Annotated in this window: 34 protein-coding genes and 3 pseudogenes (1 of these 37 running past the window's edge); 25 read left to right on the forward strand and 12 right to left on the reverse strand. The window is 55.5% G+C overall.

Features of this window, described 5'->3' with window-relative positions:
- The 18 genes and pseudogenes from ACR0B3_RS20415 to ACR0B3_RS20500 form a co-directional block, all read left to right on the forward strand.
- Positions 1-360: the 3' end of a type VI secretion system accessory protein TagJ gene (locus ACR0B3_RS20415; RefSeq protein WP_480810646.1), read on the forward strand. The gene continues 462 nt to the left of window position 1, outside the view; 360 of the gene's 822 nt are visible here — the last part of the coding sequence; its start codon lies beyond the left edge, outside the window; it ends in the stop codon at positions 358-360.
- Positions 353-847 carry a type VI secretion system baseplate subunit TssE gene (gene tssE / locus ACR0B3_RS20420; protein ID WP_480810647.1) on the forward strand — a complete coding sequence of 165 codons (495 nt, stop codon included), beginning with the start codon at positions 353-355 and terminating at the stop codon, positions 845-847. Before ACR0B3_RS20415 ends, tssE begins: the two co-directional genes overlap by 8 nt.
- A 5-nt stretch (positions 848-852) precedes the next feature.
- Positions 853-2,730, forward strand: coding sequence for a type VI secretion system baseplate subunit TssF (gene tssF / locus ACR0B3_RS20425; RefSeq protein ID WP_480810648.1), 1,878 nt, complete (start codon positions 853-855; stop codon positions 2,728-2,730).
- Positions 2,694-3,761, forward strand: a complete 1,068-nt coding sequence (gene tssG / locus ACR0B3_RS20430) for a type VI secretion system baseplate subunit TssG (protein ID WP_480810649.1) — start codon at positions 2,694-2,696, stop codon at positions 3,759-3,761. The genes tssF and tssG overlap by 37 nt, the downstream gene beginning before the upstream one ends.
- 5 nt (positions 3,762-3,766) lie before the next feature.
- Positions 3,767-6,490, forward strand: coding sequence for a type VI secretion system ATPase TssH (gene tssH / locus ACR0B3_RS20435; protein ID WP_480810650.1), 2,724 nt, complete (start codon positions 3,767-3,769; stop codon positions 6,488-6,490).
- A gap of 61 nt (positions 6,491-6,551) precedes the next feature.
- Positions 6,552-7,787, forward strand: coding sequence for a hypothetical protein (locus ACR0B3_RS20440; protein ID WP_480810651.1), 1,236 nt, complete (start codon positions 6,552-6,554; stop codon positions 7,785-7,787).
- A gap of 66 nt (positions 7,788-7,853) precedes the next feature.
- Positions 7,854-8,708, forward strand: a complete 855-nt coding sequence (locus tag ACR0B3_RS20445; protein ID WP_480810652.1) for an ion transporter — start codon at positions 7,854-7,856, stop codon at positions 8,706-8,708.
- Positions 8,701-9,198 (forward strand): annotated as a pseudogene (gene tssB, locus ACR0B3_RS20450) (type VI secretion system contractile sheath small subunit); the annotation flags it as partial. The gene ACR0B3_RS20445 and the pseudogene tssB, both read left to right, overlap by 8 nt.
- Before the next feature lie 633 nt (positions 9,199-9,831).
- On the forward strand, positions 9,832-12,591 hold the full coding sequence (locus ACR0B3_RS20455; protein ID WP_480810681.1) for a type VI secretion system contractile sheath domain-containing protein: 2,760 nt from the start codon (positions 9,832-9,834) through the stop codon (positions 12,589-12,591).
- 40 nt (positions 12,592-12,631) lie between these two features.
- Positions 12,632-14,743, forward strand: coding sequence for a type VI secretion system Vgr family protein (locus ACR0B3_RS20460; RefSeq protein ID WP_480810653.1), 2,112 nt, complete (start codon positions 12,632-12,634; stop codon positions 14,741-14,743).
- 12 nt (positions 14,744-14,755) lie between these two features.
- Positions 14,756-15,367 carry a DUF6931 family protein gene (locus ACR0B3_RS20465; RefSeq protein ID WP_480810654.1) on the forward strand — a complete coding sequence of 204 codons (612 nt, stop codon included), beginning with the start codon at positions 14,756-14,758 and terminating at the stop codon, positions 15,365-15,367.
- A gap of 152 nt (positions 15,368-15,519) precedes the next feature.
- Positions 15,520-15,678 carry a PAAR domain-containing protein gene (locus tag ACR0B3_RS20470; protein WP_480810655.1) on the forward strand — a complete coding sequence of 53 codons (159 nt, stop codon included), beginning with the start codon at positions 15,520-15,522 and terminating at the stop codon, positions 15,676-15,678.
- Positions 15,679-15,688: 10 nt separating this feature from the next.
- Positions 15,689-17,158 (forward strand): type VI secretion system-associated FHA domain protein TagH, encoded by a 1,470-nt coding sequence (tagH, locus tag ACR0B3_RS20475; RefSeq protein ID WP_480810656.1) that lies wholly within the window; start codon positions 15,689-15,691, stop codon positions 17,156-17,158.
- Between the two features lie 38 nt (positions 17,159-17,196).
- The gene (gene tssK / locus ACR0B3_RS20480) at positions 17,197-18,537 is read left to right on the forward strand and encodes a type VI secretion system baseplate subunit TssK (protein WP_480810657.1); all 1,341 of its coding nucleotides are present in this window, start codon (positions 17,197-17,199) and stop codon (positions 18,535-18,537) included.
- A gap of 94 nt (positions 18,538-18,631) precedes the next feature.
- Positions 18,632-20,059 (forward strand): type IVB secretion system protein IcmH/DotU, encoded by a 1,428-nt coding sequence (gene icmH, locus ACR0B3_RS20485; protein WP_480810658.1) that lies wholly within the window; start codon positions 18,632-18,634, stop codon positions 20,057-20,059.
- Entirely contained in the window at positions 20,059-23,631 is a 3,573-nt protein-coding gene (tssM, locus tag ACR0B3_RS20490) for a type VI secretion system membrane subunit TssM (RefSeq protein ID WP_480810659.1), read from the forward strand. Before icmH ends, tssM begins: the two co-directional genes overlap by 1 nt.
- Positions 23,631-24,317 carry a type VI secretion system-associated protein TagF gene (gene tagF / locus ACR0B3_RS20495; protein WP_480810660.1) on the forward strand — a complete coding sequence of 229 codons (687 nt, stop codon included), beginning with the start codon at positions 23,631-23,633 and terminating at the stop codon, positions 24,315-24,317. The genes tssM and tagF overlap by 1 nt, the downstream gene beginning before the upstream one ends.
- Complete coding sequence (locus tag ACR0B3_RS20500) at positions 24,314-25,036, forward strand: PP2C family protein-serine/threonine phosphatase (RefSeq protein WP_480810661.1); 723 nt, start codon at positions 24,314-24,316, stop codon at positions 25,034-25,036. Before tagF ends, ACR0B3_RS20500 begins: the two co-directional genes overlap by 4 nt.
- 1 nt (position 25,037) lies before the next feature.
- On the opposite strand, the gene ACR0B3_RS20505 is transcribed toward ACR0B3_RS20500, so the two are convergent.
- The 3 genes from ACR0B3_RS20505 to ACR0B3_RS20515 all read right to left on the reverse strand — a co-directional run bounded on the left by ACR0B3_RS20505 (position 25,038) and on the right by ACR0B3_RS20515 (position 29,107).
- Entirely contained in the window at positions 25,038-26,180 is a 1,143-nt protein-coding gene (locus tag ACR0B3_RS20505) for a hypothetical protein (protein ID WP_480810662.1), read from the reverse strand.
- 107 nt (positions 26,181-26,287) lie between these two features.
- Positions 26,288-28,495 carry a protein kinase domain-containing protein gene (locus ACR0B3_RS20510; RefSeq protein ID WP_480810663.1) on the reverse strand — a complete coding sequence of 736 codons (2,208 nt, stop codon included), beginning with the start codon at positions 28,493-28,495 and terminating at the stop codon, positions 26,288-26,290.
- Positions 28,496-28,531: 36 nt separating this feature from the next.
- Positions 28,532-29,107 carry an OmpA family protein gene (locus ACR0B3_RS20515; RefSeq protein ID WP_480810664.1) on the reverse strand — a complete coding sequence of 192 codons (576 nt, stop codon included), beginning with the start codon at positions 29,105-29,107 and terminating at the stop codon, positions 28,532-28,534.
- A gap of 168 nt (positions 29,108-29,275) precedes the next feature.
- Between ACR0B3_RS20515 and ACR0B3_RS20520 the strand changes: the two genes are divergently transcribed.
- The 4 genes from ACR0B3_RS20520 to ACR0B3_RS20535 all read left to right on the forward strand — a co-directional run bounded on the left by ACR0B3_RS20520 (position 29,276) and on the right by ACR0B3_RS20535 (position 37,597).
- Complete coding sequence (locus ACR0B3_RS20520) at positions 29,276-30,115, forward strand: M15 family metallopeptidase (protein ID WP_480810665.1); 840 nt, start codon at positions 29,276-29,278, stop codon at positions 30,113-30,115.
- Between the two features lie 303 nt (positions 30,116-30,418).
- Positions 30,419-31,984, forward strand: coding sequence for a ShlB/FhaC/HecB family hemolysin secretion/activation protein (locus ACR0B3_RS20525; protein ID WP_480810666.1), 1,566 nt, complete (start codon positions 30,419-30,421; stop codon positions 31,982-31,984).
- The gene (locus ACR0B3_RS20530; protein WP_480810667.1) at positions 31,929-35,642 is read left to right on the forward strand and encodes a two-partner secretion domain-containing protein; all 3,714 of its coding nucleotides are present in this window, start codon (positions 31,929-31,931) and stop codon (positions 35,640-35,642) included. Before ACR0B3_RS20525 ends, ACR0B3_RS20530 begins: the two co-directional genes overlap by 56 nt.
- Positions 35,643-35,656: 14 nt before the next feature.
- On the forward strand, positions 35,657-37,597 hold the full coding sequence (locus tag ACR0B3_RS20535) for a caspase family protein (RefSeq protein WP_480810668.1): 1,941 nt from the start codon (positions 35,657-35,659) through the stop codon (positions 37,595-37,597).
- 19 nt (positions 37,598-37,616) lie between these two features.
- On the opposite strand, the gene ACR0B3_RS20540 is transcribed toward ACR0B3_RS20535, so the two are convergent.
- Positions 37,617-38,672 (reverse strand): OmpA family protein, encoded by a 1,056-nt coding sequence (locus ACR0B3_RS20540; protein ID WP_480810669.1) that lies wholly within the window; start codon positions 38,670-38,672, stop codon positions 37,617-37,619.
- A gap of 150 nt (positions 38,673-38,822) precedes the next feature.
- Here ACR0B3_RS20540 and ACR0B3_RS20545 point away from each other — a divergent pair, with 150 nt between their 5' ends.
- Positions 38,823-40,310, forward strand: a complete 1,488-nt coding sequence (locus tag ACR0B3_RS20545) for a caspase family protein (RefSeq protein WP_480810670.1) — start codon at positions 38,823-38,825, stop codon at positions 40,308-40,310.
- Positions 40,311-40,584: 274 nt separating this feature from the next.
- Positions 40,585-41,496 carry an adenylate/guanylate cyclase domain-containing protein gene (locus tag ACR0B3_RS20550; protein WP_480810671.1) on the forward strand — a complete coding sequence of 304 codons (912 nt, stop codon included), beginning with the start codon at positions 40,585-40,587 and terminating at the stop codon, positions 41,494-41,496.
- Between the two features lie 143 nt (positions 41,497-41,639).
- Here the strand turns inward: ACR0B3_RS20550 and ACR0B3_RS20555 are convergent, their stop codons facing one another.
- Genes ACR0B3_RS20555 through ACR0B3_RS20575 form a run of 5 tightly spaced genes read right to left on the reverse strand, consistent with a single transcriptional unit; the run spans position 41,640 to position 44,884 of the window.
- Complete coding sequence (locus ACR0B3_RS20555) at positions 41,640-42,992, reverse strand: DUF4384 domain-containing protein (protein WP_480810672.1); 1,353 nt, start codon at positions 42,990-42,992, stop codon at positions 41,640-41,642.
- Entirely contained in the window at positions 42,992-43,402 is a 411-nt protein-coding gene (locus ACR0B3_RS20560; RefSeq protein WP_480810673.1) for an ExbD/TolR family protein, read from the reverse strand. The genes ACR0B3_RS20555 and ACR0B3_RS20560 overlap by 1 nt, the downstream gene beginning before the upstream one ends.
- Positions 43,399-43,833 (reverse strand): ExbD/TolR family protein, encoded by a 435-nt coding sequence (locus tag ACR0B3_RS20565; protein ID WP_480810674.1) that lies wholly within the window; start codon positions 43,831-43,833, stop codon positions 43,399-43,401. Before ACR0B3_RS20565 ends, ACR0B3_RS20560 begins: the two co-directional genes overlap by 4 nt.
- Positions 43,834-43,843: 10 nt before the next feature.
- Positions 43,844-44,464: a MotA/TolQ/ExbB proton channel family protein gene (locus ACR0B3_RS20570; RefSeq protein WP_480810675.1), complete on the reverse strand. Its 621-nt coding sequence runs from the start codon at positions 44,462-44,464 to the stop codon at positions 43,844-43,846.
- 3 nt (positions 44,465-44,467) lie between these two features.
- Positions 44,468-44,884, reverse strand: coding sequence for a hypothetical protein (locus ACR0B3_RS20575; protein ID WP_480810676.1), 417 nt, complete (start codon positions 44,882-44,884; stop codon positions 44,468-44,470).
- Between the two features lie 439 nt (positions 44,885-45,323).
- Between ACR0B3_RS20575 and ACR0B3_RS20580 the strand changes: the two are divergent.
- Positions 45,324-45,862 (forward strand): annotated as a pseudogene (locus ACR0B3_RS20580) (integrase core domain-containing protein); the annotation flags it as partial.
- Positions 45,863-46,293: 431 nt separating this feature from the next.
- Here ACR0B3_RS20580 and ACR0B3_RS20585 read toward each other — a convergent pair.
- The 3 genes and pseudogenes from ACR0B3_RS20585 to ACR0B3_RS20595 form a co-directional block, all read right to left on the reverse strand.
- A complete protein-coding gene (locus ACR0B3_RS20585; RefSeq protein WP_480810677.1) occupies positions 46,294-46,749 on the reverse strand; it encodes a DUF2520 domain-containing protein in 456 nt (151 codons plus the stop codon).
- 458 nt (positions 46,750-47,207) lie between these two features.
- Positions 47,208-47,411: a hypothetical protein gene (locus ACR0B3_RS20590; RefSeq protein WP_480810678.1), complete on the reverse strand. Its 204-nt coding sequence runs from the start codon at positions 47,409-47,411 to the stop codon at positions 47,208-47,210.
- A 444-nt stretch (positions 47,412-47,855) separates the two neighbouring features.
- Positions 47,856-47,946, reverse strand: a pseudogene (locus tag ACR0B3_RS20595) (IS6 family transposase); the annotation flags it as partial.

Genomic DNA, 47,946 nt, shown 5'->3' on the forward strand with positions numbered 1-47,946 from the left:
CTAGAAGTCATCGTAAACGGTCGATATTTCTGGTTGCCTTTCGCGCAGATCGTGCGCCTTGAAATCGAGGCACCCTCCGATCTGCGTGACGCAGTCTGGACGGCGTGCACGCTGACCGTTGCAAGCGGCGGAGAGGTCGCGGCGCTGATCCCGACACGTTATGCCGCCACCACCGAACAGGGGGACGATGCGGCTCGTCTGGCACGGGCAACGTCTTGGGTCGATGCCGGTTCTGAGACATTCGTCGGCCTTGGCCAGCGTCTGCTGGCCACCAACACGTCGGATGTTGCGTTGTTGGACATTCGCGAACTGGTATTGGACGTGACCGTGGAGGACGGGGAAGCGGAAGGAGATGGCTGAGAAGACACTCGTTGAACGCTTACAGCCTTCGTTGCTTGACAGACTGACCGATGATGCACCGGATCAGATGAAAGAAGGGCGCGATGCGCGTGTTATCGATGTCGGACGCCTTAGAGAGATCATCCAGCGTGACCTGTCCATGTTGCTCAATACCACCGATCAATCAGACCTGATTGATGAAGACGTTTATCCATACGCGGCGAAATCAGTCCTGAACTATGGTATTCGCGAAACCTCTGGTTCATTCTCGACTTTGCGTCAGGCGCAGCGCATCCAGAAATCAATTGCCGCTTCGATCGAGGTCTTTGAGCCCCGGATCATGAAAGGCTCGGTTGCGGTTGATTTGCGCTCGGAAAAACGATCGGGCGAGATGCATGTCGAGTTTGATATTCGTGCCGTTATGTGGGCACAGCCGATGCCGTTGGAGCTCTACCTGCGCAGTCGGGTCGATGTTACGACCGGCGAAGTCGCAATTGAGCGGAGCTAGACGCCATGGATACGCGGCTGCTGAAACACTATGAAACTGAGTTGGCCTTCCTAAGGGAAATGGGCGCCGAATTTGCCAACGCCTATCCAAAGATCGCCTCGCGTCTTGGGATGGAAGGGATTGAGGTTGTTGATCCGTATGTCGAGCGTTTGCTGGAAGGTAACGCCTTTCTGGCCGCTCGGGTGCAGCTGGAACTTGAGATGCAGTTTCCAGCCTTCACCTCAAACCTGCTGGAGATTGTTTACCCGCATTATCTGGCCCCGACACCATCGATGATGATTGCGCAATTGGAGCCGGACGTGGGCAATGCCGCGCTCAAAGAGGGCTACCCAATTGCTCGTGGCACGACTTTGCGCGCCCGGCTGGCAGAAGATGAACAAACCGCGTGCGAGTTTTCGACGTCGTCGAACCTGACTCTATGGCCTATCGAGATATCCGAGGCCGAATACATCGACGGTCGCGGTGAGTTGGTGGCAGCAGGTGTGGCGCGTGATACCGAAGCGCGTGCGGGCATTCGGCTCCGGCTGAACCGCACTGATGGTGAGCCGATGGCGGAACTGGAGATGGACAGCCTTGTGCTGCATCTGGATACGCAAAGCGGTAAAGCCTGGGGGCTGCACGAATTGCTGTCCACTCAATGCGTCGGTCTGACCGGACGGTCCACCGACCGGCGCGCGGATTGGACGACCAGTCTGCCCGATTCAGAAGTGATCCCGAAAGGGTTCGAACGGGATGAGGCCCTGTTGCCGACCCCGCGCCAGTCTTTCGATGGGTATCGTCTGTTGCAAGAATATTTCGCAATGCCGGAACGATTCCTGTTTGTCGAACTGACAGGGCTGAAACCTGCGCTCAAGAAATCGGCGGGCACGGATGTTGATATCTACATCCTGCTGAAGGACGGAATGCGCGATGTGGCCCCCGCGGTGACACCTGCAGCTTTTGCCCTGAACGCAGTACCGGCTGTAAATCTGTTTCACCGCCGCTGCGACCGGGTGCAAATCACGCAGATGGACACCCAGCACCACGTCGTACCAAATCGTACCGCAGGACTGGATTACGAGATATTCTCGGTAGAAAGGGTGACGGGAATCCGGTCGGATGAAGATGGTGACATCCCGTTCCGCCCATTCTACAGCGATACCGACCTGACTGCGGCAGGCGACAATCACTCGGCCTATTATACCGTTAAACGCCGAATGCGGCAGCGGAACGAAAAAGAGCGTCTACGCGGTGTTCGAACCTCGTATCTGGGGTCCGAGGTTTATCTGACCTTGGTGGACCGCGCCGAAGCACCCTATCCCGGATCGTTGGACCAGCTGGCGGTCGAAGCGATGTGTTCCAACCGCGATTTGCCAATGCTGCTGGCCGCTGGTGGGGACGATGTATTTCACCTACCCGATGGTGGGCCAGTCAAGACCGTGCGCACTCCGGTTAGTCCAACGCGCCCACATGCCACTTTGGCGCAAGGCGACGCAGCGTGGAAGTTGATCAGCCATCTGAGCCTCAATTACCTGTCAATCGCCGGAGACGGCAAAGAGGGTGGGGCTGGGGCCCTGCGCGAGCTTTTGGGTATCTACGCGCCTTTGGGCAACCGCGTGACCGAAAAGCAGCTAGAGGGCGTCGTCTCAGTTACCAGCCGTCCCATCGTACGGCGCATGAGCGACGAGGTGCTCAGCACCGCGGTGCGCGGACTGGAAATCACCCTGGGCTTTGATGAGAGCTTTTACGAAGGCACAAGCGTTTACGTATTGGGAGCGGTGCTGGAGCGTTTCTTCCGCAAATACACAACGATTAACAGTTTCACGGAAACGGTGCTGAAAACAGAACGACGAGGAGAGATTGCCAGATGGCGACCGGCAGCCGGCCTGGGCAGGATCATCTGAGCTTGCTTGCCGCGCTAGCGGCCGACCCTGAAAGACATCATGTCTTTCAGGCGCTGAGGGTGATCGAAGCGCATTATTCAGATGCGCCAAGGCTAGGGGAATCGCGCCGTCCGCGCGAGGATCGCGTGCGGTTGGGGCAGGATGTTTCGCTGGCGTTTCCCCCGAATACCCTGACGCATTTCGAACCTGCGACGGAAATTGCGCCGGGTAAACTCAACAACCTGTTCTTTGGCTTCTTTGGGCCACAGGGCCCGCTACCCCTGCACCTGACCGAGTTTGCGCGAGACCGGCAGCGCAACCATCGCGACCCGACCTTTGTCGCTTTTGCCGATATGCTGACTCACCGGTTCATGAGCTTGCTTTACCGGGCCTGGGCTGCGGCGGAACCCGCGCCCAGTTTTGACCGGGGCGATGATCCGTTCGAGCAGCGTGTAGGGGCCTTGGCCGGGTTCAAGGGCGAAAATTATTCAAAGCGAGACGCAATGCCCGACATGCTGCGCCGCTTTTTCGCAGGGCATCTGGGGTCAGGGACCAAGACCGCCGAGGGTCTGATCGCGATTGTGTCTGACTATTTTGGCGCTGAGGTGCACGTTCAACAATTCATCGGATCTTGGCTGGAGCTAGAGCCTGATGACACCTGGCAACTTGGTGGGCCCGCGAGGTTGGGGCAGTCGACCAGCATTGGCAGCAGCGTTTGGTCACGTTCTGCCAAGTTCCGCGTTCGCATCGGGCCTTTGTCGTTTGAGGATTACAAACGCCTTTTGCCGGGTGGCGTGTCGCAGCGTCGACTGGAAGCGATCCTTCGCAACTATGTCGGAGATACGCTGGATTATGAGGTCAATCTGGTGCTGGCGGGTGACGAGGTGCCGCGCGCTTCGTTGGGGGGGACCACGCAGCTGGGACACACAAGTTGGATCAGAACCCGAGATGACCCGGACCTGGATCGTCCGGATGCAGACGATCTGGTTCTTTATCCCCAATACGCAACACAAGAATTCGAGGCCGAAGAACTGGCCCACTCTGAGAGGTAATGAAGATGACGGAAATCAGCCGCGTTTCACTGTTTGGCAAGTTGAACAAGCTGGGCTATCAGGCAATTGAAGGGGCCACCGTGTTTTGCAAGATGCGGGGCAACCCTTATGTCGAGATCCAACACTGGTTGCATCAAATTCTGAACGGCCAGGACAGTGACATTCACCGCATCATCCAGCACTACGATTTAGACCCGGGCAAGATCGCGTCGGAACTGACCCGTAGTCTGGACATGTTGCCGCGCGGGGCATCCTCGATTTCGGATCTGTCCGATCATCTGATGGACGCGATGGAACGGGGCTGGGTTTGGGGCTCGCTGCTTTATTCAGATAGCAAGGTGCGCACCGGATATCTGATTTTGGGTATGTTGAAGACACCCGCCCTGCGCAACATTCTGGCCAGCATGTCACCGGAATTGGCCAAGATAGGTGCCGACGATCTGGCCGAAAACTTTGGAGCAGCGACCGACGGTTCGCCTGAAGACACGCTGGGTGCTCAGGACGGCTCGAATGTTGGCGGTGGTGCAGAGCCCGGCGAGGCCAGCGGTGCAATGGCCCCCGGCGCGATGGGCAAGGGCGAAGCGCTGGAGCAATTTTGCACCGACCTGACTGAACAAGCACGAAATGGTGAGATTGATCCGATTGTGGGGCGTGACGAGGAAATTCGTCAGATCGTCGATGTACTGATGCGCCGTCGCCAGAACAACCCGATCCTGACCGGTGAAGCGGGTGTGGGTAAAACCGCCGTGGTCGAAGGCTTCGCCTTGCGGATCGCACGGGGTGATGTGCCCCCGGCGTTGAAGGATGTGCGCCTGTTGGTGCTGGATGTTGGCCTGCTACAAGCGGGTGCGTCGATGAAGGGTGAGTTTGAAAACCGTCTGCGTCAGGTGATTGACGAAGTGCAGGCCAGCCCAACTCCGATTGTGATGTTCGTGGACGAAACACACACTTTGGTCGGGGCAGGGGGCGCGGCTGGAACCGGTGATGCAGCCAACCTGCTGAAACCAGCTTTGGCACGTGGCACATTGCGCACGATTGGCGCGACGACTTGGGCCGAATACAAGAAATACATCGAGAAAGACCCCGCGCTCACCCGCCGCTTTCAGGTTGTCCATGTCGAAGAGCCGGACATACCGAAAGCGGTTTTGATGATGCGCGGCATCGCTTCAATGCTTGAAAAACACCACCGCGTTCAGGTGTTGGACGAAGGCATCGAGGCGGCGGTAACACTTTCGGCGCGTTATATCCCTGCACGGCAGTTGCCGGATAAATCGGTCAGCCTGCTGGATACCGCCTGCGCGCGTGTCGCCGTATCTCAGCACGCGGTACCTGCTGAGGTCGATGACAGTCAGCGTCGGATAGAAGCATTGAGCACCGAGCTTGAGATCATCGAACGCGATGAGACTGCAGGCTATGATGTCGCCGACCGGCGCGAAGCAGTGAATGCTGCGAAAGAGGCGGAAGAGGCGAGGCTGGAAGAACTCACCGGTCGGTGGGAGGCCGAGAAGAAAGTGGTGGAAGAAATCCTCGATCTGCGAGCCAAGCTACGTGAAGGTGGGCAGGAAGTTGAAGGCACCGGCACAGCTGAGGGTGAAGCCGCGACCGAGGAGGCCCCGGAGGTTGAGGCCCAACCCATTGACCGCGACGCCCTGTTGGCCGAGCTGAAGGCCAAGAACACGGAACTGGAAGAGTTACAGGGCGACAGCCCATTGATCCTGCCCATCGTTGATCATCAGGCTGTTGCCAGTGTGGTCGGTGATTGGACCGGTATCCCGGTTGGTCGTATGGTCAAGGACGAGATCGAAACCATCCTGAACCTTGAAGAACGTCTGGCCCAGCGAGTGATCGGCCAGGATCATGCGATGAAGATGATCGCCAAGCGGGTTCAGACGAGCCGCGCGGGGCTCGACAATCCGAACAAGCCCATTGGTGTATTCATGCTGGCGGGCACCAGTGGCGTTGGTAAAACCGAAACCGCGCTTGCGCTGGCCGAGGTGCTTTACGGCGGCGAACAAAACGTAATCACCATCAACATGTCCGAGTATCAGGAAGCGCACACCGTCAGCAGCCTGAAAGGCGCTCCTCCGGGCTATGTCGGATATGGCGAAGGGGGTGTGCTGACCGAAGCTGTGCGGCGCAAACCCTATTCAGTGGTTCTGCTGGATGAGGTCGAAAAAGCCCATCCGGATGTGCACGAGATCTTTTTCCAGGTCTTCGACAAAGGCGTCATGGAGGATGGCGAGGGTCGCGTGATTGACTTCAAGAACACGCTGATCCTGCTGACATCTAATGTCGGCACAGAGATGATCATGGACATGTGCGCCGACCCGGATCTGATGCCGGATCCTGAAGGAATGGCAAAAGCGCTGCGCGACCCGCTGCTCAAGGTCTTCCCGCCTGCGCTGCTGGGTCGCCTAGTGACGATCCCCTACTACCCGCTGAGCCCCGATATGCTCGGCGAAATCACCAAACTGCAATTGGGACGCATTCAGAAACGCGTTCAGCAGGCGCATGGTGTTCCGTTCGAATACTCAGACGCGGTTGTCGAGGAAATTGTCAACCGGTGTCAGGAGCTGGACAGCGGTGGCCGCATGATCGATGCCATCGTCACCAACACAATGTTGCCGGATATTTCGGCTGAATTCCTAAAAAGAATGATGGAAGGCGAAGAAGTTACGAGTGTGGTGATCAACGTCACAGACGGCGATTTCACTTATGGGTTTGACTAAGGGCGTCGCATCATTGCGGGTCGCAAACCAATTGAATATCGCCAGGAGAGGGAGTCCTTAGATGGCAAAAACTACAGTAACCAAGCACAAGTTCTACGTCGTTGATCTGATCCGGTCGAAGCCAAAGCTTGAATATATCGAAATTCCGAAATACCGGGTCGATGTCGAATTTGAGATTACGAAATCGGGCAAACTGAAAAAACCCGACCCGGTTCCCTCGACCGCGCTGAAACGCCTGGAAGACGCCGGCATGAAAGTGCTGGACAACTACGAAAAGACCATCACTGAAGAAGCCATCAAACTCGACAAGAAGGTCGGTGATTTGATGAAGACGCCTGGGAAAAAATCCCAAGACGAAGCCGAGAAGCTGATTCAGGGCGTCAACCAGTCGATCAAGAATGCCATGGCCTCTGCCGAGGGCGCTGCCAGAGTGGCGATCGAAAAGAAGCTGAAAGACGAGGCCAACAAAGACAAGCTTCTGAAAGAAGCGCGTATCAAGACGACGGTTAAGGTATCCGTCGGTGTCATCAAAATCAGCGGTGCGGTCGCGCGGCTGGTTGCGACGTCAGGTGCGGATGCGATGGCTTACAAGACGATCGCAAAACAGGTTTACTCGCTTGGCAAAGAGCTGCAGCAGCAGCTCAAAGGTGAGGAAAAACTGCGCAAGGACCTGTACAAGGCAATCCAGAACTACATGAAGCTTCGCGAAACCGTCATCATGCAGGCGGCTGAACGCCAAGGTATTACGGATACGTCGGGTATCTCCCCGAAAAAACCCTTGGAGGCGATCAAGAAATTCACCGCCAAAGCTATCGCGATGGGAGAGGAGGTCACAAAAGGCAAAGACCCCAAAACAATCGCAAAAAACATGCTAGATTTCGCGGCGAAAGCCGTCAAAGGCAAGGCTGATGATGCCAAGAAAGCGCGCGAGAAATACCGCGAACATACGACGAAGACCCGTCATAAAGTCGACAGTCTTGGAGGGTCCGCCGACAAGCTCATGAAGGCGGCTAGAGGCTCTAAAACCCTCAAGGAAGGCATCAAGCTGGGCGCGGAATGCATGAACGTTAAGCGTTCAGCAAGCGCGTTGGCCAAGAAACTGGAAGATCGTGAGAACTTCTTGAATGAGATGAATGCACTGATGGAAGGCAATGGCCTGAAAGTGGATGACACGGCGATCATCGACAAGATCAAGGCTCTGGACAAGAAAACAATCGCTTCGGAAGCCAAGGACATGTTCACGAACATCAAGACCGTGAAAAGCATGATCGACAATATCAGCGACGCCGTAGGCTAAGCTGGACCGATAGCGCCGGGCGCGTCATCTCTGCGCCCGGCATAAGCAAGACGACAGGAGGTCAAGTTGGAAACCGGTATCGAGAAGAGCGAAACGCTCCGCGACACCGTGCGTGCGTTTGTCGAGCGCAAGGCGGTAACCAACACCATCCTGGGCGTGATTATCTTTAATGCGATCACTCTTGGGCTGTCGACCTCGCCGTCGATGCAGAACAGCATCGGTCATCTTCTTGTCGTAATCGACAAGATTGTGCTGGGCATTTTCGTGGCCGAGCTTCTGCTGAAATTTTATGCCTACCGTCTGAGCTTTTTCAAAAACGCCTGGAACATTTTTGACCTTGTGGTCGTTACGCTGGGCCTGTTGCCCAATCGCGATGGTTTGTCGGCGCTGCGGGGGCTGCGGGTCATCCGTGCTATGCGTCTGCTTTCGGTCATTCCGCAGATGCGCGCTGTGGTGCAGGCATTACTGGATGCTCTGCCCGGCATGGGCGCCGTGATTATCATGATTTCGATCGTATTTTATGTGTTCGCCGTCATGGCTACATTGATGTACGGCCCGGACTTTCCCGAATGGTTCGGCACGCTGGGGCGGTCGCTGTATTCGCTGTTCCAGATCATGACACTGGAAAGCTGGTCGATGGGTATTGTCCGCCCGGTCATGGAAACGCACCCGACGGCCTGGGTTTTCTTTGTGCCCTTTATCGTCATCACCGCGTTTTCGGTGCTCAACCTCTTCATCGGTCTGCTGGTCAATACCATGCAATCTGCTGTTGAAGATGAAGCAGTTGAGGAATTTTCCGTATTGCGTGACCTTGTGCGTAGTGAAACCGATATCGTCGACGATCATGTCAAGGAACTGCTGGTCGAGGTGAAGGCGCTACGTCGTGAAGTGGCAGAGTTGAAAGGTCAGGCAAATGGTTGACAGTTCACAAAAATTCATTGCACGAAATCGCGCGCCACGAGTCCAGATTGAGTATGACGTCGAACTCTACGGTGCTGAAAAGAAGGTGCAGCTGCCCTTTGTCATGGGTGTGATGAGCGATCTTTCCGGCAAGTCCACTGTTGAAACGCCAAGTGTTACAGATCGCAAGTTCCTTGAGATTGATGTCGATAACTTCGATGACCGAATGAAGGCCATGGCGCCGCGGGTTGAGTTTTCTGTGCCCAATACGCTGACCGGTGAGGGCAATCTGGCGGTCGATCTGACCTTTGAGAAGATGGCAGATTTCAGCCCGGCTCAGATCGCGGCCCGGATCGAACCGCTGCGCAAACTGCTTGAGGCACGGACGCAGCTTTCGACACTGATGGCTTATATGGACGGAAAAACAGGGGCTGAGGCGCTGATTGAGAAAATCCTTGCCGATCCTGCCTTGTTAAGCGCCCTCAGCAGCAGCAAGGTTCCGGACCAGGACCATGAGGCGACACTGGATGCCCTGCGCGCGGAAGCGCCCGAGGATGCACCTGCTGACACTTCGGTCGATGATGCCTTGGCTTCACTACCAGAAGTTCAAGCTGAAGCGATTGAAGACGACAAGATTGAGGATGTTCTAGCTTCTGTTCCCGAGGTTGAAACGTCCATCGAAGAGGATAGCTCCTCGGATGTATTGTCGGATTTGGCCGCGAACGCACCTCAGGAAGATTTGCCCGACACGTCGATTGAGGATGCGCTTGCGTCGATCCCAGAGGCCTCTGCCGAAGTCGAGCAGGACGGTTCTGCGGATGTTTTGGCCGAACTGGCAAACAGCGCTCCGGATGAGGCTGGTGAAGACGAAGCCGCCGACGACATCCTATCCGCTTTGCCTGAGATCACTGAAACCGTGGAAGAGGACACTTCAGCCGATATCCTTTCTGGTCTTGCCGAAGCTGCGCCTGCCGATGAAGGAGAAGACAGCACTCTAAGCGACGCCTTGTCTTCTTTGCCTGAGCTCGAAGAGCTGGCTGACGACGATCAAAGCGACGATGTGCTCGCAGAGCTTGCGGAGTTGGGTCACGACGATGAAGCAGAGGACAACAGCATCGAAAGTGCATTGTCGTCAATCCCGGATGTGCCAGAGATAAATGAAGAAGACGATCTGGACGACCTGCTGGCGGATCTCGCCGAGGCGTCTCCGGATGAAGTCGACGAAGAGGAGTCGGTAGACGACGTTCTCGCGGCCATGCCTGATCTTGAAGAAGTCGATGAGGCAGACGATTCTGACGATATTCTGGGTGACCTGTCGGAAAGCGCGCCTGACGAAACATCGGATGAAGACGATGAATTGGATACGTTGTTGTCTGATCTTGCCGAAACGGCCTCGGATGAGGCCAAAGAAGAGGAGTCGGTAGACGACGTTCTCGCGGCCATGCCTGATCTTGAAGAAGTCGACGATGCAGATGATTCTGACGATATTCTGGGCGACCTGGCGGATAGTGCGCCTGACGAAACATCGGATGAAGACGATGAATTGGATGCATTGTTGTCTGATCTTGCCGGCCCGTCTCCCGATGAGACTGACGAAGATGAAGCGACAGATGACGTTCTCGCAGCTATGCCTGATGTTGAGGGGGTCGAAGACACCGACGACACCGACGATATTCTGGGTGATCTGGCGGAAAGCGCGTCTGATGAAATATCCGATGAAGAAGATGATTTGGACGCGCTGCTGGCGGATTTGGATGCCCTCTCAAACGAAGAAGATGGTGACGGCGATCTAGCCGATCTGTTGAATGACATCACAGCGGATGCGACCGAGAAAGAGCTTGACGACCTTTTGGGGGATCTATCAGAAGACGACGACAGCAATGAAGATCTTGATGACCTGCTGAGCGACGAGGGCGATCAATCCGATACTGCTGAAGTGGACTTGGACCTCGACGATTTGTTCGATGAGACCGAGGACACAAGCGAATTGGGTGATCTAGATGATCTGCTTAGCGACATCGACGGTGATGAAAGCTCTGACGATCTGGATCTCGATGACGTGCTGAGTGCGCTGGACGAAGACGACAGTGCAGACGAGGCAGAAGAGGCTAAATCGGATGGAGAACCCGTTCTGGCCTACGGAACAATGAGCGCCGACAGGCCCGATCCGGAACGTCTGAAACGCACGCGGTTCCGCCTGGCAATATTTGGTGACTTCTCTGGACGCTCGGCCAGAGGGCAGATCGAAACAGGCGATGCATTGGCGGCGCGTAAGCCGATCCTGCTGGACCCGGATACGGTCGAGGATGTGATCAAGGGTTTTGCGACCAAGCTGGTTCTGCCGCTTGGCAAGGATGGGGCAGGGATCGAGGTTGATCTGAAAGAGCTGGACGATCTCCACCCTGATGAGCTTTACGAAAAAGTTGAGCTGTTCGACGGCCTCTCAGGTCTAAAAAGTCAGCTCAGCGCTGGGGTAACCGCGGATCATGCCGCCCAACAGCTGATCGCATGGGGTGAAGAATTTGGACAGGCGGTGGTGCCACCGCGTAAAAGTTCGGGTGGCAATACCGTACGCGCCGACCTGAAACTCAGCGATTTTCAGAAACTGATTGGCGATACGGCCGGAGAGCTGGTTCAAGCCTCTCCGGTGGATGATCTGCTGAAGCGTGTCGTTGGTCCCCATATCCGCAAGCTTCCCAGGCCTGACGTGTCTGCGATGCAGACGGCGGTGGATGAAGCGCTGAGTGCAGCGATGCGGATGGTGTTGCACCATCCCGAGTTCCAATCGGTTGAGGCGCAGTGGCGCAGTCTCGACCTGATCGCGCGCAGCATTGAGGACGACGATACGCTGGACGTGATCCTGTACGATGTGTCGGCTGAAGAGATAGCCGCCGATTTGGCCGCCGGGGATGATCTGGCTGAGACCGGTTTGGTGCGCTTGCTGACAGAAGAGCCTTTGGACGAGGAAAACGGGCGTGGTGGATATTCCGCGTTGATCGGTCTGTACACATTTGAAGAAACGCCACCTCATGCCGAGTTGCTGGGTAGAATTGGCCGTGTCGCTGCACATGTGGATGCGCCCTTCATCGGCGCCATTACCCCGACGTATTTGGATATTAAGAAAGAGGACCGGCATCCGCTGGTTGTGAAGGCCTGGGATACGCTGCGTGCGATGCCCGAAGCAGGATATGTGGGGCTGGCTTCTCCGCGGTTCCTGCTCAGGCGGCCATACGGAGCAAAAACCGAACCGATCTATGAGTTTGATTTCGAAGAGTTCACCGAGTCCGAAGGCTTGCGCGGTATGCTGTGGGCCAACCCGGCGGTGCTGGTGGCTATCTTGTTGGCGCGGTCCTTCAAGCAAAATGGAAAAGCGATGAACTTAGGCTCGGTCATGAGCCTTGGGGGTATGCCCTATCACTTTGTCAATGATCGATATGGCGATCAGGTCGCGTTACCCTGCACCGAACGCAACATTACGCTGGACAAACACGAGCACTCGGTCCAGCGCGGCTACATGCCCTTGCTGTCGGTGAAAGGGCGGGATGAGATCAGACTGGGCTCGTTCAATTCCGTCGCCGGTCAGGAGATCCTGGGGCCGTGGTCAGGCGTCCCGGCCCCGGCACCTTCGCCCGATGTGCCGGATGCACCGGTTGAGCCCGAGATAGACGAAGCACCGTCGGATGATGACTTTGATCTGGATGATCTGGGTCTGGACGATGAGCCCGATCTGGACCTTGGCGATGATGACACACCGGATCTGGATGACGATGAATTCGACTTGGATCTTGATGATGACGACTCGGGCGGTCTGGATGATTTCCTCTCGGCGTTCGATGACGACGCGGACGAAGACGACGAAGAAGAAATGGATCCGGAGCTGGCGGCACTATTGGCCGATCTTTAACCGGGGCCGTAGTGGGTATTAGGGTTTGAAAGGAAGAACGATGGCGGACAAAAAGCAGCCCTTGAGTATGCAGACAAGCTTTGGCGGTGATCCTGACGACTGGGTCATCCGCAAGGCCATCGTGAATGAGCAGATGGGTCGCCTGAGCGAGATTCGCGTCGAGGCCTTGTGTAAGAAACAGGATGTCAAATTGCAGGACCTTCTGGGCCAGAGCATGTCGATCGTGCTGACTGATGCGGCAGGAGATACCCGCAGTTTCCGTGGTATTGTTGCCGGTGTGACCAAGCTGGCCCTGCGGGGCGGATTGGTACACCTGTTGTTCGACGTTCGGCCGTGGTTCTGGTTGCTGACAAAAACAACAGATTCACGCATTTTCCAGAACATGACCGTCATCGAAATCATCCAGAAGATTATCGGTGAACATGGTTTTGGCGCGGATCTGCAGAATAAGACTTCGGAGACATACCTACAGCGTGAGTACACGGTGCAGTATCGTGAATCCGATTTCGATTTTCTGTCGCGCCTGATGGAGCAGGAGGGGATCTATTACTTCTTCGATTATCCGTCTGTTTCGGATGACAAACTGGTCTTGTGCGACTCCAAGTCAGCCCACAAATCGCTGCCCAGGGGTTCGACGCTGGATATTATTGTCGGCTCGGGCTCTGACCAGAAAACCGATGATTCCATCACAAGCTTCCAATATGGCGAACGGATCAGTCAGGGCTTGGTTGAATTCAATGATTGGGACTTTGAAAAACCCAACGCCAAGCCGACCGCGCGGGTGAATGGGAAGCTGTCGCAGAAGCATTCCTACAAGAAACTGGAACACTATGATTACCCCGGACATCACCGGGGCGAAATCAATTTGGGGAAAGCCCACGGAACTGCGTATATGGACGGCGAAGAACAGCAGTCGCGTCCGGTCAGTGGCACCAGCACCGTCTGGCGTCTGGCAACGGGATACCTTTTTAAGGCTGGCGAACGTGATGATGTGAAAGGCTTTGAGTATCTGATCAAAGGTGCAACGCATTACATGCAGGCAACTGACGCCTATGACGACACAGCCCTGACGCACGAGGGCACAAACGTCAATATCGTAACAGACGTGGACAATTATCTTGAATTTCCCGAATATGCACAGGACATTTATGCGTCCAGTTTCGACGCGCTGGATAGCTCGATCCAGTGTCGATCGCCGCAGGTTACGCCCTGGCCGGAAATTTCCGGACTGCAAACAGCGATTGTAACCGGGCCAAGCGGCGAAGAGATATACACCGATAAATATGGTCGTATCAAAGTTCAGTTTCACTGGGATCGAGAAGGTAAAAAGGATGAAAAGACAACCTGTTGGGTGCGGGTGGTCACGCCATGGTCGGGTAAAAACTGGGGGATGATCCATATCCCTCGTATCGGTCAGGAAGTTGTCATTCAGTTCGAAGAAGGGAACCCTGATCGGCCCATTTGCACCGGTATGCTGTATAATGCCGACACGATGCCACCCTATGCGCTGCCTGCAAATGCCACCAAATCGGGGATTGTGACCCGGACCAGCAAGGAGGGCAGTACCAAGACTTTCAATGAACTGATGTTCGAGGATAAAAAAGACGCAGAACTTGTCCGCTTTCAAGCTCAGAAGGATCACGAGAAGCTGGTCAAGAACAAGTCGACCATCACCATTGGATATGACGAGCTGGACAAGGGCGGCAATGGTGGCGATGGCTGTTTGAGCCAGGTCGTCAAGAAAAACGTGGATGAGACGATTAAAGAAGGCGACCACACGTTCAAGATCGAAACCGGAAGCCAGACGGTCGAGATCAAGACGGACCAGACCGAAACGATCGAAGGCAAGTCCACCCGCACCGTGACGGGGAATAACACCGAAACCATCAAGACTGGCAATAAGACGACGACGGTGAATACGGGCAATATCCAGGTTGATGCCAAGTCCGGCAAGATCACGGTTACAGCTATGCAATCGATCGAACTGAAGGTTGGTTCATCTTCGATCAAGCTTGATCCGACGAGTATCACCGTCAAGAGCACGATGATCAAAGTCCAAGCCAACGCCAAGCTGGACGCGAAAAGCCCGATGACGACGGTGAATGGCGACGCGATGCTTACCCTTAAGGGTGGGCTGACCATGATCAACTAAAGGCGCAAAACGATGAGCGAACGATTTGTTGGAATGACCAAGACTCAGCAAGTGCCTGCCGCGCGGATGCTGGCCGATGCCCATGCACGGTTAAGCACGAAACTCGACGCTCCGGCCAGTGCACCGTTAGAGACTGTGCTGGGCGAGCTCGAAGAAAAAGGGGCCCTTGTCGATATACTGCGCCTTCTGGGTGTTGCTTTGCCGCCACGTGAGCGCGTTTGGTGGTCATGTCTTGCCGCACGTGATTATGTGGGCGAAGCACCTGATAACAACACACCATCGCTGGCCGCGTCCGAGGAATGGGTGTTCCGTCCGACGGAGGAAAACCGCGAAAAAGCGGAGGAAACCATTGAGCTGGCAGACCCTGACGATGAAACGGTGAACTGCGCCATGGGTGTGCTATATTCGGAAGGGACTCTGGGAACCGGTGATTTGGCAAATATGCCAGCCCCGCCGGGTGCCGCCGAAATCCTGGCTTTTGCGATGAATGTTGTTGCGATGGACAACCATGATGGCGATTTTGACGCTTATGTACAGTTGCTGATTGATCGCGGCGTCGATATTGCACGGGGTGGGAATGGTAAACTGGACCGCGACGTGACCGGTACTGAGGCAGAGGACTAAACATGGGATTTCCGCAAGCTCGTGTAACAGATTTGCACGCATGCACGCTTCCGGCTCCGCCGCCAGCGCCGCCGCCACCTGCGCCGGTGCCAATGCCGATCATGCCGCCCTGTTGTCCAACTGTTTTGGTTTCGAAACTACCGGCGGCTCGCATGACGGATTTGGCCACCCCGGCATTTCCACACCCCATCTTAAAGGGGTCCGCTACGGTTCTGATCAGCAAGCTTCCGGCGGCGCGGGTCATGGATACCTGCGCCTGCGGTGGTCCGATTTTACCGCCTTGCTGCCCCACCGTTCTGGTTGGAGGATGAAGTCAAACGAATGACGGTCACGCTAAAATTCCAATCCACCGGTGTGGTGCCGGGCGACGGGCGCCCGGTATCGATGCAGGGGGGCTCATTGACCGTTGGGCGCGGCCCAGCCAACGACCTTGTATTGCCGGACCCCGAGCGGACCTTAAGCAAGAACCATTTTGTGATTGAGGATCACAACGGCAATGTTGTGATCGTGGACTTGTCGACAAATGGCACATTCCTCAACTACTCAAAGATACCGTTGGGTCGGACTCCAACGCCGTTGAACAACGGCGATGTGCTGTCTGCGGGTGGCTATGAGATGGTGATCGAGATCGGGGCTGATCTGCCGAGCTTTGAAGAAATGATACCGCCGCCTGCGCAGCAGGCAGGCGTCTCGCCAGGGCAATCCCAGAATGCCCCTGATCCGCTGTCATTGCTGGACGATGCAGCGCCCGGCGGCGATTTTCTGGATGATCTGCTGGGCGGGGATGCAAAAGGGCCGGGTCAGATTGCGACGCCTGATCTAATGGATGAGTTGCTGCCGCCGCTTGATGATGACGATCCTTTCTTCGCGAAACCCAAGGACGTGCATCAGGACATGGGCGCCAGTGATCCGATGCATAATCCTTCGCCGACTGATGCATTTGCGGCACCAAGGGCGGAAGGGGGCGCGAACCTGATCCCTGACGACTGGGACGACGATCTGTTGTCGCCAGCCAGTGGATCGGCATCCGATCCGTTCGCCACAACTGAACCAACAAAGCCTGAACCTGCGCCACCACCGCCCGTGAAACCGAGTCCGGGTGGGCAGGCGGGTGCACAACCGCCCGCACCACCCGCCCCTAAACCACCCACGCTCGAAGCCAAAGCACCCGAGGTGCAACCTGCTGCTTCGGCCCCAGCATCAAACGAAAACCAGTTGGCAGCGCGCGCATTGCTTGAAGCGCTCGAAGTCGACGATCTGCGCATCGACGATACAGATTTGCCCGCTACAATGGGACGGATGGGTCGTGTGTTGCGTGCAATGATCACGGGCTTGCGGGAAATCCTTATGACCCGCACCTCGATCAAATCTGAATTCCGTATTGAGCAGACGATGATCAATGCGGGCGGGAACAATCCGCTCAAATTCTCGATCAGCCCAGAACAAGCCATTGAAGCTTTGGTCAAACCCAGGGTCAAAGGTTACCTGGCAGCCGAAGAAGCCACTGAACAAGCGCTGAACGATATCAAAGCCCATGAGGTTGCGATGGTTACCGGCATGGAAGCGGCGCTTAAAGGCGTGTTGGCCCGGTTGGATCCCGAGGTTCTGGCGCAAAAAATTGAGGGCTCCGGCAAACTTGGGTCACTTTTGAAGGGTAAGAAAGCCCAGTACTGGGAAGTCTACGAGAAGATGTATGCCGATATCTCGGATCAGGCAGAGAACGATTTTCATGATCTCTTTAGCCGGGAATTCGCGCGAGCTTATAAGGAACAGCTGGAAAAGCTGAAATAACGTCCGGTTAGGGCGACAAGAGCAAGGGAGGGCAGCCATTGTCCTGGGACAGCAAAGTGCTTTGGACCGAAGGGTTGTTTCTGCAACCCCATCACTTCCAGCAGGCTGATCGGTACACCGAAGCTTTGGTGGCTGGCTTGGCGCGGCGTGTGACACCATACGCCTGGGGCGTCAGCGCATTGGAGATCGATGACGAGGTTCTCAAAGTCGGGCAGTTCGCGTTGAAATCCTGTTCGGGCTTGACACCGGACGGACAGGTATTCCGCATGCCGCAGGCCGAAGATCACCCGCCTGCGTTGGAAGTGCCCGAAACAATTAAGGATTGCGTGGTTTACCTGACGGTCCCACAGCGAAGACAAGGTTCCTCCGAAGTGGATCTAAGCGGAGCTGAACAATCGGTCAGCCGCCTGCGTCCTGCCGAGCAGGAAATTACGGACGTGATGAGCCAGCAAAAGAAGCCGGTCACTCTGGGCGTTGGCAAGCTGAGGTTACAATTCGCTCTTGCGGTCGATGATCTGGCCGACAAGCTGGCCATTCCGATTGCCAAGATTATTGAGGTGCGACCGGACAAGGAAATCATTCTGGACCGTGGCTTCATTCCTTCGGTATTGGATGTGCGCGCCGCACCTGCATTGGCAGGTTTCATGAACGAGCTTGAGGGTATGTTATCCCACCGCATGCAAACCTTGGCCGGACGTTTGTCCGAGGGCGGGCCTGCCAAGGGAGCGGCTGAGATATCAGATTTCCTGCTGCTGATGGTGATCAACCGAAACCTGCCTCTGGTGCGTCATTTTGCGAATATCGAAAATGTCCATCCTGAGCACACCTACCGTGTGTGCGCGGCATTGGCTGGTGAACTGGCGACGTTCATGAGCGCAGAGAAAGAAGCGGTTCAGTTCCCGGCCTATCAACATGATAGGCTGACGGAAAGCTTTGCCCCGGTTATACGAACTCTGCGTCAGTATCTCAGCTCGGTTCTGGAACAGACGGCAATCTCGATCCCACTAGAACCGCGCAAATACGGCATCAGCGTGGGTGTGATCGCAGATCGCAAGTTGATCGGAAGCGCAGGTTTTGTGCTGGCGGTGAATGCCGATATCCCGGCGGAAGATGTACGGCGACACTTTGCAGGGCAGGCTAAGACAGGGCCCGTCGAAGAAATCCGTCAGCTAGTGAACTCGGCCCTTCCAGGGATCACATTACGCCCGCTGCCCGTGGCCCCGCGGCAAATACCCTATCACTCGGGTGTGGTCTATTTCGAGCTGGACGCAGCCAGCCCTTATTGGAGTAAGATGACCACCTCAGGAGGAATCGCTGTTCATGTCTCTGGTCAGTATCCCGGTCTTGAGATGGAACTGTGGGCAATACGCAACCAATAGGTGTCAAGGCGGCACCGAGCTGTGCAGAAATATTGATAGGCAACCCAACTGGGTCACATTTTGAGTTGGGTGCCGCGTAGGAACAGGTCAAACGATGTCCGATAAAGATCCCTTTGCCGAACCGGACGATACCGACAAAACGGTGATCCGACCCAACCCGGGCGGACGGCGTCAGGCCGGAAGTACGCCGCAACAACCTGCGCCTCCGCCGCAACCGGCTGGATATCCAGACCCGATGCAGCAGCCAGCGGCACCTGCGATGGGTGGGCAGGCCTTTGGGGTTCCACCGACCCAACAGCAGCAGTCGCAGCCCCCGGCAGGTGGAGGGGACGATGTTGCCGTTACCGGTATGAACCGCCTGAATGCCTGTGCTGCACCTCTGTTCTCGCTTGTGAGTCGAATACGCAACCGGGCGCAGCACATGGATCCTGACAAACTGCGCCAAAGCGTTGTCGCCGAGGTTCGAAGCTTTGAAAACGCCGCCCTTCAAGCGGGTATTCCAGCGCAGACCGTCAAGATCGCAAGATATGCTTTGTGTGCAACGCTGGACGATGTGGTCCTGAACACACCTTGGGGCGGGCAGTCCAGTTGGGCAACGCAGTCACTGGTTGGTACGTTTCATCGCGAAACTGTGGGCGGAGACCGGTTCTATGATCTGTTGGCGCGTCTCGAACAGGACCCGGCCAACAATATCGAACTGCTCGAGTTTGTTTATATGTGTCTGTCCTTGGGATTTGAGGGCCGCCTGCGTGTTGAGCAGGGGGGGCCGGACAAACACCTGCAGATACGTCAGGGTCTTGCGCGCATCATCCGGGGTCAACGTGGCCAGGTGGAACGCGATCTGTCGCCGCATTGGACCGGGGCTGACAAACCATATCGCGCGCTCAGCATGTGGAAACCGGTTTGGATCGCGCTGGGCGTTACGGCGCTGTTATTGATTATTGAATTTGGTGGGTTGTCCTACCTTCTGTCGAACAAGACCGAAAATTTGGTGGGTCAGATGTCGGTCATTGACGCAGGTCCGGTGACTGAGTTGCAGCGCCGCGCGCCTCCGCCCCCACCGCCGCCTCCACAGCCGCAGCCGCAGGTTGAAAAGGTCGTCGAATTCCTAAAGCCTGAGATCGACGAAGGTCTGGTCGAGGTTTTCGAGAAAGGGAACACACTGATCATCCGCATCAAGGGATCGGGAATGTTTGGGTCTGGTTCGGATCACCTACAGGACAAGTTTCAGGAACCCGTTCGCCGCGTAGCGGTTGCCCTGAACGCAGAGCCCGGATCTGTAATTGTGGCGGGCCATTCCGACAATGTGCCGATCCGTTCATCCCGGTTCCCGTCCAACCTTGCGCTGTCGTTGGCGCGGGCCAAATCGGTCATGAAACAGATGTCGGGCGAGATGTCCGATCCTAATCGTCTTAGCGCTGAAGGCCGTGCAGACAGCGAACCTATTGCCGACAACTCAACCCGCGAAGGTCGGGCGACCAATCGACGGATTGAAGTTTTGCTGGTCCAGGAGGAGAACTGATGCGGTTCCTCAGACTATTGAAGTACGTATTTTTGTCGATCTACACCGTACTTTTGTTCACAGCCACGGCCTTGTCATTGTGCCTGTATTTCTTTGGCCCGCTGATCGGTTCTGATGAGTGGCGCCCATTGGCCGGGGTGGGTACACGGCTGATCTGGTGCGGCGTCATCTATTCGATTTCTCTTATCATTGCGTTGATTGTTTTCTTTGTCCGCCGGCGCCGTGACAAGAAACTGACCGAAGAGATTACGGAATCCGTCAGCGATGGCGGTGACATGATCGATAGCGAGATCGCAGAACTGCGCGGCAAGTTGAAAACGGCTATGGCGGCTCTGCGCAAGTCCAAGAATGGGCGGCGTCATCTGAACGAGTTGCCGTGGTATGTGATGATCGGCCCTCCGGGTGCGGGCAAGACCACGGCGATTGTGAATTCGGGCCTGAATTTTCCGCTTGCTGAGGAAATGGGTAAAACCGCCATTGGAGGTGTCGGTGGCACGCGAAACTGCGATTGGTGGTTTACTGAAAACGCGGTTCTGATTGACACGGCCGGACGATACACCACACAAGAGAGTGATGCGCAGGTCGACAACGCGGCCTGGGTCGGGTTCCTTGGTCTGCTCAAGAAATACCGCAACCGTCAGCCGATCAACGGAGCGATGATCGCGATTTCGCTTTCGGATTTGTCCCTTCAGGATGAGATCACGCAGAAGGAGCATGCCAAGGCAGTGCGCCGTCGACTGGAAGAGTTGCGCGAGAAACTCGGCGTACGGTTCCCCGTCTATATCCTTTTCACAAAGGCCGATCTGATCGCGGGTTTTGCCGAGTTCTATGACAATCTGGGCAAAGAAGACCGCGAACAAGTTTGGGGTTTTACCCTGCCATTGGACAAATCAAAGTCAGAACAGTCTCCGGTGGCTGCGTTTGACGATGAGTTTTCCCAGCTTTTAGGGCGTCTAAACGCACAATCGCTCGAGCGGATGCAGACCGAGACCGATTCGCAACGACGGGCATTGATTGCAGGCTTCCCGATGCAAGTCGCTTCGGTTCGCAAAGTCGCACATGAATTCCTGACCGAAGTATTTCAGGACAGCCGCTATCAGCATCGCCACATGCTGCGCGGGGTGTATTTCACCTCTGGCACGCAAGAGGGAACGCCGATTGACCGACTGATGTTGGGCATGGCCCGGACATTCGGGATCGGGCGTCAGGCCATCGGTTCAGGGCAGGGGTCGGGCCGTTCCTACTTTCTAACGCGCCTGTTTGATCAGGTGATCTTCCGCGAGGCTGGTCTTGTCAGCGCGGACGACAAGGTGGAACGTCGCTACAAGATTACCAAATGGGCTTCCATGGCAGCTACCGTCATTGCTGCGATCGGTGTTGGTGCTCTGCTGGTGCGCAGTTTCATGGGCAACTCCGACCTGATCGCGGATGCGCAAGAGGGCGTCTCGGCCTATCAAGCCGCTGCAGCGACGTTGCCGCCTAGCCCTGTAGGAGATACTGATCTGGTGCCAGTTGTGCAGGCGCTCAATACGCTGCGCGATCTGCCTGCCAATCCAACACTGTCAGACCCGGACCCGGAAACACGCCTGACCTATGGGCTTTATCAGGGTGACGTAGTCGGAACTCAGGCGGCACAGACATATCGTGCCGCGTTGAACCAGCGTTTTCTGCCTCGGCTGTTGCTGAGGCTGGAAGAACAGATGAGCGCCAATATCAACAATCCTGATGTTTTGTACGAGGCTCTCAAGGTCTATCTCATGCTGGGATTGCAGGGGCCAATGAACCCGGATTTGGTCAAGGAGTGGATGAATATCGATTGGTCTGTATCCTTCCCCGGCCCCGCGCGCGAGGAATTCCGCGCCGATCTGAACGACCATTTGGACGCAATGCTTGGCCAGCCGATGCAAGAAGTTGCGCTGAACGGTCCGATGGTGGATCAGATTCAGGGTATCCTCTCAGAACTGCCGCTGGCGCAACGAGTGTATAACGGTATCGTTTCCAGCCCGGCTGCAACCGCATTGCCAGATTGGCGGATAACCGAAGTGGGCGGACCGGCCGTTGGCCGCGTTCTGGTGCGGTCCTCAGGCAAGCCACTGAACGATGGGATCGAGGGGATATTCACCTATAAGGGCTTTAATGATGTTTTCCTTGGCGAGGCCATCGGCGTTGCCAAACGCGTGCAGAAAGAAAGCTGGGTTCTGGGGCCGCGTGGTGAGGCGGAACAGACCGAGCAGGCTTTGGCCGCGCTCAGCCGCGATGTTCTGGACCTTTATTACAACGACTATATCGCACGCTATGACGCGATGCTTGGGGATATAGACATCGTACCCATGGAAAGCCTCAGCCACGCGGTGGAGGTCACCAATGTGTTGTCAGGACCAACTTCGCCTATTGTGAATGTTCTAAACGCGATCTCGGATGAGACCAAGTTGACGGAAAACCGTTCGATCTTGGCGGGAAATGAAGCCCTGAATGAAGGGCTGTCTGACGCGGCCAGTATCGAATTGCAGTCCGCGACTTCGGTTCAGACGCAGATTTTGCTGGAGGCTCTGGCGAAATCCAGTGGTGCGGGATCGTCGGAACCGGTGCAAGCACCCGGGCAATATGTTGAGGATCGGTTTGACTGGCTGCATCAGTTGGTGAACCAGCAGGAAGGACAGCCTTCGCAATTGGATCTTTTGATTGGTTCACTGACAGGTGTTTATCAAGAACTGAACAAGATGTCCTTTAGCGGCGTCTCGGGCGGCGAGACGGGTCAGGCTCTGCAGCAATTCCAGCAGGAAGCGGCGCGTATTCCGGGCCCGATGGAACGCTGGGCAGTGCAAATCATCGACGGTTCGTCGGGTATCACCTCTGACAGCACCCGTTCTTCGATCAATGCGCGGTGGCAGGCGAATGTGCTTCCGTTCTGCGAGCAGGTCGTCTCGGATCGCTACCCGTTTAATCGTCGTTCGGGGGCTGATGTGGCCATGGGCGATTTTGCCAGGCTGTTTGGTCCGCAGGGTCTGATTGATACGTTCTTCACCGATAACCTTGCCAAACACGTCGACATGCGCACGCGCCCATGGTCATGGAAATCCGGTGTGAATGAGGCGGATCTCGGTATCAGCCAAGCGGTTCTGACCCAGTTCCAGAACGCTGCTGAAATCAAAGAGGCATTTTTTGCCGCCGGTCCGCAGCCGCAGATTCAATTCCAGATCATGCCGGAAGCGCTCGATCCGAAGGCGAAGGGCGTAACGCTTGAGATCGACGGGCAGTCGCTGGAATTCCGTCACCGCGGCGGGTTGCCATCGCCTCTGGCTGTCACATGGCCGGGCTCGGTCGGTTTGGCACGGGTCAGCTTTGAGCCGGAAAAACGCAATATCGAAAGCGTGCTGTCGAAGGATGGACCATGGGCCTGGTTCCGGTTGCTGGATGCGGCCGAAGTGCGGCGCACCAATGTCTCTGACCGCAAGAAGGTCATCTTTAATGTCGGCGGGCGTATCGCGATATTCCAGCTTCAGTCTGGTTCGGTCATCAACCCGTTTGCCCTGCCAGCGCTGCAAAAGTTCAGCTGCCCGAAGTCGTTCTGATGCAGCAGGCCGGATTTGGCGCTTTTGGCAAGATGCCCTCAGTCGGAGATTTCTTCCGGATCGCGGTGCCGCCGACCTTTGTTCAGCCATGGGACACATGGATCCAGCGCTGCATGCTGGAGACTTCTCAAGCGCTGGGGCAGGACTGGGACGCACATTATATGTCTGCGCCGATCTGGCGGTTTTGCCTTTCGCCGGGATTGGCCGGACCACAAAAAATGCTGGGGGTGCTGATGCCCTCGGTAGATCGTGTTGGACGGCGCTTTCCTCTGACGCTTGCGGCGGCAGTTTCCAACGAAGGTTCAGCCATTCTGGCACATTTTCGCGCCGTGGAGACTTTTCGAAAGTTGGAAGATCTAGCTCTGGCTGCGCTCGAGGATGACATGACCAAAGAAAAGCTGAGCGATGGGCTTTCTGATCTGGCGGTGCCTGTGCAACAGCCGACCGCACCGGTCCGGTCGCTTGGAACGACAACGATAATGACGCGCAGCGAAGTTTCTGACAGCGTACTACCTGATCTTGCCGCAGGGCTGTTGTCGCAAAACTATCGCAGCCCGAGCGTCTGGAGCACCGAAATTGGCGGGGTGCCCAGGATGATGATCTGCGAAGGTTTACCGGATGGATCAAACATGCAAGGCTTGTTCAACCTACACTCTGCTATGTGGACCGAGGCCAAACCAATATGAATTCAAGTCGCCGTGTCCGGTACAGCGCTCGCAGCCATGTAGGCCTTAGGCGTAAAGTCAACGAAGATGCGGTGCTGGCATTGCCAGAGCAAAGCCTGTGGATGGTGGCTGACGGGATGGGCGGGCACGAAGCGGGGGATTATGCCAGTAGATTGGTCGCCGATATGGTGGCCGCGATACCGCCGGGTCTACCGCCTTCGGACCGCCTGACTATGTTGCGCGACGTTCTTCAAAAGGCTCATACCGTGATCCGGCAAGAGGCTGAGGCACGCGGCGGTGGAACCATCGGTACGACGGTCGCGTGCATGATGCTGGCAAATGGCCACTTTGTCGGCCTTTGGGCCGGAGACAGTCGAATTTATCTGCTACGTGACGGCAAGATTCAAATGTTGACCACAGATCATTCCCTTGTCGCCGAGCTTGTTTTGGCCGGGCAATTGACCTGGGACGAAGCGGAACAACATCCTCAGTCGAACGCCATCTCACGCGCCGTCGGTGTCGGTGACCAATTGGAACTGGACAAAATCCGGGGCGAGGTCCAACCGGGCGACCGCTTTTTGATATGTTCAGACGGCCTGAGCAAATACGCCACATTTGCCATGCTCGAAAAAGCCCTCTCCGAAATGCCGATCGAGACGATTGCCGATCAGTTGGTACAAGTCGCATTGGACGGCGGCGGAGCCGACAACATCTCGGTCATCGTGGTAGATGTTCTTTAATCTAGGCGAAGGTCGGCAGCTGCGGAAGAGGCGGCGGAGATGGCAATTGCATCCCTGAAAGGCGGTCTTTAATAGGTCCGATCGCGAATTCACAGGTCTCGCACGGCGCAACAGGCAGACCGGTTAGCGATTTTACCATTTTCGCCAATGCTTCCAATGTAGGCAGGATAGGCATGCTCGGTGCCGGAACACTCATCGAAGTGGCCAGATTGATGGCGCCGCTTTGGGCGACCTGCGCGCCTTGCGTCACGTCATCCAATTTCGGGAGGGCGTCGAGTTGCATCTGTAATCCCTGTGCCTCGAGCGGTATGGGAATGTTGAGCTGCGCCATATAGCTCAGCATCGCGTTGATCCGGGCAATACCAGCTGGGGTCAGCGCATCCGGGCCAAAAGCCTCCTGAATCGTGGCCATGTCCTGCAATTGGTCCATCATAGCGTCCAACTCGTCCATGGATACCGGAAGGTTCGGAACCGGAACCGTCGATAACACCCCCAACTGGCTATAGAGCGCTTTCATCAGGTTGGGATCAGACATCGCCGGAAGGCCCATCGACTGCGGTGCCGCTGCGGCTGGGGCAATGAGCGCCAATTGACGCGCCAAATCAAGCTTTGGCAAGGGCAAGGCAAACGGGGGCAGCGTGATACGCGGCAGGTTGGCGGCAAAATTCAGTGCGGTCGAGCAGGTGCCGCGTGACGTCGCTTCACCTGCCTGCATTTGCCCTTCAAAAGAGTAATCCAACCCGGATAGCGCCATGGGACAAATACCCTGTGCCCTAAGCGCCAGCGTCATTTTTGCCGCCAGTGTCAGGTTCTGCATCTGCGGGCCGGGTATTTGTGGCATCGCTTGCGCCTGTGGCAACACGGTCTTCGCCAAGCTCAGCACGGCTTGCTGAATTTCAGCGATCAGCCCGCGCGGATCAGACAGCGGGAAGCCTGTCGCTGCAAGCTTCATCATCAGCGATATCGCACCTCCGCCATCCGTAGGTAAAACCGGCGGAAGTGCGATGTTGGGGGCATTCGCGGCCAAATTGGCCTGCATGTATATGTCTGGTGCCATAGCGGGCAGCATTGCAGCCAGCTTCATATCCGCTCGGGCCTGTGCGTTGGCTGTGCCCTGCAATCCCAGCAGCGTCGAAAGCTTCATCATCTGCTGCGGTACTGCCTGAACCGACAGATTTGCACTGGGCTTCGTTGCAGTCAAAGCCGTGAGGTCGGGGTTGCAGAAACAGACCATGTACCCAAAGCGCTCCGCTACTGTTCCAAAGTCGTCAATATGCGACTGTCCAAAGACATGATCTGTGTTTCCACATTTCTGTCTTGTTCGCGCAGTGCCTCAGCATATCCCGCAGCAGATTCTGTTGTTGGGCGCAGAGTGTCAAAAAGCTGATTGTCTGTGTGGAGGACAATAACCTTGCTCTTGCCTAGCGTGCTGTCATCGACCTGAAAGGCAATGCCTCCATTTTCTTGGCTTTCCGGGATCGAATAGGCCACGCGAACGGAAACAGGACCGGTTTCGCCGTTTCGCAGCGCCGCAACATCATTTTCCTGACGGGATACGTTGGGTAATAGGTGGAAGACATTTCCCGATACATCCAACACCGACACAGAAAGATATCCATCCTGAACATCCGTTGGCAAATCTACGTCGATCACAGGGTTCTGACCCACAATGAAATCGCCGGACGGGTTGGGCGCATTGTCCTGCTCGCCGTTAAAAAATGCGATCGATATATCGCTGGATGGTGCAGAGGGCAGATAGTTTTCGATCAGGCAGAGCGTCGGATTCAGCACAGAGATCTGCTGCAGGTCCACCGGCCTTGTACCTGCGAGGGCTCCGATTGCGGTTTGCAGCCCGGTCAGACTGTCTTGGGACGCGAGCGTACCCTTGACGCGGATGGGAGTTTCGAGTCCGTACCCTGTGACAGGTGCGTCGATCAGGGACAGTTCGCCGCAATCGGCCAGCCCTGCCAGGATCGGACCTATTTCGGAAGCAGGCAGGAAGAGCGGCTCAAGCTCGATCTCAGCCGTGCCCAGCAACCCGGTAGGTAGACCTGCGGAATAAAGTTGTTCCAGTTCCGTATGCAGGGCTTCGTTGGTGGTCTGGCCGGTCAGTTTGGCGTCATTGCCGTTCACCACGAAACGCCATTCATCCAAATCCATGGCAGCACCAATCACGTCTGATACGGCGTTGCCCCAAGTCTCGGATATGTCGCCCGAGGCCAGAGTCAGATCGACTTCTCCCCCCTGTTCAACAATATCACCTGTTATCGTATCGCGTGTGGATTCGGATGGAACAAACCCCACGGCGCGCGCGGGTAGGCCTTCACGTTTGTCAGCGATCAGAGTATAGGGTGCCGCTACGGGGTATTGCGGCCCCAGAAATCCATCAAATACACCGCTGGTATATCCGCCGATTCCAACACCAGCGACTGCAAGTGCGCCTATCAGCGCCACAAGCCCGCCGCGCGACTTTCCGGGCTGTTCGACTTGTACAGGCTCTGGCTTTGATTTGGCTGGCGCCTCAGCAGGGGCAGTCTGCAATGAGGACGGGATGGGATCAGGTGTCTTGCCTTTGGGCACAATCACCGTCGCATCGTCGTCTATTTCATGTGTTTGTATAGCAGCGGTTTCGGATCTTGCTGAGGCAAGCGCCCGCAATACATCACCGGCAGTTTGATACCGGTCTTCCGGATCGGGCGCGGTCATCTTGTCGAGGATCGACCTCAGCGGTTGCGGTACGCCTTCTGTATCTAGCGGTAGCTTTTTGCTTTCGACAACCTCCAGAAGGTTTCGCCCCGCATCCGCCTTTTGCCCGCGAAAATTGGCCAGCAGCAGGGCGCCCAACGAATAGATATCGGTGCGTCGATCCGTCTTACCCGACAATTGCTCGGGTGCGGCATAGGCGTATTTCCCTGCGAATTCGCCCCCAACGATGGTCTCGGCCCCCGGATTGGTGTCTTTTGCAATACCAAAGTCGATAATCACCGCCTGCGCCGGATCACCATCGCGCAGGATGATATTATCAGGGCTCAGATCCCGATGAACGATGTTGCGCGCATGGGCAGCTTCCAGCCCCTCGCACACCCGTTTACAGACTGTCAGGACGTCCGATGCAGGCATCGGACCTTCGCCAAGCTTCTGGTCAAGGCCCGGACCGTCGACATAGTCCATCACCAGATAGACATGCCCATCGGATGTTCGGTTGTTTTCCGAGTAACGCACCACCGCATCATGGCGGATGTCGCGTATCTCTTCCTCGCGCGTTAGCAGAACGAGATAGTCTTCGTTGCTCGAAAACTCGGCCTTCAGAACTTTCAGCGCAGCAAGCCGCCCCGAAATTTCGGAGCGTGCCCGGTATACATCAGATGTGCCGCCCCGCCCGAGGATCGCTTCGATCCGATACGTGTTGTTTACCAGATCACCCGGCTGAAACAGGTCGCCTGCGCGGGATTCAGTCATGCTGCCCTCGAATTGCTATGGTGAGCTGATTATAGATCAGCCGAGGGCTTGGAATTCAACACGGCGGTTCTCATCCGCGCGCGGATTATCCTTATTCAGTGGCTCTGCTTCACCAAGACCCAGTACTTCAAGCCGTTCATCAGCGATTCCGCAATCACCAACCAGGAAACGTTTCACTTCCTTGGCACGCAGCAGAGAAAGGTTTTGGTTGTATTCGGCGGAGCCTGCGCTGTCGGTATGGCCGATAATCTGGAACACATTGACATCAACAGATTTCATGGCGTCGCACAGCGAGGCAAGCTTGGGCTTTTGATCTTCGCGCAACGCCGCAGAGGCAAAATCGAAGCTAACTTGGATATTCACCTGATCCTCAGCCGCAACCGGTTGGTATTCGCTGGGTGCAGCAGCAACCGTTGTTTCGTCGGCTGTCTCACCTGTAGTTTCGGCGCTGGTTGATGGTACAATGACCAGACCACGGGTCTTTTGTTTGTTGAATGCATCGGTGATTTCATCGGCAGTCAACTCGGTTGTCTGCGACAAAGATGCTTGTGCTGAGCACACAATCGCAAAGGCTGCGGCCCCGATGAATTTCAAAGACGAGTATTCGGACATTTGTCTCAATCCTTCCATGTTCGAGGCGAGGTTACCTTTGGGATCAGTATGCGACAATGAAGAAAGTCACACTTGTGAACTACAATTATAAGGCAATGTCGTGACAACCTGTCTGCCCGCTTCTAAATTGAGGTCGAAAACAATCAGGAAACAGGAAAAGCCCCGGAAATGCGCATAGTTCCAGCGATAATACTGGGGGTCGCGATCATTCTCGCCCCGGTTCTTTGGTATGTCTTTCCACTGATCTTTCCCGTTGAGGACAATTTTGAAGGACCTGCTATCGATTCTGGGGCGCGCATCGAAATCGAAATGCTGAGCCAGCAATTGGAAGATATGCGAAATCAGATCGAGCAATTGTCGCTGGAGATATCTCGCTCTCAAACTGGCGTGCCGATTCTTCAGCAGGGTGCCGACGGTGCGGATGACTATGGTTATGACAGCAGCACACCGAATGAAATCATCGATGCGTATGCGCAGGTCGTCTTGATCGCGAACCGAAACAACGTGAATCAAGATCTGAAACTGGCGAGTTCTTCATTTTTGAAAGAGACTTTCGGCTTGCCGCGTGAAGATCTAACCGACAAATGCCAATCGATGACGAACCCTAGGCTGGAAGAAAAGCTGGTCCTGGAAGAAGTAGGGCCCGTCCGTGTCCGCATGTTGAAGCCAGCGGTTGATTCTTTACGCACCGTTTTCGAGAATATTCGTCGCACCGATCCGGACCTCTACGCGCGCATCAACACCGCTGGATCACTATGTGTGCGCCTTATTCGCGGGGCAACGGGCTCGGCCTCGGCGCATGCCTATGGGTTGGCTGTAGATCTGAATGTCGATGGTGTTTTGGATACATTGGGAGATGGCAAAACACAGCTTGGGCTCACGATACTCGCTGATTTCTTCCGCGAGGAAGGTTGGGTCTGGGGGGCTGCTTGGGGTCGGGAGGATTCGATGCATTTCGAAGTCAGCCGTAACAAGATTGAGGAATGGCTGGAGCAAGGGTTGCTGTGATTGTTGCGAATGGCATCTAAGCTTGTGTGGCAAATCCAACAGGCATTATCAATTTTTCATTGTTACTTGCTTTGTGGCATCCACTGATGCTTTGTTTGCGACCGTTCCGTTCTGTACATGCGGTCGGACAATGTGAAGAGGCTGTTTCGACCGATGGTTAATATTCGACGTTGTTGTTTGATTGCGGCGCTTGCGATTGTGGGCGCCTCTAGCCTCGCAAAGGTCGGTCAGGCACAGAGCGCATCCAATCTGGCGCCGTCGACTTTTCAACCTCAAAATCAACGTAGTACCGGACCTGTGACAGTGGCGCGCGATCCCGGGGCGCCAATCCCTGAAGGGGCGGATAAGCTATTTGTAACTGTTGGGCGGGTACAGATTGAAGGCGCTTTGCCTCAGATGGATGCTGCAAACGCGGCGTTTATTGAACGGCTGTCCGGTAAACGTGTCGCTGTGTCAGAAGTATTTGCAGCGACCAACCGGTTGGAAAGTGCCTATACAAATGCAGGTTTTGTTCTAAGCCGCGTGGTTCTGCCGCAACAGACGTTACGTGATGGTGGCACCCTGCGTATCGTGGTGATTGATGGGTTTATCGAGCGGATAGACACGCAAAAAGTACCTGCGCAGGCGCGGGAACGTGTCGAGGCTACGACCCGGCCCCTAATTGGGAAACGCGGTATCAAGCTGCAACAGATCGAACGCGCGCTCTTGCTGGCGGGCGACACATTTGGGATTCGTTTGGCTTCTACTTTGTCTCCGGGTGACGCTGATGGTGCCACGATTCTCACTTTGGATGGACAGTTCAAGCAATACACTGGCTCCTACGGATTTGATAATACCTTGTCAGACGAACTGGGGCCGGTGAACTTGAGTCTGGGGCTAGAGGTCAATGGCGCGCTGAGCTTAGGTGAAACCTTCTATTTCCGTGCTGGTGGCGCGCCCGCGCGGTACTTTTCGGATGATGCAAAATATCGCATCCTCGCCGCCGGTGCAGTTTTCCCGATTGGATATGACGGCCTGACCTTCAATGCCGAATACACATCGAGCAAAGCCCGTCCGGACGCTGACCTCATTCCCAACGAGAGCGAGTTTGAGCGGCTGTCTCTTCGGTTGTTTTATCCCTGGGTCCGTTCGCGACGTTACAATCTATCCTCGCAGCTCATTCTGGACAGGGTTAGCGATTCCCAGGATATATTGATCGGTTCGTTTAATCTGCCGGTTTATGACGACGATCTCAGCGTTCTGCGTGCAACTTTGGACGGCTCTTGGACCTATGATAACGGCTCGTTCCTGCAGGCGAGTGCGATCTTATCCCGTGGGCTTGACGCCTTTGGCGCCAGTGCTTCGGTCGGGCCAGATGATGCGCCTTTGTCCCGGCAGGGGGCGAGTGCAGAATTCACAAAGCTTGTGCTGTCGGGACAGTATAGTAGGCCGCTGGATGCAAACTGGTCGCTGAGTTTGAACGGCCGTGTACAGTCGAGCTTTGGCGACCCTTTGGTGACTTCTGAGCAGTTAAGTGTCGCCAGTTCCGGTGAACTGTCCGCGTTTGACGCTGGCGACTTGCGTGGTGACAATGGTTGGGTGGTGCGCGCCGAACTGGGACGCTCACAACAGATTTCAGTGGCGAATTTCCCGCTGATATTTAAACCCTACGTGTTTGGCGCATATAGTGAATTGGGGATCGAGCAACCTACCTTCTTTGAACAGAGCACCACTAAGGCGTATGCTTATGGTCTGGGCATAGATTTGTTTACGATTGAGGACTCGACCTATCGGTCAGGGTCAGTACGAGTTGAATATGGGAGAGGTGAACGCGATGACCTTGGCGAAGACGGAAACCGGTTCAGTATCATTGCAAGTCGCCGGTTCTGAATGCGCAACCGCTTTGGCATTGGGTGCGTTGCTGTCGGCCACCGCGTTTTTGTGGGGCACAACGGCGTTGGCGCAGTCACTGCCGAACGGCGGCACGATTGCAGCCGGCGATGTGACCATCTCACAACCCAGCAATACCGAAATGACCATTTCGCAGGGGTCCAATTCTGCAATCGTGAACTGGAACGGGTTCTCGATTGGTTCGGGTTCAACAGTAAACATCAATCAACCGGGTCAGAACAGCGCGATCCTGAACCGGGTGACCGGTGATACGACCAGTCAAATCCACGGTCAGTTAAATGCGAACGGCCAGGTATTTCTGGTTAACCCGAATGGTATTTTCATTGGTCCCGGAGGCCATGTGAGCACATCGGGTTTTGTTGCCTCAACGTTGGCCATTTCGGATGATGATTTTTTGAGCGGCCGGTACCGGTTCGAAGGCGATGGCAATTCAGCCTTGGTTGAGAATGCCGGAACCATCTCAATCGTGCCAGGTGGCTACGCAGCGTTGATCGGTGGACGCGTATCCAATTCGGGACTGATCAGGGTGCCACTTGGCAAGGTCGGGTTGGGTGCCGGAGAGAGCGTAACGCTTGATGTGTCCGGAGATGGTTTTCTGCAAGTTGCCGTTCCCTCGCAAAGTGATGACGAGGTTATGGAAGCGCTTGTCTCCAATACTGGCCGTATAGAAGCGGATGGCGGTATTGTGCATCTCAAGGTGGCCAGTGCGCGTGATGCAGCCCGCCGGGTGATTAACATGTCCGGCGTGATCGAGGCGCGTTCGGTCGGTGGCGTGTCCGGTGCAGTCGTGCTGGGTGGCGACGGCGGCGCGGTAGATATCAGCGGTCAGATTGATACATCGGCGCGTGCGACGCTTGTTGAGACCTCACTTCGCCCTGTTCTGCGACCTCAGGACGGTGGTTCCATTACAGTTACCGGCGAAGCAATTGCCCTTGCTGGGGCGATGTTGGATTCTAGTGGTGAGGGAGCTGGTGATGGAGGCTTGATCCGCGTTGGCGGCGATTATCAAGGTGGCGGTGATCTGCAACGCGCCAGCACCACCACTGTGGATGCGGATTCAGTACTTTTGGCCAATGGTGGTTCTGAAGGAAACGGTGGCAGGATTATCGTCTGGTCAGACGATTACACGTATTTTGCAGGCAGGAATTCTGCCCGTGGGGGCGATACAGCGGGCGATGGCGGGTTTGTCGAAGTTTCCGGCAAATTGACGCTGAGATACCGGGGGCTGACGGATACACGGGCACCAAACGGGAATTGGGGAACATTACTATTGGACCCCAGCAATATCGATATCGCGGATTCGTCCGTCGTTCCGGACCCTGCCAATATCACTGTCTCGACGACGGGTTTGCAAAACAACCTGGAACTGGGGGACGTCATTCTAACGACAACGGATACCGGGTCGCAAACCGACGTGAACGGGACGACCGATCTGGGGGGCTCTGACACGCAGGCCGGGAACATCAGGATCAGATCCGCTTTAAGTTGGAGCAGCGCCTCGGATCTGACGCTGATTGCCGATAACAACGTTGAGATCAATGCGCCTGTGACCGCTGCAGATGGTGGCCTCATCATCGATGCGGATGGAACCATTACAACGGGTGCCGGCGGGGCAATAGATGTAGGCGAGTTTACCCTGCTGGACGGAGAATGGCGACAGGTCGGGAGCACGATCCCATCTTTCGCTGCGAGTGATTTCACCATTGCAACTGGTGCGGGATTCCTGCGCGCCTTGGGTGGTACCGGCTCAACGGGTGATCCGTATCAGCTGACCGACGTTTTCGGCCTTCAGGGTATCGGCAGCACAGGTTTCACAGGGGACAGTTATGAGTTGGTGAACTCAATAGATGCCTCTGGCACATCAGGTTGGTCCGGAGGCTTTGAGCCAATTGGGGTGTTTTCTGGTTCCCTAGACGGCAATAGATTCACCATCAGCGACTTGTTTGTTGATCAGGGCGGTGGAAGCGATGCTGCTATGTTTGGTCTGATCGACGTGGGTGGTTCAGTGTCCAACCTCTCGATCACAGGAGCAGACGTCAACGGAGCAACGGCAGCCATTCTTGCGATCAACAACGAAGGAACAATCAGCGGCGTTTCGGTCGACGGTTCGGTGACTGCTCTGAACGACGGCGGTGGGTCCTTTGCGGCTGGCTTGGTCGCCGTCAATTTCGGCACAATTTCAGATAGTTTTTCCACCGCGACGGTAGAGGCGATCTTACCAGTTGATGCCTTTAGTAGTTTCTTAGGCGCGGCTGGACTTGTCGGAACGAATGTAGGAACGATCTCTCGTTCGAATAGTTCCGGAGATGTAATACTTACAAGTCAGACAGGTACAGGTACGGCAATAGGGGCTGGTCTGGTTTCAGAGAATGCCAACGTAATTTCGGATTCCTACTCAACGTCGAGCATTACGGCCAATGGCATTGATGATTCTGTGACCATCGGTGGATTGGTTGCCTCAAACGACACCGATCCGGACTTTGGAACCACAGGTGCGATTGAGCGCAGCTATGCGACGGGCGCGATTTCTTCTTCCGGAAGTGCTTCGACCGTGTTTGGCGGATTGGTTGCGGAAAACGTTGGTTCTGTCACAGGGTCTTTTTGGAACACCGAAACGACTGGTCAAGGAACTAGCGCCGGAGGAGGTACCGGCCTGACGACAGCGCAATTGCAGAATACACAGACATTTTATGATCTGGCCTCTTCAGCGGGTTGGGATTTTACCACAACCTGGGCACCCGGAACCGGTAGTACGAACCCGGCAAACTATACGACGTCGCCGGTCGTTTTCGCGATCCCGGATGACGTGGTTGTCGCAGAAGGTGCGACGTCGAGCGCGACGACTTCGGGCACAGTGGTTGGTGGTCCATCCGTTTTCCTGTTTGGTCCGGCCAGTGACTCACTGAGTACCTCATCGGTATTCCGGTCGCTTGAATTTGCAAGCACTTCACCGGGGACAACATCGTTCACGCTTGGCACCAGTTCCCTTACTAGCTCAAGCGGGCAGATTTTCAGCGTCGCGGCGCTTTCCGGAAGTGCGCTCATTGTTGACACGACCGATCCTGTCATCCCCGTACCCCCAACTCCGACAATTGAAATTACACCGACGGTTGATACGACGATCACCGGAGGTGGAGGAGGCACTTCAGTCACAACAGTAGCAGACGCTGAGGCCGCTCTTGGAACTGTTGAAAACGCATCGCAGGAGTTTGATGGCGATATCTCGTCCTGCGAAAGCAGCGGTGAAAATGTCAGTGAATATCTGGCGTGTTTGGCTGATGCGATGGATGACTATGCATCCGAATTAGACGGAATCGTGAAGGGCCTGCCGCCGGGTCTGGAATCGGTTGGCGACATTATCCGCGGAGCAAGCGCTGGCATCCGCCAGGTTGGCGAAGACGCCAACCGACGTCTGGCGTTGGCCACAACGGCCGAAGAACGCGCAGCGATCCGTAGCGATGCTGTTCAACAGGCGCGGCGTGAAATTCGTCAGGCACAGCGCGAAATCCGAAAAGCCATCACATTGATAAGAGCAACCGACCCGGAACTTGTTATGATCCAGAACCAGCAGGTAGAAACGATTGTGGCTGCGGTCGGACAAGCTGAGATTGGTCTGACGCGCGCTATCGGCCTTTGATCCGACGGAGAACCATGCCTGTGTCCTTGTCTCGATTGTTTACGGTCATAGTGTTTACGTTGACCAGTGCCTGTGCGGCGTTGGCCGACAAAAGGGTAGCGTTGGTAATTGGTAATTCCGATTACGTATCCGTGGGTTCACTGGACAATCCGATAAACGATGCCTCTGATCTGGCCATCGCGCTTGAAGGGTTGGGCTTCGATGTGTTTCTGGGCACAGACCTGACGCGGGATGAAATGCTGTCGCTGGCTGAGTCCTATGGGGCGACGGCTGCAGATTCTGACGTGTCACTGCTATTTTATGCAGGGCATGGGTTTCAGGTGGGCGGGAGAAACTATCTGGTCCCGGTTGATGCGCAAATATCAACGCCAGAAGACATTCCCGATCAGACGGTTCCGATGGAGGAGTTCGTCAGCCGCATGGAACGTTCAGACGGAATTCGTTTGGTTTTCTTAGACGCCTGTCGTGACAATCCGTTCGAAGGAACAGGCATTGATCTTGGTGGCGAAGGGTTGGCGCGTGTAGGCAGCGCCGCAGATTTCATGTTTGCCTATGCCACGCAACCGGACAACGTGGCTTTTGACGGTACCGGTCGGAACAGCTTCTTCACCGAGGCGCTGTTGAGCCATATCTACACGCCCGGTCAGGATGTTTCGGATCTCATGATCTCGGTTCGAAAAGATGTTTTGGCCTCGACAGGAGGGCGGCAGATTCCTTGGGATAACTCGTCGCTGACCCGCCAGTTCCGCTTTGACAATAGCCCGGTCACAGCTTCGGAAGAAACCTTGCTGTGGCAAGTGGCAGCGAATGCGCAGGACCCATCGCTGATGCAACTCTACATGGATCGCTACCCAGAGGGCGCGCATGCAGGCGAAGTCATGGCGTTTTTGGATCAGTCAGGCCAGGGTGAGACACAGACCCGCGCCGTGTCCGTAGAGGACGCGGATGAACAGTCAGAGCGGCTTTGGAAACTGGCGCAGCGCAGCCGAATGCGGCCATTGCTGGAATTCTATCTTGAGCAATACCCGAACGGAAACCATGCTGATCAGGCCCGCCGACTGATTGCATCGATCCCGCGTCCCGAAGACAGTACACCTGGTGGGATATGTGAACGTCTGGCAACGCATCCACGGGACCGCACAGCCAGTATTCCGGGCGTGCCCTTCAGCCGGCTGCAAGACAATGCGTTGACCGCGATTCAGGCGTGTAGCGCGGCTGCCGCCCAATCACCGGATCTGTCACATTATGTGGCATTGCTGGCGCGGGCGACGATTGCTGCAGGTGATGTGGACCGTGCTGTGACGCTGTACCAACAAGCTGCAGCCGAAGGTGATTTGCGGGCAATGGTTTCTCTGGCTCAACTGCACGAAAGCGGTACTGGCGTACCACAGGACGTGAACATGGCATTGGACCTGTACGAACGCGCCGCCGAGAGTGGCAGTTCTGATGCAATGATCAATTTAGCCGTGACCCTGTTCGAAGGCCAAATTGCTCCGAAGGATGAAGCGCGTGCCATCGCACTATTGCGGCGTGCTGCTGAAGGCGGATCGGCCAAGGCGACCTTCAATCTCGGTGTCTTGGCGCAAGATGGTATCGCTGGCGAGCCTGCTCAAGCGCTGGAGTATTTTCAGCGGGCAGCGCGGGATGGAGAATTTCAAGGCTATCTCGCGGCAGCAATCCTTTTGGATGAAGGACGGGGAGTTGCACGCGACCCGCTTGAAGCAGCACGCATGCTGCTGCGCGGCGCGGCGGAAGATAATGGCGCGATCCTCAATCAGTTGTCTCTTGCGTCTGACCAATGGTCTCGAGAAACCGTGATGGAAGTGCAGAAACTTCTGCAAAAGGCGGGGTATTATTCGAGCACAATTGACGGCGTGCCAGGGCCGAACTTTGTATCCGCGTTGCAACAGTGGCGCAGCGGCGGTTTCGACCCTGTTATTCTGGCCGAAAACTGATTGTGCTCAACGCCTGAGATCAGTTCAGCGGAATAAATTCGATCCGCCGGTTTCGGCGCTTACCGTCTGCAGAGTCGTTGGACATCACCGGGCGACTTTCGCCATATCCCACCGTCACAAGACGATCCGAAGCAATGCCTTGGTCCACCAGATAGTTGTTTACGGCCTGAGCCCGCCGCTGGCTGAGGGCCTGATTGGCTGTTTCAGACCCATCGCTGTCAGTATGGCCGCCGATCTCGATTTTCAGGTCGGGGCAACGGCTGACGATATCGTGCAAGTTGGTCAATAACGGGATTGAGGCGTCTGACAGACGGGCACTGCCAGAGTTGAAATAAATGTTTCCGGTGCGCGACAATATCTCCATTCGCCCTTCGCACGCTTCCCGGCCCATTTCGCCTTTGGTTTCCAGCGCTGCCGCCCCCGGTGCCTCAGCCACCAACTCCAGTTGAGGGGGCGTACCGGCTTTGGCCCGATCGAAGACGAAACCGAAGCTGATAAAGCCAAAGGGCAGAATATCCACGCCTGCCGCTTCTTCTAGTTTGGCGCGGCCTTCTTCAAGATTGAAATCAGGCAGAGCAATCGCGATTGGTGTGGTATTCGCCACCGCTACGCGATCGTTGTCCACCAGCGTAATCGCGACCTGAGCAACACTGTCCTTCTTAACTCCATGCAGCGAAAGCGTGTAGGGCAGTTCAATGATCTTGTGACGCTCTTGATGTAGATTGACCAGCTTGTCAGAGGGGAGCTTGGTGGTGATGACCGCTTCGGGATAATTGAAAGTTTCAAAGAACAAAAACCGCATGCGTACGTTGCGTAGATCGATTTTAGTATCCACACTGTCCATTTGAATCCGGATTTCGGCATCGCCTCCTGGGTCGATCACGCCCGTAAGCGAGGCAAATCCACTGTGTTCGGCAACCGAGTTCTTTTTTACGGACAGAAATTGAAGCTCTGACGCGTTGGCGTCCAACTCCCACCCATGTTCGAATGGATCAGTGCTTTGCGCAAATGCAGAACTTGCGAGCAGCAGGCTGGCTAAAGCAATAAAGTATCGCCACAAGGTTGAATGTCGCATATGTGAACCACTTCCTATACGTGATACTCATATCGGAATATGATACGAGTTGGCCACAAGAAAGCCAAAAATCTGGGATAGACGACTTCGCACCAGCATGATGCCCTCTTGTCACGGGCTGACTGCAATGGCGGGAAAAAAGGAACGGACGTGCTTCGCATCTTTAGAATTGTGATTGCGATGATTTCATTGCTCTGGTCCTCAGCCGCATTGGCTGAGCCGCGTATTGCGTTGGTGATCGGAAATTCTGCCTATGGTTCGGTTTCGCCGTTGGATAATCCGGTCAACGACGCCAAACTGATCACAGAAAAACTCAGCGTCCTAGGGTTTGAAGTCCGACATTTGTCCGACAGCAATCAAATTGAAATGAAACGCGCAATTGCACAGTTCGGGCGCGACCTGCGCAAGGGCGGTGAAAGCGCGGTTGGACTGTTTTACTATGCCGGGCATGGCGTGCAATCCTTTGGGTCCAACTACCTTTTGCCTGTCGATGTCTCGCTTAGCGACCCGGCAGATTTGGACCTGATGGCGGTTGAGGCACGCTCGGTGCTGCATCAAATGGCGTCAGCGAACAACAAGACCAATATCGTCATTCTTGATGCCTGTCGAAATAATCCATTCGAAGAATTGGCCGATATGGATGACAATGGCCTGGCCGAGATGAAAGCGCCAACCGGTACATTTCTGGCCTACGCCACCGACCCGGGTGGTGTCGCTCTTGACGGTGAGACAGGCAACAGCCCCTTCACGCTGAGCCTTGCGGGGCATATCGAAACCCCGGGAATGGCAATCGAACAATTGTTTAAGAAGGTTCGGGTTGATGTGTTGAGCGAGACCCGCGGATTACAAACCCCTTGGGATACATCTTCTTTAACTCAGGATTTCGCGTTTGCGATTGAGACCGAAACCAAGATTTTGCAACATGAGAACGAAGCAGATTCATGGCAATCTGCGGTCAATTCTCGCGATCCGGTACAAATCATGTTGTTCATGAGAGCATATCCCGAAAGCATACATGCGGAGAAGGCAAGCGAACTACTGCAAACTGCTATGACCGAGTCTTTCGGGACTTCACCACAATTTGGCGTTTCGCAAGTCGAAACGGATCAATCGGGGCCTGAGCCAACGGAAACTGATCGTCTCATGTATGAGTTGGCTCTGGCAGACGACTCCATCCATTCCTATGAGGTGTATCTTCATAGCTTTCCAGACGGCGCGTTTTCGAATGAGGCCGTGGATCGCCTTGCGGCCCTGCGCCACGGCGAAGAGACGATGACGCGCAAAGCGGAGCCGAGTGTCGCTTCATCTGAAACCGGGCAGTCGAAAGAAACTTCTGCTGATGCGGTCTTGACGCTGTCCTCCCGGCTGACTTTTGGCAATTCCTATGTGCGCGGACATACCATCAGCGAATTGGTTGCTGGATCGCCACAGTTTCCTCCGATGGAAGGTTTGCCAGACGAATTGTGGAAAGGACAGTCATGTTCCAATTGCCATCAATGGACGCCAGAAACTCTTTGCGAACAGGCTGAATCTTATGTGAAACGACCTGCGGCCGGAAATATCACCAAACAACACCCCTATGGCGGTGGCTTGAAAGTTAACCTGCGCCGCTGGGCTATGGATGGATGTCAGAGTTAAGCCGGGTGGCTTGCCGCTTTGTTCAATCTTTGAGGGTTTGTCGCTCATGTCGGCGCAGATTTGATCATGAGGGGTGATAGGGATGAAATCCTCTTTCAACTGTCAACGAAATTAACTCTACGAATTTTAATCAAGGGTTAAAGACTATCGTACCTTTGAAATCACACATCCATCCCAGAAATTTCATCAGAAAATACGCCCAAAATGGAATTGTCGGGTATATACAATAACACGTATTGCCCGATTGTGCCTTAACCTGACCTGAGGACTGAACGTGAACTCCACTTTCACCATCCTGATCATCGCAGATATTTCAGGCAGCACCCCGCTTTATAAAGCTGTGGGAGACGGCGAAGCACAACGATTGATACAGCTGGAACTGGATCGGCTGCGTCGCGTGCTGGCAAAGCATGGCGGTGTTCAGGTTGGTCAGAAAGGTGATGATGTTCTCAGTTATTTTTCTGATGCCGATGCCGCGCTGGCTGCTGCGATGGAATTGATCGGGGGGTCGTCAGAAACTTCGCTTTCGGTGCATGTAGGGATGCATTGCGGACCGATCGTGATCGCCGAGAAAGGCGTATATGGAGAGGCTGTGAACTTGACTGCCCGTCTTGCAACCGCTGCCAATCCTGGCGAGGCTTGCGTGAGCGAAGATGCCGCTGCCTTGTTGCCAGAGGACTTGCGGCGATTGTTGAAGCCGCTCGGGCGGCTGAGCTTGAAGGGCCTCAGCGAACAGACAATGGCCTATTCTCTGGTCAGCCCGGACTCTGACCCGTTCACCCAGACCAGATTGCCGTCGTCCTATGGCCGGACCGAAGATCACTGGAAAACGACCGAGCGCATTACCTTGCTCCTGAGTCTCGAAGACCAATCGTGGCAGTGCTATGAGAATGGCGAGTTGAGAATTGGCCGATCTCCCGACTGCGATGTTGTGCTGCCACAGCCTTGGGTTTCCCGACTACATGCCGTCATCAAAATCAAAGACGGCAAGCTTATTTTGTCGGATCACAGCACGTCGGGTACCTATGTCAAAACTGAAGCCGGACGAGAAATCCAGTTGAAACGTGAAACGGTCATGCTGGCTGATAGCGGGCTGATCTCTCCCACTCTGCCTATTCAACATTCAAAGGTCTGTTTGCAGTTCGATGTTCTTGGGCGCCTTCTCGCTCCAAAGAACGTTGCCTGAAACGTCGGCTATGGTACGAAGCTTCGCTACATAAGAGAAGGCGCAGCATAAGCAGTTGTCTGGCCTGCATGGCGGCCCGGCAGAGGGATCGCGGCAGAACTCTCTAGCACCCTGCCGTCCTACATTCGGCAAACCTACCGAATTTATTGGGCCGCGGTCGTTACGAAGAAGTAGACCCATTCGCCTTTGAAGTCCGGGTGCGCGGCGCGCGCGTTGGTCACGCTCTGAGCAAGGAAGTCCAGATACGGGCCTGCGGGTTCTACAAGCGGGCGGTCGCCTGCATGTAGGGGCACTGATGAGGCAAACGCCGCTACGATCTCTTGCCCATAAGGTGGGCCAATGGTGATGAATAGGCCGGGATCACCCTGTTGTTCCGCGCCGATTTTCAGCGGCGCTTTGGCCGGAGTTTTCGTCAGCGAAACAGAACTGTTCGGGCTGAGATGTATCACCTGTCCCGCGGCATCGAAGAAATCGACATAGATATAGGCGTCATAGTCGGCTCCGGTGAGGTCCAGCACCAGCTGCTGACCTTGGGTGTATCTGAATTCGCGCGCATGGACGTCTTCGCCCACGAGCAGAGGGTTGGTGATCTGATCCGTCGACTGCGGTAGGCCGACGGATGAAATCCCGCTCAGCGCGCCACATTGCGGGCGCGGCAGGATCAGCAAATTGTCAGCCACCTGAATGTTTTCGCCCGTCCGCGCCTGTAAGGCGGAGAGGACGGGGTCGCGCAGCCCTTCTTCGGGGATATGGCCGATCAGTTCCAGCGTGTTGGTCTCGGGCTGGAACTGAACTTGCAACCTGGCGCAGGGGACCTGCGATAGCAGCCCGTCGATCCCGTCACGCAGGTCTTGTGCGCTTTGGCCGACATCTTCAGGCCGGGTGAAGCTTTGAAACGCCGCTAAACTGACCGGATCGACCGGGCCATCCCCTGTGGCCGAGAAGACATCGGTCGCCTTTGCCGTTTCCGTTTCGGGGATTGTCTGGCTCAACGCCACGGACTGCGCCTGAACAGCCGTCGCTTTTTCCAGGTTGGGGCGTGACTGTCTTAGGGCAATCGGTTGTGCCTGAATGACGGTCGCGCTTTCTGCCTGGGGCAGTGCAATGGCCACCGCTTGTGTAGGCGCAATCCCGGCAGTCTCAATCGGCAGTGGTGCATCCTGGACTGCGGTCAGTGCCTCAGCGCGCGCGGCCTGATCCTCGGCGCGAAGCTCGGTGGACGGGGCCTTGATGGCTTTGGCTGAGGATTGCGGGATCGCTCCTTGTTGCAGTTGTGCGCCTGACGCGTCTTCGCTTTGGGCAGCGGTCGCTTCGGGTTGCGCCTGAACGGCGGTGCTTTGGGTAACCTGATGCGCAGACAATTGCATTCGGGTTTCCGGTACCGGCTGTTCGATGACAGGATCAGGATCGACCGAGCGCAGCAGAACCACGCCCGCCACAGCATGCAGGGCAACCGAACATAGCAGGGCCGTGCCCCATATCAGCGGCGCGCGCATCACCGGATCGGCCCCGGCGGAGTGACGACTAAAACCACATCACGCGCGCCCGAGGCTTCGAATTCGGCGATCAGCGGCAATACCTCGCGCAGCGCAGCGTCCTGATGGGCGTTGATGCGGATCAGCAGGTCGGGGTTCCCGTCCAAGGCTGTCTGCACCTGTTGCAGCGCACCTGGGCCGGTTACTTCGGCTCCATCCAGCGCGAGTGTTCCGTCGATGCTGACCGATAGAGTCAGACCGCCTGCGGGCATATCGGCGCCGGTCTGCGCCACGGGGGGAGAGACGTCGAACGGTGCTGTAGCATCCATCCGCCCGATCAGCATGAAGAAAACCAGTAAAAAGAAAACAACGTCGATCAGGGCGATGATCGTCTCGGGGTGGTGGCGCGGTGTGGGGCGTGTGATCTTCATGGCCGTGCCTCAAGCCTGACGACGCGCAGATTGGACACGCCCGACTGTGTGACCACATCCATCACCGAGACCAGCGATTGCAGCCGGGCGCTGCCGGTGGGCAAGATAATGACCTGCGTTGCCGCGTTCTGCGTCAGGCGTTCACGCAGCAACAGGGTCAGTGCTGCAGGTTCCAATGGTCTGCCTTGAAAATGCGGAGTGCCATCCGCGCCTATGCGAATCAATAGAACGCTTGATGAGTCCTGACGAGTTTCCACCAAGGTTGGGGCAGGGCGGTCGGATTGCGCCAGCGCCGGGATCATATCGAGGTTCAGATAAGTCGAAGTCACCATGAAGAAGACCAGCAAGATCAACATTACGTCGATCATCGGCACCAGTGAAATCAATGATCGGCTCGGTGTACGTCGGTTTAGGTTGATCTCGCGCGACATTAATGGCCCCTCAATGCGCACCGCGTTCTTCGATTATCATCAGTTGACCCACTGCGTTTTCGATGGATTGCGCGCCGGCTTCCGCCCGGCCTGAAAGCAATGAGGCGCCGATGGCGGCAGGAATAGCCACGAGCAGCCCGGCGGCGGTTGTCAGCAAAGCCTGCCAGATTCCACCCGCCAGCACCGACGCATTGGCTGCGCCCTGCGCAAGTTCCAGTTCCTGAAATGATTGGATCATGCCGGTCACCGTGCCCAGAAGACCCAACAGTGGTGAGATCATTGCGATCAGTTCCAGAACACGTATCCAAGTGTTCATCGCCGTGAACTCAAGATTGCCGCGCCGTGTCAGCTCAGCCGTTAAGGCAGGGCCTTTGAAGCCGTCGATCAGCGCCTGCATTGCGTAGGCACAGACCCGGTCCGCCGGGGACTTGCCGGACGCCACAGCGGTCTGAGCTGCCTGCCTGTCTCCCTTGGACCATTGCACAAGGGCCGCATCGCGCGCAACTGCGCCGGATCGCACCGAGGCGAGCTGGATGACCTTGAACGCGATCACAGTGAGTGACAGCAAAGACAGCGCGCCAAGCACGATCAGGATTGGGCCGCCGGTGCCCAGGTTTGAAAACCCCAACATCGCTTATTGCGCCAGACTTGCTGAGGTTTTGCTATCCAGCGCAAGCAGCGGGAAGCAATCAATGGGTTCGGCATTTTGTGGCGTGCACGCGGGAAGGTCGTGCAGCAGAATTTCCGAGATATTGGCGCAGTCGATCTCGGGGATTTCGAACAGTTTCAGAACTGTGCGCTGGACAGGCAATGGGGCCGCATCGATGGACAGAAGCCGGTCGATCACGCCATTGCCGTCCAGTATGGCCAGCGACATCTCGAAGGCTTCGAAGCTGTTGCCCGTCTGGTTGCGAAACAAGAAGAAGGCACGACAGCCGCCGGTGTCGCCGGCTTCGAACTTATTTAGCTCGATCGACAGTTTGCCCTCATCCGCATGGGCCGCCATGGGCGATAGCGCCAGCAGGAGTGCAGCGAAAATCCCTAATCTCATTTTTGGTTCCCTGTTTCTTGAGCCATGGTTCTTTTTGATAGACAGTAGTTCCGGCCCATTCGTGAAATCTGGGCCATGTCTGATCATTGCAGCAACAGTGCCATTGCAGGAAGAAAAAAGTCTGAAATATGATCCGACCGGTCGAGCGAGCTTTTTGAAAACGTGCATACTTTGGTAATGTAATTTTTGCTGAGCTTCATGGGTTTCATATTTCAAACCGCAAGCTAAGTCCTTCCTAGCTGACGCAGTCTTAATACTGTTTCAATGGTCAATAAAATGTGGGACTAGATGTACTGTTTCCAGAAACCAAGGAAACAGTGCTTGTAGTCAACAGATTCTTGAAACGGACAATTTTTGAGTTGCTTCACAGCTTTCTAAGCAGAGGCTGCCTTGGTTTGGCCAATGCGACTGGCTTCATCATGGTGTACCAGCGAGATCGGTTGAAGTTTCCACAATACAGCCAAAGCAAGGACAGCTTTCGCTGCATGATGGTCCATGTGTACGGCTTATGCCCGAAGATCGGAAACATGTCTGTAGCTATGCTTTTGTGCATTGTTGGACTGGGGATGGTAAGGGCTTCTGGACGCTGAACATCATTGATGAGCACAGCCGGGAATGCCGTGCGATCAAGGTGAACTTAACAGACGTGATCGATGATAGGACAAACCTGTTCATCCTGCGTGGTGCTTCTACTTTCATCTGATAGGACAATCGCCCGGAGTTCGTTGCACAGGCTGTGCGGTACTGGATCGCGATGCTCGGCGCAAAGACCGCCTAAATCGAACCAGAGTCACCTTGGGAAAATGGATACTGCGAAAGCTACAACTGCGGATGAGCGATGAACTGCCCATTGTCGAAACATTCTGTAGCCTGATTGAGGCTAAATCCTCGTCGAACAGTAGAGGATACCACAATACTAAGAGATCCCACAGTACATTGGGCAATTGCCCACCGACCACTGGGAACCGACATCCCTAAGGATCAAGGGTCGACAATGCGCTCACAAACAATCTGGAGCAGTCAGAAGAGGCTGTTCAATGGCTTGTCGGCTGATTGAGCTTCCTGTCATTGGCAGTCGAAAGCAGCATTTGAACACTGCCTGCCGATCTCAGCTGCGATCTTGCTCAAAGGCACTATTGCATTTAGCGTACCTTTGATCGCCTCTCGCTCGCAAATCCAACTCTGTGCTTGCCATGTCGGTTCTCACTGCTTTTTAGCAATAAAAGAGATGCGTCGCGACCCAGTTTGAACGTGCACCCTTAAAGGAGAGCAATACGTGTATGCAAATTTATGTTAAATAACCACTGATCCAATCCTCAGCCCAAGCCTCGGTTTTCCTTTCGACCGTTTAATGTAGTGTCATTTCTTTTGAGGTTTCGTGCCAGTTCGCTCAGGTCCTTGTAAAGGCTTCAGGCTGCGAGATGCCACTTGGTTACATCTTCGCCCTGCGTCATGACAACAAACTCGTCGTCCCGTGACGCCGGGCCCGTCAGCGCGCCGCAGGGCCCGTTAGTTGACACGTTCTCACAGGTTCCGCGCAATAGATTTGCGTTCAGCTGCCGAGCAATCTTGTCTGGGGCCCCGGACGCCGCCCAGGCTTCGCGGGAGATTGCCTGCAGCACCACTGTGACGTTGTTCGAGATCACCGCCGCCGCGTTATTGAGACTCTTTCTGCCGGAATTGATGAGGAAGTATCTCGCACCCATTTTCTCGATCAACGGCTGGATAAATTTCACCGCATCTTCATCGCCTTCAAGGCCACATAGTGCCCCTTTGCACCGCTTTTGTGCGGACACAGGGTCAGCGAAGGACAGAACCGGATGGATGCTTGCTAGTTGCCAGTCCAGTTCTCGAAGCGGCGCCATCTGTTCCGCCGGGAAGAACCCACAGCAGTGAACGACAATCGGTACCTGTCAGGGGGTCTACGACCGCTGAACGCTTCAGCGAGCCTTGAGGCTAAAAGAAAAATCTGAGTAACCGGAACCGCCAGAATTCACAGGTCGGCAGATCGCAGTTCCGCATAGTGGCCTAAAGCCCGCCTCGTCCCAGCTGCTTGGGTAATGTTTCGGGCTGACTGACCCTTGGCACACAACACATCTTGAACCGAACATTCTGGGATGGCACTCAATAGGCTGATCCGTGTTTTGCTGACCCGCCTAGGGTCGATGACATTTACCATGATTTGAGACAGCCCTTTGCCCCCATGTCGTCCTGTAGATGCATCCCTAACGCCACACCAAATTCCGATATAGAAACATCTGCGCTGCGTTCACGACCGTCTTACCGTAGGCTTATACCATAGGCCGACGTTGGTCCTCTCTAACTAAGATCCAGCGTTCGAGACCTCGAAGTGGGTGTTTACCATGCGTAACAAGCGCTCAAAGTCACCCGAGACAGCTTCCACCAGGAAATTCTGAATTCTGGATTGCTCGGCTCCGGCTGTTGTAGCTGCGGCCTGGCAGCGTGCCAGCACTTCAAAGGCATTGGCGTTTGTTCTAGGCAGGTCGATGGTGGCAAGTTTTTTCATGTCAAATCCTCATGTAGAATACCGAGCAACAATCGCAGGCCAAAATTAATCTCAGGTATCAGATGTGGGGATTTTGGCGTCGTCTAACGAACTCTTCAGATTTAATTCGAGTCGCGATTACAGGCTCAACAGCAAATGATCCCGATCCAGAACGGCCGCACATTCAATAAGCAGCAAACAACTGTATTGAACCCGCAGGAGACCAAGAGATTTTTCGCTGCGCTCGCTCACTACTAATAGATAGACGGGGCCGCAGCATCAGCGTCAGGGTGACAATGTCCACCAGCAAGAACGACCCAAAGCGGATCTCGAACATCCATATCGGATGCCGGAAACGCAGCCCGCATTGCTGTGATTGCCCATGACTATTCAATCCGGTGCCAGATAGCGGGACCCATCAGTCGCGGACCCAAACCGCAGGTTTACTGACTACAAATACCTAGGGACCAGTTCTATGCCTGCTAGGATAGATGCGGCTGACGCGAAAGATTTGAACACCAGCATGGGTCTGATTCTTCGTTTGATGAAGCGGTGA

This window comes from Ruegeria sp. CE9 (assembly GCF_056537425.1).

Coding starts and splice junctions, on each gene's coding strand:
- tssE (WP_480810647.1), top strand. CDS start 353: ATGGCTGAGAAGACACTCGTTGAACGCTTACAGCCTTCGTTGCTTGAC.
- tssF (WP_480810648.1), top strand. CDS start 853: ATGGATACGCGGCTGCTGAAACACTATGAAACTGAGTTGGCCTTCCTA.
- tssG (WP_480810649.1), top strand. CDS start 2,694: ATGGCGACCGGCAGCCGGCCTGGGCAGGATCATCTGAGCTTGCTTGCC.
- tssH (WP_480810650.1), top strand. CDS start 3,767: ATGACGGAAATCAGCCGCGTTTCACTGTTTGGCAAGTTGAACAAGCTG.
- ACR0B3_RS20440 (WP_480810651.1), top strand. CDS start 6,552: ATGGCAAAAACTACAGTAACCAAGCACAAGTTCTACGTCGTTGATCTG.
- ACR0B3_RS20460 (WP_480810653.1), top strand. CDS start 12,632: ATGGCGGACAAAAAGCAGCCCTTGAGTATGCAGACAAGCTTTGGCGGT.
- ACR0B3_RS20465 (WP_480810654.1), top strand. CDS start 14,756: ATGAGCGAACGATTTGTTGGAATGACCAAGACTCAGCAAGTGCCTGCC.
- ACR0B3_RS20470 (WP_480810655.1), top strand. CDS start 15,520: ATGACGGATTTGGCCACCCCGGCATTTCCACACCCCATCTTAAAGGGG.
- tagH (WP_480810656.1), top strand. CDS start 15,689: ATGACGGTCACGCTAAAATTCCAATCCACCGGTGTGGTGCCGGGCGAC.
- icmH (WP_480810658.1), top strand. CDS start 18,632: ATGTCCGATAAAGATCCCTTTGCCGAACCGGACGATACCGACAAAACG.
- tssM (WP_480810659.1), top strand. CDS start 20,059: ATGCGGTTCCTCAGACTATTGAAGTACGTATTTTTGTCGATCTACACC.
- tagF (WP_480810660.1), top strand. CDS start 23,631: ATGCAGCAGGCCGGATTTGGCGCTTTTGGCAAGATGCCCTCAGTCGGA.
- ACR0B3_RS20500 (WP_480810661.1), top strand. CDS start 24,314: ATGAATTCAAGTCGCCGTGTCCGGTACAGCGCTCGCAGCCATGTAGGC.
- ACR0B3_RS20505 (WP_480810662.1), bottom strand. CDS start 26,180: ATGAAGCTTTCGACGCTGCTGGGATTGCAGGGCACAGCCAACGCACAG.
- ACR0B3_RS20510 (WP_480810663.1), bottom strand. CDS start 28,495: ATGACTGAATCCCGCGCAGGCGACCTGTTTCAGCCGGGTGATCTGGTA.
- ACR0B3_RS20515 (WP_480810664.1), bottom strand. CDS start 29,107: ATGTCCGAATACTCGTCTTTGAAATTCATCGGGGCCGCAGCCTTTGCG.
- ACR0B3_RS20520 (WP_480810665.1), top strand. CDS start 29,276: ATGCGCATAGTTCCAGCGATAATACTGGGGGTCGCGATCATTCTCGCC.
- ACR0B3_RS20530 (WP_480810667.1), top strand. CDS start 31,929: ATGACCTTGGCGAAGACGGAAACCGGTTCAGTATCATTGCAAGTCGCC.
- ACR0B3_RS20535 (WP_480810668.1), top strand. CDS start 35,657: ATGCCTGTGTCCTTGTCTCGATTGTTTACGGTCATAGTGTTTACGTTG.
- ACR0B3_RS20540 (WP_480810669.1), bottom strand. CDS start 38,672: ATGCGACATTCAACCTTGTGGCGATACTTTATTGCTTTAGCCAGCCTG.
- ACR0B3_RS20555 (WP_480810672.1), bottom strand. CDS start 42,992: ATGCGCGCGCCGCTGATATGGGGCACGGCCCTGCTATGTTCGGTTGCC.
- ACR0B3_RS20560 (WP_480810673.1), bottom strand. CDS start 43,402: ATGAAGATCACACGCCCCACACCGCGCCACCACCCCGAGACGATCATC.
- ACR0B3_RS20565 (WP_480810674.1), bottom strand. CDS start 43,833: ATGTCGCGCGAGATCAACCTAAACCGACGTACACCGAGCCGATCATTG.
- ACR0B3_RS20570 (WP_480810675.1), bottom strand. CDS start 44,464: ATGTTGGGGTTTTCAAACCTGGGCACCGGCGGCCCAATCCTGATCGTG.
- ACR0B3_RS20575 (WP_480810676.1), bottom strand. CDS start 44,884: ATGAGATTAGGGATTTTCGCTGCACTCCTGCTGGCGCTATCGCCCATG.
- ACR0B3_RS20585 (WP_480810677.1), bottom strand. CDS start 46,749: ATGGCGCCGCTTCGAGAACTGGACTGGCAACTAGCAAGCATCCATCCG.
- ACR0B3_RS20590 (WP_480810678.1), bottom strand. CDS start 47,411: ATGAAAAAACTTGCCACCATCGACCTGCCTAGAACAAACGCCAATGCC.